Origin of the sequence: Myxococcus llanfairpwllgwyngyllgogerychwyrndrobwllllantysiliogogogochensis (assembly GCF_006636215.1) — a bacterium.
Lineage (GTDB): Bacteria > Myxococcota > Myxococcia > Myxococcales > Myxococcaceae > Myxococcus > Myxococcus llanfairpwllgwyngyllgogerychwyrndrobwllllantysiliogogogochensis.
This window is the reverse complement of record NZ_VIFM01000016.1, coordinates 1-55,160: the sequence shown is the minus strand read 5'-3', so window position 1 is coordinate 55,160 and position 55,160 is coordinate 1. Positions and strand designations below refer to the sequence as shown.

The 55,160-nt window shown below is 69.0% G+C and carries 51 protein-coding genes (1 of these 51 running past the window's edge); 28 read left to right on the top strand and 23 right to left on the bottom strand.

Features of this window, described 5'->3' with window-relative positions:
• Positions 1 to 868 carry the 3' portion of a pentapeptide repeat-containing protein gene (locus tag FJV41_RS06220; RefSeq protein WP_141641481.1) on the top strand. It extends 608 nt beyond the left edge of the window, so 868 of the gene's 1,476 nt are visible here — the last part of the coding sequence; its start codon lies off the left edge, out of view; its stop codon occupies positions 866 to 868.
• A gap of 40 nt (positions 869 to 908) precedes the next feature.
• On the opposite strand, the gene FJV41_RS06215 is transcribed toward FJV41_RS06220, so the two are convergent.
• On the bottom strand, positions 909 to 1,370 hold the full coding sequence (locus FJV41_RS06215) for a carboxymuconolactone decarboxylase family protein (protein ID WP_141641480.1): 462 nt from the start codon (positions 1,368 to 1,370) through the stop codon (positions 909 to 911).
• Positions 1,371 to 1,496: 126 nt separating this feature from the next.
• Between FJV41_RS06215 and FJV41_RS06210 the strand changes: the two genes are divergently transcribed.
• Positions 1,497 to 2,381, top strand: coding sequence for a sigma-70 family RNA polymerase sigma factor (locus FJV41_RS06210; RefSeq protein ID WP_141641479.1), 885 nt, complete (start codon positions 1,497 to 1,499; stop codon positions 2,379 to 2,381).
• A gap of 27 nt (positions 2,382 to 2,408) precedes the next feature.
• On the opposite strand, the gene FJV41_RS06205 is transcribed toward FJV41_RS06210, so the two are convergent.
• The 3 genes from FJV41_RS06205 to FJV41_RS06195 all read right to left on the bottom strand — a co-directional run bounded on the left by FJV41_RS06205 (position 2,409) and on the right by FJV41_RS06195 (position 6,272).
• The gene (locus FJV41_RS06205; RefSeq protein WP_141641478.1) at positions 2,409 to 3,707 is read right to left on the bottom strand and encodes a WD40 repeat domain-containing protein; all 1,299 of its coding nucleotides are present in this window, start codon (positions 3,705 to 3,707) and stop codon (positions 2,409 to 2,411) included.
• Positions 3,708 to 3,930: 223 nt separating this feature from the next.
• On the bottom strand, positions 3,931 to 5,343 hold the full coding sequence (locus tag FJV41_RS06200) for an alpha/beta fold hydrolase (RefSeq protein WP_141641477.1): 1,413 nt from the start codon (positions 5,341 to 5,343) through the stop codon (positions 3,931 to 3,933).
• An 83-nt stretch (positions 5,344 to 5,426) separates the two neighbouring features.
• Positions 5,427 to 6,272, bottom strand: coding sequence for an SDR family oxidoreductase (locus FJV41_RS06195; protein WP_141641476.1), 846 nt, complete (start codon positions 6,270 to 6,272; stop codon positions 5,427 to 5,429).
• Here FJV41_RS06195 and FJV41_RS06190 point away from each other — a divergent pair.
• Positions 6,271 to 7,329, top strand: a complete 1,059-nt coding sequence (locus FJV41_RS06190; RefSeq protein WP_141641475.1) for an AraC family transcriptional regulator — start codon at positions 6,271 to 6,273, stop codon at positions 7,327 to 7,329. The genes FJV41_RS06195 and FJV41_RS06190 overlap by 2 nt on opposite strands.
• A 12-nt stretch (positions 7,330 to 7,341) precedes the next feature.
• Here the strand turns inward: FJV41_RS06190 and FJV41_RS06185 are convergent, their stop codons facing one another.
• The 4 genes from FJV41_RS06185 to FJV41_RS52090 form a co-directional block, all read right to left on the bottom strand.
• Complete coding sequence (locus FJV41_RS06185; RefSeq protein WP_141641474.1) at positions 7,342 to 8,094, bottom strand: DUF2652 domain-containing protein; 753 nt, start codon at positions 8,092 to 8,094, stop codon at positions 7,342 to 7,344.
• Positions 8,095 to 8,162: 68 nt separating this feature from the next.
• On the bottom strand, positions 8,163 to 9,215 hold the full coding sequence (locus FJV41_RS06180) for a fatty acid desaturase (RefSeq protein ID WP_141641473.1): 1,053 nt from the start codon (positions 9,213 to 9,215) through the stop codon (positions 8,163 to 8,165).
• Between the two features lie 254 nt (positions 9,216 to 9,469).
• Complete coding sequence (locus FJV41_RS06175) at positions 9,470 to 9,907, bottom strand: hypothetical protein (protein ID WP_141641472.1); 438 nt, start codon at positions 9,905 to 9,907, stop codon at positions 9,470 to 9,472.
• Between the two features lie 47 nt (positions 9,908 to 9,954).
• The gene (locus FJV41_RS52090; protein ID WP_181790430.1) at positions 9,955 to 10,275 is read right to left on the bottom strand and encodes a cupin domain-containing protein; all 321 of its coding nucleotides are present in this window, start codon (positions 10,273 to 10,275) and stop codon (positions 9,955 to 9,957) included.
• Positions 10,276 to 10,411: 136 nt separating this feature from the next.
• Here FJV41_RS52090 and FJV41_RS06165 point away from each other — a divergent pair, with 136 nt between their 5' ends.
• The 5 genes from FJV41_RS06165 (at position 10,412) to FJV41_RS06145 (ending at position 15,663) form a co-directional block, all read left to right on the top strand.
• Positions 10,412 to 10,831 carry a putative quinol monooxygenase gene (locus FJV41_RS06165; protein WP_246137029.1) on the top strand — a complete coding sequence of 140 codons (420 nt, stop codon included), beginning with the start codon at positions 10,412 to 10,414 and terminating at the stop codon, positions 10,829 to 10,831.
• The gene (locus FJV41_RS06160; protein ID WP_181790428.1) at positions 10,828 to 11,316 is read left to right on the top strand and encodes a group II truncated hemoglobin; all 489 of its coding nucleotides are present in this window, start codon (positions 10,828 to 10,830) and stop codon (positions 11,314 to 11,316) included. The genes FJV41_RS06165 and FJV41_RS06160 overlap by 4 nt, the downstream gene beginning before the upstream one ends.
• A 34-nt stretch (positions 11,317 to 11,350) precedes the next feature.
• Entirely contained in the window at positions 11,351 to 11,983 is a 633-nt protein-coding gene (locus FJV41_RS06155; protein ID WP_141641469.1) for a TetR/AcrR family transcriptional regulator, read from the top strand.
• 93 nt (positions 11,984 to 12,076) lie between these two features.
• Positions 12,077 to 13,888, top strand: a complete 1,812-nt coding sequence (locus FJV41_RS06150) for an ABC transporter ATP-binding protein (protein ID WP_141641468.1) — start codon at positions 12,077 to 12,079, stop codon at positions 13,886 to 13,888.
• Complete coding sequence (locus FJV41_RS06145; protein ID WP_141641467.1) at positions 13,885 to 15,663, top strand: ABC transporter ATP-binding protein; 1,779 nt, start codon at positions 13,885 to 13,887, stop codon at positions 15,661 to 15,663. The genes FJV41_RS06150 and FJV41_RS06145 overlap by 4 nt, the downstream gene beginning before the upstream one ends.
• 8 nt (positions 15,664 to 15,671) lie before the next feature.
• Here the strand turns inward: FJV41_RS06145 and FJV41_RS06140 are convergent, their stop codons facing one another.
• A complete protein-coding gene (locus FJV41_RS06140) occupies positions 15,672 to 17,714 on the bottom strand; it encodes a radical SAM protein (protein ID WP_141641466.1) in 2,043 nt (680 codons plus the stop codon).
• A gap of 146 nt (positions 17,715 to 17,860) precedes the next feature.
• Between FJV41_RS06140 and FJV41_RS06135 the strand changes: the two genes are divergently transcribed.
• The 3 genes from FJV41_RS06135 to FJV41_RS06125 all read left to right on the top strand — a co-directional run bounded on the left by FJV41_RS06135 (position 17,861) and on the right by FJV41_RS06125 (position 21,262).
• Positions 17,861 to 18,904: a hypothetical protein gene (locus FJV41_RS06135; protein WP_141641465.1), complete on the top strand. Its 1,044-nt coding sequence runs from the start codon at positions 17,861 to 17,863 to the stop codon at positions 18,902 to 18,904.
• A gap of 242 nt (positions 18,905 to 19,146) precedes the next feature.
• Positions 19,147 to 20,460: an alpha/beta hydrolase gene (locus FJV41_RS06130; RefSeq protein WP_141641464.1), complete on the top strand. Its 1,314-nt coding sequence runs from the start codon at positions 19,147 to 19,149 to the stop codon at positions 20,458 to 20,460.
• A 118-nt stretch (positions 20,461 to 20,578) separates the two neighbouring features.
• Positions 20,579 to 21,262 carry a macro domain-containing protein gene (locus FJV41_RS06125; RefSeq protein WP_141641463.1) on the top strand — a complete coding sequence of 228 codons (684 nt, stop codon included), beginning with the start codon at positions 20,579 to 20,581 and terminating at the stop codon, positions 21,260 to 21,262.
• A 27-nt stretch (positions 21,263 to 21,289) separates the two neighbouring features.
• On the opposite strand, the gene FJV41_RS06120 is transcribed toward FJV41_RS06125, so the two are convergent.
• The 3 genes from FJV41_RS06120 to FJV41_RS06110 all read right to left on the bottom strand — a co-directional run bounded on the left by FJV41_RS06120 (position 21,290) and on the right by FJV41_RS06110 (position 24,329).
• Positions 21,290 to 22,033: a LytR/AlgR family response regulator transcription factor gene (locus FJV41_RS06120; protein WP_141641462.1), complete on the bottom strand. Its 744-nt coding sequence runs from the start codon at positions 22,031 to 22,033 to the stop codon at positions 21,290 to 21,292.
• The gene (locus tag FJV41_RS06115; protein WP_141641461.1) at positions 21,999 to 23,117 is read right to left on the bottom strand and encodes a sensor histidine kinase; all 1,119 of its coding nucleotides are present in this window, start codon (positions 23,115 to 23,117) and stop codon (positions 21,999 to 22,001) included. Before FJV41_RS06115 ends, FJV41_RS06120 begins: the two co-directional genes overlap by 35 nt.
• Positions 23,118 to 23,195: 78 nt before the next feature.
• Positions 23,196 to 24,329, bottom strand: coding sequence for a pyridoxal phosphate-dependent aminotransferase (locus FJV41_RS06110; protein WP_181790426.1), 1,134 nt, complete (start codon positions 24,327 to 24,329; stop codon positions 23,196 to 23,198).
• 203 nt (positions 24,330 to 24,532) lie between these two features.
• Between FJV41_RS06110 and FJV41_RS06105 the strand changes: the two genes are divergently transcribed.
• The 3 genes from FJV41_RS06105 to FJV41_RS06095 all read left to right on the top strand — a co-directional run bounded on the left by FJV41_RS06105 (position 24,533) and on the right by FJV41_RS06095 (position 28,390).
• Complete coding sequence (locus FJV41_RS06105; RefSeq protein WP_174487591.1) at positions 24,533 to 25,447, top strand: FAM151A/B family protein; 915 nt, start codon at positions 24,533 to 24,535, stop codon at positions 25,445 to 25,447.
• Between the two features lie 190 nt (positions 25,448 to 25,637).
• On the top strand, positions 25,638 to 26,297 hold the full coding sequence (locus FJV41_RS06100; protein ID WP_141641458.1) for an NlpC/P60 family protein: 660 nt from the start codon (positions 25,638 to 25,640) through the stop codon (positions 26,295 to 26,297).
• A gap of 74 nt (positions 26,298 to 26,371) precedes the next feature.
• Positions 26,372 to 28,390 carry a hypothetical protein gene (locus FJV41_RS06095; protein WP_181790434.1) on the top strand — a complete coding sequence of 673 codons (2,019 nt, stop codon included), beginning with the start codon at positions 26,372 to 26,374 and terminating at the stop codon, positions 28,388 to 28,390.
• Positions 28,391 to 28,409: 19 nt separating this feature from the next.
• On the opposite strand, the gene FJV41_RS06090 is transcribed toward FJV41_RS06095, so the two are convergent.
• Complete coding sequence (locus FJV41_RS06090; RefSeq protein WP_246137028.1) at positions 28,410 to 29,618, bottom strand: sensor histidine kinase; 1,209 nt, start codon at positions 29,616 to 29,618, stop codon at positions 28,410 to 28,412.
• Entirely contained in the window at positions 29,602 to 30,276 is a 675-nt protein-coding gene (locus FJV41_RS06085) for a response regulator transcription factor (protein WP_141641457.1), read from the bottom strand. The genes FJV41_RS06090 and FJV41_RS06085 overlap by 17 nt, the downstream gene beginning before the upstream one ends.
• 148 nt (positions 30,277 to 30,424) lie before the next feature.
• Between FJV41_RS06085 and FJV41_RS06080 the strand changes: the two genes are divergently transcribed.
• A complete protein-coding gene (locus tag FJV41_RS06080) occupies positions 30,425 to 31,225 on the top strand; it encodes an alpha/beta hydrolase (protein WP_141641456.1) in 801 nt (266 codons plus the stop codon).
• Positions 31,226 to 31,250: 25 nt separating this feature from the next.
• Here the strand turns inward: FJV41_RS06080 and FJV41_RS06075 are convergent, their stop codons facing one another.
• Positions 31,251 to 31,631 (bottom strand): type II toxin-antitoxin system PemK/MazF family toxin, encoded by a 381-nt coding sequence (locus FJV41_RS06075; protein WP_141641455.1) that lies wholly within the window; start codon positions 31,629 to 31,631, stop codon positions 31,251 to 31,253.
• 40 nt (positions 31,632 to 31,671) lie between these two features.
• The gene (locus tag FJV41_RS06070) at positions 31,672 to 33,129 is read right to left on the bottom strand and encodes a hypothetical protein (RefSeq protein ID WP_141641454.1); all 1,458 of its coding nucleotides are present in this window, start codon (positions 33,127 to 33,129) and stop codon (positions 31,672 to 31,674) included.
• Positions 33,130 to 33,444: 315 nt separating this feature from the next.
• On the opposite strand from FJV41_RS06070, the gene FJV41_RS06065 reads away from it, so the two are divergent.
• Positions 33,445 to 34,881 carry a tectonin domain-containing protein gene (locus FJV41_RS06065; RefSeq protein ID WP_141641453.1) on the top strand — a complete coding sequence of 479 codons (1,437 nt, stop codon included), beginning with the start codon at positions 33,445 to 33,447 and terminating at the stop codon, positions 34,879 to 34,881.
• A 91-nt stretch (positions 34,882 to 34,972) separates the two neighbouring features.
• Entirely contained in the window at positions 34,973 to 35,812 is an 840-nt protein-coding gene (locus FJV41_RS06060) for a hypothetical protein (protein WP_246137027.1), read from the top strand.
• Here the strand turns inward: FJV41_RS06060 and FJV41_RS06055 are convergent.
• Entirely contained in the window at positions 35,695 to 36,423 is a 729-nt protein-coding gene (locus FJV41_RS06055) for a hypothetical protein (RefSeq protein ID WP_181790424.1), read from the bottom strand. The genes FJV41_RS06060 and FJV41_RS06055 overlap by 118 nt on opposite strands.
• Before the next feature lie 266 nt (positions 36,424 to 36,689).
• Positions 36,690 to 37,793 (bottom strand): WD40 repeat domain-containing protein, encoded by a 1,104-nt coding sequence (locus FJV41_RS06050; protein ID WP_141641451.1) that lies wholly within the window; start codon positions 37,791 to 37,793, stop codon positions 36,690 to 36,692.
• Between the two features lie 230 nt (positions 37,794 to 38,023).
• Here FJV41_RS06050 and FJV41_RS06045 point away from each other — a divergent pair, with 230 nt between their 5' ends.
• On the top strand, positions 38,024 to 38,206 hold the full coding sequence (locus tag FJV41_RS06045) for a hypothetical protein (protein ID WP_141641450.1): 183 nt from the start codon (positions 38,024 to 38,026) through the stop codon (positions 38,204 to 38,206).
• A gap of 62 nt (positions 38,207 to 38,268) precedes the next feature.
• Here the strand turns inward: FJV41_RS06045 and FJV41_RS06040 are convergent, their stop codons facing one another.
• Complete coding sequence (locus FJV41_RS06040; protein WP_141641449.1) at positions 38,269 to 38,838, bottom strand: cysteine hydrolase family protein; 570 nt, start codon at positions 38,836 to 38,838, stop codon at positions 38,269 to 38,271.
• Positions 38,839 to 38,949: 111 nt separating this feature from the next.
• Here FJV41_RS06040 and FJV41_RS06035 point away from each other — a divergent pair, with 111 nt between their 5' ends.
• Positions 38,950 to 39,933, top strand: a complete 984-nt coding sequence (locus FJV41_RS06035; protein WP_141641448.1) for a GlxA family transcriptional regulator — start codon at positions 38,950 to 38,952, stop codon at positions 39,931 to 39,933.
• A 78-nt stretch (positions 39,934 to 40,011) separates the two neighbouring features.
• Positions 40,012 to 40,362 (top strand): nuclear transport factor 2 family protein, encoded by a 351-nt coding sequence (locus FJV41_RS06030; RefSeq protein WP_141641447.1) that lies wholly within the window; start codon positions 40,012 to 40,014, stop codon positions 40,360 to 40,362.
• Between the two features lie 67 nt (positions 40,363 to 40,429).
• Here FJV41_RS06030 and FJV41_RS06025 read toward each other — a convergent pair whose 3' ends face one another.
• A complete protein-coding gene (locus FJV41_RS06025) occupies positions 40,430 to 41,452 on the bottom strand; it encodes a hypothetical protein (RefSeq protein WP_141641446.1) in 1,023 nt (340 codons plus the stop codon).
• Between the two features lie 263 nt (positions 41,453 to 41,715).
• Between FJV41_RS06025 and FJV41_RS06020 the strand changes: the two genes are divergently transcribed.
• A complete protein-coding gene (locus tag FJV41_RS06020) occupies positions 41,716 to 42,729 on the top strand; it encodes a M91 family zinc metallopeptidase (RefSeq protein ID WP_141641445.1) in 1,014 nt (337 codons plus the stop codon).
• Positions 42,730 to 42,786: 57 nt separating this feature from the next.
• Here the strand turns inward: FJV41_RS06020 and FJV41_RS06015 are convergent, their stop codons facing one another.
• On the bottom strand, positions 42,787 to 44,673 hold the full coding sequence (locus FJV41_RS06015) for a hybrid sensor histidine kinase/response regulator (protein ID WP_141641502.1): 1,887 nt from the start codon (positions 44,671 to 44,673) through the stop codon (positions 42,787 to 42,789).
• A 302-nt stretch (positions 44,674 to 44,975) separates the two neighbouring features.
• On the opposite strand from FJV41_RS06015, the gene FJV41_RS06010 reads away from it, so the two are divergent.
• From FJV41_RS06010 to FJV41_RS05995, 4 genes are all read left to right on the top strand, one after another.
• On the top strand, positions 44,976 to 45,803 hold the full coding sequence (locus FJV41_RS06010) for an AraC family transcriptional regulator (protein WP_141641444.1): 828 nt from the start codon (positions 44,976 to 44,978) through the stop codon (positions 45,801 to 45,803).
• A gap of 75 nt (positions 45,804 to 45,878) precedes the next feature.
• Positions 45,879 to 46,679, top strand: a complete 801-nt coding sequence (locus FJV41_RS06005; RefSeq protein WP_181790420.1) for a GNAT family N-acetyltransferase — start codon at positions 45,879 to 45,881, stop codon at positions 46,677 to 46,679.
• Positions 46,680 to 46,789: 110 nt separating this feature from the next.
• The gene (locus tag FJV41_RS06000) at positions 46,790 to 48,667 is read left to right on the top strand and encodes a M48 family metallopeptidase (protein WP_246137026.1); all 1,878 of its coding nucleotides are present in this window, start codon (positions 46,790 to 46,792) and stop codon (positions 48,665 to 48,667) included.
• Positions 48,668 to 48,808: 141 nt separating this feature from the next.
• A complete protein-coding gene (locus FJV41_RS05995; protein ID WP_141641442.1) occupies positions 48,809 to 49,225 on the top strand; it encodes a hypothetical protein in 417 nt (138 codons plus the stop codon).
• Between the two features lie 56 nt (positions 49,226 to 49,281).
• Here the strand turns inward: FJV41_RS05995 and FJV41_RS05990 are convergent, their stop codons facing one another.
• Positions 49,282 to 49,986 (bottom strand): NADPH-dependent F420 reductase, encoded by a 705-nt coding sequence (locus FJV41_RS05990; protein WP_141641441.1) that lies wholly within the window; start codon positions 49,984 to 49,986, stop codon positions 49,282 to 49,284.
• A 318-nt stretch (positions 49,987 to 50,304) separates the two neighbouring features.
• Here FJV41_RS05990 and FJV41_RS05985 point away from each other — a divergent pair, with 318 nt between their 5' ends.
• From FJV41_RS05985 to FJV41_RS05975, 3 genes are read left to right on the top strand one after another with little or no spacing between them, the layout of a single operon-like run.
• Positions 50,305 to 52,356 carry a sensor histidine kinase gene (locus FJV41_RS05985; RefSeq protein ID WP_141641440.1) on the top strand — a complete coding sequence of 684 codons (2,052 nt, stop codon included), beginning with the start codon at positions 50,305 to 50,307 and terminating at the stop codon, positions 52,354 to 52,356.
• Between the two features lie 56 nt (positions 52,357 to 52,412).
• Positions 52,413 to 53,009: an FHA domain-containing protein gene (locus FJV41_RS05980; RefSeq protein WP_141641439.1), complete on the top strand. Its 597-nt coding sequence runs from the start codon at positions 52,413 to 52,415 to the stop codon at positions 53,007 to 53,009.
• Positions 53,010 to 53,048: 39 nt separating this feature from the next.
• Positions 53,049 to 53,861, top strand: coding sequence for a hypothetical protein (locus tag FJV41_RS05975; RefSeq protein ID WP_141641438.1), 813 nt, complete (start codon positions 53,049 to 53,051; stop codon positions 53,859 to 53,861).
• Between the two features lie 26 nt (positions 53,862 to 53,887).
• Here the strand turns inward: FJV41_RS05975 and FJV41_RS05970 are convergent, their stop codons facing one another.
• A complete protein-coding gene (locus FJV41_RS05970) occupies positions 53,888 to 54,919 on the bottom strand; it encodes a 50S ribosomal protein L11 methyltransferase (protein WP_141641500.1) in 1,032 nt (343 codons plus the stop codon).
• Between the last annotated feature and the right edge of the window lie 241 nt (positions 54,920 to 55,160).

The window sequence follows — 55,160 nt, the reverse complement described above, 5'->3', positions numbered from 1 at the left end:
CCTGGTCGCCCGGCGCAAGGGTGACTTCTCCGGTGCGCGGCTGAAGGCTTCGTTCTGGGCCTCGGCCTCCTTGGATGTCCACGACGTGAGTGGCTCGTCGTTCCGGCGGACGAACTTCGTGGAGGCCGGCTTCGTGAGCGGCGTGAAGGCCCTGAAGAGTGACTTCACGGAGGCCCGGCTCACGCGTTCTCCTCCGTGGACGGAAGCGACGACCCTCCAGGGTTGGAACCTGAAGGGCTCCTCGTTCAAGGGCGCGAAGCTGTTCCGGGTCGAGTTCGAGGAGTGCGACCTGCGTGACTGCGACTTCACCCAGGCCGACCTCCGCCACGCGAGGTTCCTGTCGTGCAACCTCAAGGGCGCCATCTTCAACGGCGCCAACCTCACGAAGGCCTTGATCCCCCCGGAGCATGCCGACAAGGCGAAGATGGAGGGCGCCAGGAACTACCGTCCGCCCCCAGGCGGAAAGCCCGGCTCCGCATGCCTGGCGTTCGACAGGCTGATGACCAAGGCCAAGGCCATCGAGTTCGAGGTCAGGTTCGCCTCGCCGAACGCGCGGGGTGAGCAGGTGCTGCTCACCCTGGGGCCGCGCCCGACCGGTCCCAAGCGGATCATGTCCTATCAGCTCATGCTCGGCTGTCAGCGCAACGCGCGCCAGGCAACCCCCACGAGCGTCTTCTCTACGCGCGTGGGCTACTACTTCGGTCCCGCGCTGAGGCGGCTGTCGGACCAGCTCTCCGTTCCGCCAGACCGGAGGCTCGACCTCTCGACGTTGACGGTGTCGGCGAGAAGTCTGCGCGCGCCCCTGGAGCACGCCGACTTGCTGAAGCGAGTCCGCGCCGCGCTCTCCGAGGTCCTGGTCGCCTCCTGAACCTCGGATTCCACCGGGAGCGCGGCGAGCCGACGCCGCGCTACCAGCGGGCGTGGGGGTTGGCCACCTGCCGCGTCGTCGCGTTGAGCCGGTTCCAGAGGTTGACCAGGCCAATGGACATCACCAGGGTCCCCAGGGCCGTCTCGTCGTAGTGCCGGGCCGCTTCCTTCCAGACGTCGTCGGGGACGGGGTCCGAGCGGTCGCTGAGCCGGGTGACGCACTCGGTGAGTGCCAGCGCGGCGCGTTCGGCGTCGGTGAAGTAGGTCGTGTCGCGCCAGGCGGCCACCGCGAAGAGGCGGTCATCGGTTTCCCCGGCCTTCTTGGCCATGCGCGGGTGCATGTCCACGCAGACGCCGCAGCCGTTGATTTGACTGGCGCGCAGGTGGACCAGGTCGAGCGTCTTCTGCGGCACGCCGCCCTTGTGGGTGGCCGCCGCCAGGGCCTGCAGGGCGTTCATGGCCTCGGGGACGACCATCGCGGGGTTCTTCATGCGGGAGTTCATGGTGAGGACGCTCCAAGGGCCTCCAGGGCCCTGGCTGATGGGTGGACCGAACATCCGCGTGCGTGTCATTCCGGCTGCGTTACGTTCGGCGCCGCGGTGACGGACCTCAGCGAAAGAGTGTGACCGGTGGACGAAAAGAATCTGCGGGCCGAGGGCTTCGAGGCACACCGGGTCCACTTGCGAGCCGTGGCCTATCGGATGCTGGGTTCACTCAGCGACGCGGAGGACGCCGTCCAGGAGTCCTGGTTGCACTTCAGCCGGGCGGACACCGGTGACGTCGCGAACCTGCGGGGCTGGCTGACCACGGTCGTCTCGCGCGTGTGCCTGGACCAGTTGCGCTCACGCGAGTCGCGCCGTGAGGAGCCTGCGGAAAGCAAGGGCGTGGAGCTGCTCGCCAGTCACGCGGCCAGCGGCAACCCCGAGCAGGAGTCGCTCATGGCGGACTCGGTGGGGTTCGCGCTGCTCGTGGTGCTCGAAGCCCTGAGTCCTCCCGAGCGCATCGCCTTCGTGCTGCACGACATGTTCTCCCTGACGTTCGACGAGATAGCGCCCATCGTCGGGCGCAATGCGACGGCGACCCGGCAGCTCGCCAGCCGCGCGCGTCGTCGCGTACACGGCGCGGCCCTGTCACCGGAGGCGGGCCTCACCGCGCAGCGAGACGTCGTCGCCGCCTTTCTCTCCGCCGCGCGCAGTGGAGACCTCGACGCGCTGCTCGCCGTGCTGGACCCCGAAATCGTCGCGCGCACGGATGCGCGGGTCCTGCCCGCGGGAGCACCGAGGGAGGCTCGCGGGGCGAGAGAGGTTGCCCGGCAGGCGCAGATCAACGCGGCCCGGGGCGGCTTCGCTCAACTGGGGCTCATCAACGGAAAGGTCGGACTCATCGTGGCTCCGGGAGGACGGCTGCTCTCTGTCCTCGTCTTCACCATCAGCGACGGGAAGGTCCTCGCCCTCGAATCCATCTTCGACCCGGAGCGTCTGGGGCGGCTGGAGCTGGCGGTGTTCCCGGCCTGAGCCGCGTCGACTTCCGGGGGGCGCGCGTCACCAGGCCGCGCCGCTCAAGCTGCTCTCCCGGAGCAGGCCGTCGGGCAGCACGGTCAGGAAGCGGCGGGCCGCCGGGTGCCACGCCGTGGGCACCACAGTGGAGTCTTGGAGGAGCCGCTCGCCCGTCTCCACATCCCACACGGTGGTGCCCGTGTCCTTCGCGCTCACGAGCAGCAGGTTCCCATCGCACCTGAACGCTCCGCGCGGTCCTGGGAACCAGCGCACCAGCTTCCCGGTCTCGACGTCGAAGAGCATCGCGGCGTCGAGCAGGGTGTCGACATCCCCGCCGAAGCCCCAGACGGCCAGGGTGCGCGGGCCCACGAAGCACAGCGGGCCATCCCAGTGGTACGAGCACTCGCGCAACTGCTTCAGGGAGGGGCCGTCCTCGGACTCCCAGACGTTCTCGTGGACCCAGCGCCGCAGGGAGAAGGCGGTCAGGATGCCCACAGGGTGCCAGACCCACCCGTCGTCCACGAGCCAGTTCCCATCCGGAGACACCGTCAGGCCGCAGTGGAAGTAGTCGAGCTCGTGTTGTGTCCGGGGCTCGCCGGGCTTGCCTCGCCGGGTGGACTCTCGCGGTGTCAGCAGCTCCCCGGTGGCCGGGTCCGACACGTCCAGTCGGTTCCAGGCCGTCGCGTGCGCCAGCAGCGTCCTGGTGCCGTCGCGAAAGAAGGCCACGGGAAACTCGCAGCGCTTCTCATGGTACGAGCCCCGGTCCAGCGGCATCGTCACCTTGCCGGAGGCCAGCTCCATGACGAGGCCCTTCGCGCCGCGCGAGTTCACCACCGCCACGTAGCGCCCGCACGGCGAGACGTGCAGCACCAGCTCGGCCGAGAGGTCGAGCGTGCCCGTGCCCACGACACCTGTGTGCGTGAGCGAACCCTCTTCGAGGTCGAGGCGAAGCAGCTCGCCCTGTTCGTTCACCGCGAGCCACTGCGAGCGAGGCTCGGTGCCCAGCGCGATGAGGCCGCGAAGCGTCTGGCCCGCGAGTGCGGGGAGGGAGTGCTCCCGGTGCTCGAAGTGGAGCGCGGTCGCCCGCGTGCGCACGCCGGGGCGTCCGATGATGCCCATCAGCGCGGAGGTCCTCCCCAACCTCACGTGCTGGCAGGCCGCGCAGATGCTCCGGAACTCCTGGCCAGGCAGGGCCACCCGAGCGCAGTCCTCGCAGAGCAGGTCGTGGTGGACGCCCTGACCCGTGAAGCGGACGTGGTAGCCCGCGTCCTCGTCCTCCACGAGGTGCGCACACCACTGTCCCGCGAGAGGTGCGGCATGGCCACATGCGAGCTGGTTCATCATCTGTCCTCCTGGTTCCACTTCAAGGTCGACTCGACGAAGCGCGACCCTGGGTAGGACGAGCCGCTCGCGGGCGGGTGGCTCGAGTTCCAGGCATGAAATAAAGCTTCACGAACATCCCCCTGGTGCATCTCGTCGGGCGAGAGGCTGTTCGGCAAGGTACCCGAGGCCGCTCAACTCCGCATCCGACGCGAGCGCTGGTTCGTTCGATGAAGCGTGTGACTCCTCAAGGCACGGTGGTGTTCCTCGCGAGCTCCGACGACATGAACGCGCGAATCTCGGAGACGACCGTGTCCGCGTGGTCCTCGAAGAAGAAGTGGTGTGCGTTGGCGAGCTCGATGGTGTGGTGGCTCGGAAACGTCTGTTCCCAGCGGACACGGTCCGCCTGAGGAAAGCCGGGGTCGTCGAGCGCCCAGAAGATGAGCGCCGGCTTGTGGACGAGGGCAGGCAGGCCCGCTTCGACCTCCTCGAAGAAGGTGTGCGCCTTCGTGATTTGCCCTGGATAGAAAGTGGCGATGCCACGGCGCTCCAGTGGCTGGAAGGGCCGCAGGTAGACGTCGCGCACGTCGCGAGGAAGTTCGCGGACGATGCTGTCCTTCAGCCCGAAGGAGGCGATGGCGTTGAAGTGGTTCTGCGCGAACGCGCCAATGGGGCCGCCCGCGATGACGGACCACATCCCCCGGGGCTCGCTCGTGCTCGTCTTCCACGCCCAGGTGCTTCCCAGGATGACGCGCTGGACGAGTTCGGGGCGCCGCGCCGCGAAGTGCGTGCCGATGGGACCGCCCCAGTCCTGCATGACCAGCGTCACGTCGCGAAGGCCGAGGTGCTCCGCGAACTCCTCCAGGACGCGACTCTGCTCGCCGGGCGTGAAGCCGAAGCCGGGAGGCGCTGTCGACAGGCCGAAGCCCGGGTAGTCGAGGGCGACACAGCGGTAGGAGCCGCGCAGTCCTCGAATCAAATCCCTCCACTGGAAGGACCACGAGGGGTTGCCGTGCAGGAAGAGCAGCGTGTCGCCCGTGCCCTCGTCCACGTAGTGGATGCGCGCGCCACTGGGGAGGTCGACGAACCGGTGCTCGGCGTCGAACATCGCGCGAGGAATCTCGCCGACGAGGGACTCCGGGCCGTGGGGCAGTTCGTGCTCCCCCGCGAGCGCCGTCACCACGCCCGCGGCTTCGAGCGTGCCGAGGAGTGCGAGGGCGACTGTCCGCACCCGTGAGCGCGAGGGCTGTTCGACCGCGCGTGGAGCGAGCCAGGCCACGGTGAGCGCAACGGCGATGAAGGCGGGGAGTGCCGCGACGGCGAGTCCGTCACGGCCCATCACGGCCATCCCCAGGAGCAGCACCAGCCCCAGTCCCAGGGTGGCGATCGCCAGCATCGAACGAGGCCGGGAGACTCGCCCGGTGAGCCAGCCATGGCCGAAGGCGGCGAGCACAGCGACGAGGACACACAGCGGAGCCAGGACCGCGTACCGCAGCTCCGGGAAGAAGGAGAGGCCGTGCGCATGGGACCGTGCCTCCATCGCGAGCGTCGCGAGGAGGACGGTGGGAACGGAGGCACGCAAGCCCGACTGGAGCAGGTGGAGGACGCGGGGCCGCGTCCACGTCATGGGGGCGTTGGGACGGAGTGATTCGAGGGGCATGGGGGTTCTTCCGGAAGACGAGGTGAGGGGGCTCGCTGGCGGCGATGCGCGCGGCGAGCCCGAGGAGGACCGCGGTCGTGGGGCTACCTGAACGCGGCGGCGTGTTCGTTCGCCCAGGCCGCGAAGGTGCGGGGCTTGCGTCCCAGCACCTGCTCGATGGCGGGGGACACCGTCACGGCGCCGCCGGCCTTGATGGTCGCCATCACCTCCAGCATCCCCTCGACGAGCGGCGCGGGCATGCCCGTTTGCGACATCGCGTCGCGTGCCGCCGAGGGAGGCACGTCGACGAAGCGCAGGGGCCTTCCCACCGCCGCGCCGATGAGCGCCACCTGCTCGTCGAAGCTCAGCGCCTGGGGGCCGGTCAGCTCGTAGCGCTTGCCCTCGTGCCCCGGTTGGGTGAGCGCGGAGACAGCGACGGCGGCGAGGTCCCTGGGGTCCACCACCGCCACCTTTCCTTCTCCCGTCGCGGCGAACGCGGTGCCCTGCGTCTTGAGGGTGTGCGCCCAGCCGAGCGCGTTGGTGTTGAACCCGCCCGCGAGCAGGACGGTCCACGCGAGCCCGGAGGACTCCAGCGCCGCCTCCACGTCACGATGCCAGTTTCCGATGGCCAGCGCGTCGCGGGTCGGACCAAAACCCATCGAGGAGAACTTCACGACGTGGCGCACGCCAGCGGCCCTGGCCGCGTCGAGCCCGTGAAGTTCGATTCGCGCGGGCCCCGTCGTCAGCAGGAAGAGCTTCTCGATGCCCGCGAAGGCCGCGCCGAGTGTCTCGGGTCTCGCGAGGTCTCCTTGGACGACCTCCACGGCGCCGCCGTGCTTGGACGCCTTCGCCGTGTCGCGCACCAGGATGCGCACCCGCTGCCCTGCTTCGACGAGCTGCTGAACGACCAGGCTGCCGACCGTTCCATTCGCGCCAGTGACCAGAATCATGTGGGAACCTCTCTTTCGCGAAGTACAGTACGTCCCGAGCGGAGGACTTTCAGTGCCTGGAACTCCAGATGAAGTGTCCAATCATCCAGACGGAGCGGCTCCATCGGGAGTCGACCCTTTCAGCGACGTGTTCACCGCGATGCGGGTCCGGAGCGCGCTGTACTGCCGGATGGAGGCGACCGCGCCCTGGGGTGTGCGTTTCCCCGGCTCACCGCACGCGAAGTTCGGACTGGTGACGCGGGGGAGTTGCTGGCTGGAGGTGACAGGGGAGCCCAAGGCCATCCCCCTGCGCGGCGGGGACTGCTACGTCGTCGCGGCCGGGCTGGGCGTCACGGTGCGCGATGCGCCGCGCACGCGTGCCCAGGATGGGGAGGCCCTCATCCGCACGAAGACGGGAGACCTCCTGCGCTTCGGCGGTGGCGGCGCGGCGACCCAGGTCATCACCGGGCTGTTCGAGTTCGACGCGTGGAGCGGCCAGTCGGTCTTCGAGCTGTTGCCGAGCGTCCTCTGTGTGCGGGGTGACGAGGCGCAGGCCAGCGCGCTGGGGGCCACGCTCAATCTCCTGGCGCTCGAAACCGCGACGTCCGCCATCGGCTCACCCGTGGTCATCAACCGGCTGGCGGAGATTCTCTTCGTGCAGATGATTCGCGCGCACTACACGTCGGGAGGCGCGGGGGAGCTGGGGTGGCTGGCGGCGCTGGGGAACGCACCGCTCGGGGCCGCGCTGCGGGCCATGCACCACGCGCCCGCACAGCCCTGGTCCGTCGAGGCGCTCGCCCGCATCGCGGGCATGTCACGCTCCGCCTTCGCGCTGCACTTCAAGGCGAAGGTGGGTGAGACGCCGCTGGAGTACCTGACGCGCTGGCGGATGTACAAGGCGGGCTGCCTGCTGCGGGACGGAGACCTGGGGCTCGCGGAGGTCGCTGACGCCGTCGGGTACGAGTCCGCCGGGGCCTTCAATCGGGCCTTCCAGCGCGTCCACGCGCGGACGCCGGGAGAGTTCCGGCGGTTCATCCGTCAGCAGGCCCCGTCGAGTGCCACGGGCGCGCCCGCCTGAGCCGCTCCCTGTTCAGGAGCGCGGCACGTCGGAGGAGGGCGCGGCCTCCTGGGCGTCGACCACGTCGACGTTGCGGAAGTTCTGGCAGGCCTGCTGGAAGCCGAGCACGTACTTCAGCGAGCGCGCCTCCTGCGTCAGCTTGTGCCACCACCTGCGGGGCAGGCTGGGGCCAATCGCCGCGGGCAGCTCCTGGGCGCTCTCGTTCAGGTCCAGGTAGTGCGTGGCCGTGCGGCCCAGGCCCTCGAACTCGTGCTCGAGCCCCCGGGTGAGCTGGCGCAGCTCCGGCTGGAGCTGCTGGTGCACCGAGTCGGTCATCAGGAAGTACTCGGACACGGGGACGTCGTTCTTCAGCATCCGGTGCACGAGGATGACGTCCACGCCCGCCAGCTCGGTGAGGTGCTTCACGCGCTGGAAGGCGACCTCTCCGGAGTGGGCCACGAACTTGAGCGTCAGGCCGCCGACCTGCATGCAGCCCTCGCACTTGCACATGCGGTCGACGATGAGCCGCTCGCGTCGGGCGAGGAAGGCGCGGCGGATGTCGGCGATTTGCCGGGCCAGGACGCTGCAGTCGTCGCCGACGGCGTAGAAGAACGCCGCGTCCCCTTCGAGCTTCGCGAGCTTGAGCTTGCCGGAGGCGTCGATGACGGCTTCGAGCAACTGCGCCACCGTGTCTTGCGCGTGCGCGAGACTGAAGCGGTGGTGTTTCATGAACCGGGTGTAGCCGCCGATATCCGCGATGAGCAGCAGCGCCTTCTCTGTCGCCATTCGTGTTTCAGCGTATCGCAGGGAGCAGGGGAGGCATAGCGGTGCCTCTCCCCGCTCCGAAGAGACCTCTAGCCACCCACGACGACGGCCTTGGCCTTCTGCTTCTCCGCCCAGGGCAGGTAGTGGCGCTCCATGAACTCCGGCTTGAAGTCCCGGTACGAGCTGATGGCGCCCATCCAGGACCACCCGCGGATGAAGTGCCAGGCGGGGTCGAACTGGTAGGACAGGAAGCCCGCGCGGGCTCCGTGCGGATAGAGGTGGTGGTTGTTGTGCCACTCGCCCGTGATGAGTCCCGGCCAGAGCTGGTTGATGGACTGGTCCTTCATGTTGAAGTCCACGCCATCGCGTCGGCGGTCCTTCCCGCCTCCGTGTCCGTCATAGTTGAACGTCCGCACGCCCACGGCCCACACGCCGGACCAGCCGAAGAGGGCCAGCGCCAGGGCGTGGCCGCCCAACAGGAAGAACACGCCGTACCAGACCGCCCAGTTCGCCAGGAAGTGCGCCACGGTCCAGCCGGGGTGACAGAGCGAGCCCCACTTCTGGTACTGCTCATAGCTGTTCAGGTGCACGCCCGTGTGCTCCATGAGCTTGCACAGCTGCGAGTAGTCCTTGGCGCTCAAGTCCCTGCGGATGCCCTGGTGATTCACGTCCGCCAGGAAGCAATAGAGCCAGCCGGCTTTCGCGTTGTAGGGGTCCCCCGGCGTCTCCACCTTGGCGTGGTGGACGTGGTGGGAAATGACATACGCCTCTTCCGAAATCGTCTTCACCACCAGGTTGCGGCAGAGCTCACGGAAGAAGGCGTTCTTGAACTGGAAGGCCCGGTGCGTCGAGTACCGGTGGAACCAGATGGTGCCGTGTGTGCCCAGGACCACCATGCTGTAGACGAAGCCCACGAGCAGCAGCCACCAACTGAAATGGTGGGTGAAGAAGAGGGCGAGTGGGATGCCGAAGCCCAGCGTCGTGGTCCACCCGATGAGCGCCAGCCAGTTCTTCCGCGTCCGGAAGATGTTCAGCCGCGCGAAGAACTCCGAGAAGATTTCCCGGTGGGTCGGCACGTAGAGCGCGCCGTTCTTCTCGTAGCCGTAGCTCGGAGGGTCGAGGATGCGGTCCAGAAATGACATGAATTCCCTGAGCAGGCGGCTGGGCGCGTGAAGTGTCGCGGAGTTTGTCATGAAACTCCGGTGGCGGCGCGAAGTGCTACCCGACAATTTCTTCGAGGCGCGGGGGGGGCGAGGACTCCACGAGGGCGGAAGAATGAGCCCCCAACGGAGGGAAACGCCTCTTGGCTCCGGGCTCATCCTGAAGGTCCGTGACGACCCCGCCCCCTGCCTGGAGCACGGGCGGAAGCCCTGAGTCGCCTGCCTGCTTGTCACAATCAGGTTGTGACGGCGCCCCAGAACAGCACGGCGAAGCCTCCGAGCTCTCCCGCGATGAGGGCGACCATGGAGGCCACCGTCACCGCGGGAGGCAGCACTGCACGCCCGAGCCTGTGGGGGCGCTCGAATTGATTGTCCGTGTCTTTCAGGAGGCCGTGGATGACGTAGGTCGAGAGGCCCACCGCGAAGAAGCCGATTTGAGCGATGACGGCGATCAACTCGACGGTGTCATCCAACGCGCTGAGGACGACGAAGCGTTCGACGACGAGGCACGCGAACGAATAGAGGAGCGCGGCCCGGTGGGCGATGTCGACGTAGGGCGAGGCCTGGGCCTTGGGGCTCTGGGAAATCTGGAGATATTTCCAGACGCCGAAGAGCAGGCCGGCGAGCAGGAAGCCACCGGCCGAAAAGGCCGCGATTTTCTGGGCGAGGTTCATGGCGCGAGTGTGGGACGCGCGTGTTCCCTGGCGCTTGTACGAACCGGCTACGTCGGGATTGCGCACCCGGGCCCTCGACGTGATGAACCCCCGCGACGGGTGGGTGCCGCACGAGCAGTCGTGACCGAGGCCGCCCGCGAGGAGAGCAGCTGATGCGCCTGGCCACCGAAGAGGACCACCAGCTCGCCGGCCTCCAGGGGCAGGACGTCCTCGCCGGCGCGCAGCCAACTGCTTCCCTGTTCCATCCAGTGAAAGGATGCGAAGGGAGCCTCCGGCAGGTCCATGCCCCACGGGGCCCGCAGCTCCCAGGCCGCGTAGATGCTCCCCTTCAGGTTCATCCCACGCAGCACCGCGGACAGCGGCTCCATCCCCATCCCTCCCTTTGGAACGCGAGGCCCACGAATCGGAACGGCCGACAAAGCGGGGGTCCTCCCGCCGTCCTTACAGTGGCATGGCTGGGCGGGAATGCACCCTCGAAACCAGGCCCCGCCCTGGAGGTCGTCCGTGTCCGGGAAGTCTCGTCGTGTCGCCTTGTTCCTCCTCGTCGCCGCCCTGGGCGTCGCGGGGATTGCCGCCGCACCCCGCCCGTCGAAGTCCTCATCGAACAAGGAGCAGTCCATGATTGTCGAATACATCCGCTATGACATCCCGGCCGAGCGCGCCGACGCGTTCCTCGAGGCCTACCGGGCCGCGGGTGAGCATCTGCGCGCCTCGCCGCACTGCCTGCGCTACGAAGTGAGCCGAGGCTCCGAGGAGCCCCACCACTTCGTCGTCCGCATCGAGTGGGATTCCCTCGAAGGACACATGAAGGGGTTCCGGGGCAGCGCGGCCTTCCAGAAGTTCTTCGTGCTCGTGCGGCCGTTCGTCTCCGACATCCAGGAGATGAAGCACTACGACGTCGACACGGCGTGGACCCGGCCGTGAGCGACGGCGGTGATGCGTCCGCGGTGCCCACGCTCTACGCGTGGGCGGGTGGGGCGGAGGCCCTGGCGCGGCTGACCGAGTGTTTCTATGCCCGGGTGCGCACCGACGCGCTGCTCGGCCCCGTCTTCGAGCGCATGTCCGCGCAACACCCGTCCCACGTCGCCCTCTTCCTGGGTGAAGTCCTGGGCGGGCCTCGTGCCTACAGCGAGGCGCATGGAGGACATCCCGGGATGCTGCGTCACCACCTGGAGCGGCACCTGACGGAGGCGCAGCGGCGACGCTGGACGGACCTGCTGCTCGACAGCGCCAACGAGGTGGAGCTGCCCTCGGACCCCGAGTTCCGCTCGGCCTTCGTCGCCTACGTCGAGTGGGGCTCCCGGCTCGCCGTCATCAACTCCCAGCCCGGCGCGAGCGTCACGCTGGACGGGCCCATGCCCACCTGGGGCTGGGGTGTCCCTGGCGGGCCCTATCGCCCGGAGACTTGAACGGTGAACTTGTTGGTCGTACAGTAAGTTCACGATGGTCGCCGCCGCGAAGAAGAAGCCCGTGCTGACGAGGGACCCGGAGGGGGTCCGGAAGCGGATCCTCACGGAGGGCACGCGGCTGTTCGCGGAGCGTGGCTTCGCCGGGACGTCCTTCCGGGATGTCGCCAACGCGGCGGGCGTGTCCGTGAGCCTGATTCAGCACCACTTCGGGACGAAGGAGTCGCTCTACGCCATCGTGAAGGCCCACGCGGTGGAGGACTCCGCGCGGGCCCACGCACCGGCTCCCGATGATGACGGACTGGGGCTGCTCACCGAGGAGGGGCTCCAGCAACTCGTCGGCTTCTTCAGGGCGAGTCCGGAGTGGTCCCGCCTGGCCGCCTGGGCCGCGCTGGAAGGGGACTTGGAGATGTGGCCGGGTGAGGACGACTTCGTCGAACGACAAGCCGCCCAGGTCCGGGCCGCGCAGCGCAACCGCGCCGTCGCGAAGGACGTGGACCCGGAGCTGCTCCTCATCGCCCTGGCGGGCCTCATGAAGGCCTGGGTCAGCTACAGCGAGCGCCATGCCCACCGGCTGCGGCACCTGGGCAGCCGCGCTCAGCGGGAACGCGCGTACCTGGCGCTCTGCCTGAAGCTGCTGCGGCACGGTGTCCTGCCCTCCCGCGGGTAACGGGTGGGGACCTGTGCCCCGGTTCGTCGATGCCGCTGGTCAGGCGTCGATAATGAATACTATTATCGAAATCAAGTCAATGGGAGGTCGTCCGTGAGTGTCGTCGAGGAGTCGCCGAGTCATCCGCCGCCTGGCCTGCGCGGGTTGGTGTCGCTGCTGGGTTTGCAGGGGCCGCTGGTGGGGCTCGCGGCGCTCAGCTCGACGGTGGCCGCCGCGCTGGGGTTGGTGCCGTTCTTCGTTGTCGCGCGCATGGCCACGGCCATCTACGCGGAGCCGCCGAAGCTGGACGAGGTCCGCACGCTGGCGCTCGTCGCCGTGGGGGCGCTGGTGCTGCGCTACCTGTTCGTCGCGGGGGCGACGATGGCCGCGCACATCGCCGCATTCCGAATCCTCCATGCGCTGCGCCTGCGAATCGCGCGGAAGCTCGGCGCGGTGCCGCTGTCGTTCTTCAGCCGTCGGTCCACGGGCTCGCTGAAGACGACGCTGATGGACGACGTGAATCAGATTGAGTCGTTCGTCGCGCACAACTTCCCGGACGCGGTGGCCGCCATGGTGGTTCCGCTCGCCACGGCCGTCGCGCTGCTGTGGGAGGACTGGCGGATGGCCCTGGCGAGCATCGCCGTCGCTCCCTTGGCCGTGGGCGCCATGGCGCTCGCGATGCGCGATGTCGGCAAGGCGCATGCGCGGTGGAACGAGATTCAGCAGCGGATGAACGCGTCGCTCCTGGAGTACTTCCGGGGCATCAAGGTCATCAAGACGTTTGGCCTCTCCGCGGCCCGCTTCGGGGACCTCTCGCGCTCCATCGAGGAGGGCCTGGCGTGGATGGAGGGCTTCATGCGCACCAACGGGCGGGGCTATGGCGCCTTCGGCGCGCTCATCGGCTCCAGCCTCGTCGTCCTCGTACCCCTGGGGGGCTGGCTGTACGTGCGAGGCGGGCTCTCGCTGGAGTCGCTGGTGTTGTTCCTGGTGCTGGGACCCCAGCTCCTCATGTCGCTGATGCGGCTGATGTTCGCGTGGGGCAACGTCGAGCGCGTCACAGCGGGCAACGAGCGCATCCACGACATCCTCCTGGCGCCCGACCTGGAAGACGTCGCGGGCACCGAGTCGCCACGACATGACGGAATCTCCTTCCGCGAGGTCGACTTCCGCTACGACAGCGCGGGGAAGGACGTGCTCCACCGCGTCACGTTCGATGCGCCGGCCGGGAAGGTGACCGCGCTCGTGGGGCCCTCGGGCGCTGGCAAGTCGACGCTCGTGAAGCTCGTGCCCAGGCTGTGGGAGGCCCACGGCGGCACGGTGGAGCTGGGAGGCGTCGACGTGCGCAAGCTGCCCCTCGACACGCTGCTCTCGCGCGTCTCCATGGTGTTCCAGGACGTGTTCCTCTTCCATGGCTCCGTCCGCGACAACCTGCGGCTGGGGCGCGCGGAGGCGACGGACGCGGAGCTGGAGGCCGCATGCCGCGCCGCGCGAGCGCACGACTTCATCCTCGGGCTGCCCCAGGGGTACGACACGATGCTGGGTGAGCGTGGCGCGCGACTGTCCGGTGGAGAGAAGCAGCGGCTGTCCATCGCGCGGGCCCTGCTCAAGGCCGCGCCCGTGCTCCTGCTCGACGAGGCGACCGCGTTCGCGGACCCGGAGAACGAGGCGCGCATCCAGGAGGCGTTGTCGGAGTTGTGCGAGGGGAGGACCGTCGTGGTCGTCGCCCACCGGCTGTCGACCATCGCCACCGCCGACCACATCGTCGTGCTCGACGGAGGGCGGGTCCAGGACCAGGGTCCGCATGAGGTGCTGCTCTCGCGCTGCGCGCTCTACCAGCGACTGTGGGCGAGTCACTCGGATGCACGGGACTGGTCGCTCGGCGGTGCCGAGGCAGAAGCCCCGCGTGGTGTGGAGGTGGCATCATGATTGGAGAGTTCTTCACGCTCGGAGAGCGGCTGGCGGGCCAGAAGGACGCGCGGCTGCGGCGCGGCTTCCTCTTCGCCTTCGGTGAGGCGGTGTCGACGGCGCTGCCCTATGCGCTGGTCCTGTTCTTCGTCCGCGCGGCGTTGGAGCGACGGCTCACCCTGGAGCTGACGGGCCAGGTGACGGGCGGCATCGTCCTCGCGGTGCTCCTGCGGATGGTGTTCACCCGGTCGGCGATGGCGAACATCTTCACCGCGGCCCATGCGCTGATGGGACAGGCCCGCATCCGCACGGCGGACCACCTGCGGCGGCTGCCCATGGGCTTCTTCACCCAGCACCGCAGCGGCGAGCTGATGGGCGTGCTCACGACGGACCTGGCGCTTGTCGAGGACATCTGGTCGCACATCATCGGCGTCTTCGCCGCCAGCTTCGCCCTGCCAATGCTGGTGGGCCTCGGGCTGTGCTTCCTCGACTGGCGGCTGGGGCTCGCCGTCCTCGCGATGTTGCCTGTCGCGCTCGCCGTCCTGGCGGCCACGACGCCCCTCTTCGTGCGGGAAATCACCTCCGTGCTCGAGGCGACGGCGGACGTGAACGCGCGCATCGTCGAGTACGTGCAGGGCATCGCCGTGCTCCGCGCCTTCGGTCGACACGGTGAGGTGTACCAGCGCTTCGTGAAGGCGATGGAGCGGCTGCGTGACGCGCTCATCCGTGCGGAGGTGGCGCCGTCGCCGCTCCTGTCCGTCTTCGGCTTCCTGGTCGAGGCGAGCTTCGTCGTCGTGGCGTTCGTGGGCAGCACGCTGGCCTTCCAGGGGACGCTGGCTCCGGGGACGCTCCTGGTGTTCCTTGTGGTGAGCGTGGGCGTGACGCGACAGGTGGCCGAGCTGGGCGTGGCGCTCCTCATGCTCCGAGGCTCCCAGCGCGCGCTGGAGCGCGTGGACCGGCTGATGGCCGAGAAGCCCCTGAGTGAGCCGTCCTCGCCTGCCGCGCCCGTCACCCGCTTCAACGTGGAGGTGGAGGCCGTCTCCTTCGCGTACGAAGGGGAGCACGTGCTGAAGGACGTCTCCGTCGAGTTCCGCGAGAAGTCGCTCACGGCGATTGTCGGTGCCTCGGGCTCGGGCAAGTCGACACTGGTGCATCTGGTCGCGCGGCTGTGGGACGTGCCGCGAGGGCAGGGGGCCATTCGTATCGGCGGAGTCGACATCCGGGATTTGCCGTTCGAGGAGCTGCACCGGCACATCGCGATGGTGTTCCAGGACGTGGTGCTGTTCTCCGGGACGGTGCTCGACAACCTGCGCGTGGGTCGCGCGGATGCGTCCCGGGAGGACGTCGAGCGCGCCGCCAGGGCCGCGAGGGCGCACGACTTCATCCAGGCGCTCCCCCAGGGCTACGACACCGTGCTCACCGAGGACGGTGGCTCACTCTCGGGAGGCGAGCGGCAGCGGCTGTCCATCGCGCGGGCCATCCTCAAGGACGCGCCCATCGTCCTGCTCGACGAGGCCACGGCTTCGGTCGATGCGTCCGCGGAGGCGGAGATTCAGCGGGCGATTGACGAGCTGGTCCGGCACAAGACGGTGGTCGTGATTGCGCACCGGCTGCGGACGGTGCGTCGCGCGCACCGCATCGTGGTGCTGGAGCGCGGACGCGTGGCGGAGAGCGGGACTCACGACGAGCTGGTGCGTCGCGAGGGGCCCTATGCGGCGCTCTGGCGTGAGCAGGAGCGGGCCAAGGGATGGCACCTGGGCCCGCGGCGAGAAGTCCCCCGGGCCGAGCAGGGGTAGGGCCGTCGCTACCGTCGACGGAGTTCTTCGTTCACGTCCTCGCGGAGGCGGTGCAGTGCCTCCGCGAGCGGGTCGTCGGAGTACACCCGAACCCAGGCATGCAGGCCCAGCACGGCCTCCAGCTCGACGAGCGCCTTCAGCACGCGTCCGGGTTCCATCGTGTTGACCCGGACCGAGAGGCTGTCGTTCCCGGGTGCCGATTCCACGCGGTCGTCCGGTGTCAGGTACGGACGAAGGTGCGGGACGACGTCGGGCGGGCCGCGCTTCGGCTGCGAGAAGGAGCCCCTCACGATGACGCGCTGACTGGTGAGCATGAGCGCGGTGCCACCCTGGCGCTGGGCGAGGTAACCCAGGCGGGGGCCAAAGTGGTCTTCCTCCAGCAGGACGTGCGGGCCCGCCACCGTGACATCGCCGGTCAGGTCCTTCGCATAGCGGCTCGCCACCTCCGCGGACTGGAACAGGACCCACAGGCGCAGCCGCCCCGCGTGAGGGCCGCGCGACGCGAGGCGCTGTTCGAGGCGCAGGTCCTTGGGGACCTCCACCAGCTCCGCCGCGACGACCGCGCCGTTCTCCTGGGCGAGTGTCTTCAACTTCGCCACCACGGTGTCGAGGGACTCCTTGCCGCCAGGGGCGCCCCAGTAGCCCACGAGCCCGTGGAGCTGGTTCGCATGGCGGATGAAAGAGCCGTGCACTTCCTCTTCCAGCACGCGCTCCAGTGCGCCCAGGGTCGCCGTGTCCCGCACTCCAAACGCGGTCGCCAGCTCGAATCTACCGTGCCCGTGAATCTCCGAGTGGACCATGCGCCCCTTGCGCTTCCACAAGAGGGTCCGCAGCGCGGGGAAGTCGTCATCCAGCGTCATCTCGATGTGCAGCATCACCACCCGGCCCAGCGAGGCCATCAAATCGGGGACGCGCTCCTCCGCGCCCACCGGGATGCCCTCCGCCGCGAGCAGCTCCTTCCATCGCTCCGGATAGGCGCGCCCCGACTTCCAGTCTGGCAGGAGCGTGTCGAGGTAGGCCGTGGCCTCTTCAGCCGTCTCGAAGCGCCCCACGAGCACGCAGTCTCCGCTGTTGTTTCCGGAGAACCCGCGCCACACGCGAACGCCGTCGGTCAGCGCCTCTCCCCGAGGTGCCCCCGCGCGCGCACAGCCCGCCAGGGGCGACGGCGCGGACAGCACGTCTCGCCGCCCGTTCCATCCCGCGAGCACATCCTCCGCCGAGGTGATGGGAAGTCCCCCGCCCTGAAACGAGCACGCCTTCAGCCGTCGGTCCGACGTCAGGGTGACGAAGTCGAGCCCCGCGCCGCAGTCGCCGCCGAAGAGCCGGGGGACCTCCGTCAGCGTGTCTCCGAAGCAGACCGACAGGCGCGTGCGCAGCGGGCTGTCCGCGAGCACCTCCGTGAGGCGTGCCTCGTCCGAAGGACTCAGTCGGAGCTTCGCGTCGTCGCCGACGTAGCGCAGGAGCGCGGCATCTCGACAGCCCAGCGCGTGAAGCGTCCGGAGCTGTGCGGGCAGCGTGGGCAGTCGCTCCGGGGTCGCGAGGATGTTCACGCCGAACGTCTGTCCGGCGCGGGCGAGCCGCTCGACACACGCCTCCCAGTCGTTGTCGTCGTAGAGCGACACGCGAACCTCTCCGAGGTGGGGCGCGAGTCGTGCGAGTCGCTCGTCGGAGAGCAGCATCCCGTTGGTGGTGAAGTGGATGGCGAGCGGCGTCTCGTTCGACAGCCGCCGCACCAGCTCATCGAAGCCACGAAAGGCGAGGGGCTCGCCGCCACCGAACGAGACCTCCAGCGTGCCCGCGCGGGCCAGGCCCGACAGCACGTCGAAGGCGGAGTCCACCGTCCACTCGCTCTTCGCTTCCCGCTCTCGAGAACAGAAGGTGCACGCGAGGTTGCACGCGTTGGTGATGCCGAAGAGGACCAGCCGGGGCGCCCTTCGCCGCAGGTGGCGCGTCCGGGGTCCGTCCACGCGGAGGTTCGTGCCGGTGATCCGGTGGAACCAGAGGAGGGCGCCATCGAGCGCGTGGGGGCGCCAGTCGGAGTGTGGCTGCATGAAGGTCCTCGCAACCCCCTGGATTCAGGGGCAATCCAAGGGTGGGGCGTGGTTCTCAGCCTACAAGAAACAATCGACGTTCCAGGGCCGATAACTCCAGAGTCAGCCGAAGTCTGGCCGCCCACACCCCCCGAGGTCCCACCCACATGGGTTTCAAGATCCCCAGCTTCAACGACGTTCGGAAGACGGTGACGAACACCGTCAACGACGTGAAGGACACGGTCGTCGACAAGGCGACGGACGTGAAGAAGGCCGTCGTCGACACGACCAACGACGTGAAGAAGGCCGTCGTCGACACGACCAAGGACGTGTTCGAGGACGTGAAGCACAACCCCGTCACGGACGCGTTCAAGAAGGCCATCACCGACCCGAAGGACCTGGCCCGCGACGTGTTCCAGACGGGGCTGCGCACCGCGTACCACGGCGTCACGAAGGTGCTGCCGGACGGCGCCGCCGACCAGCTGGTGAAGGCGGCCGAGGGCGGCATGGATGCCCTGGCCAAGACGTCGGAGCTGCTCGTCGGCAAGGACTCCTCCATCACCCAGAGCCTGAAGACGCTGGGCAAGGTGGACCTGGAGGGCATCACCCGGACGACGGACCCGGTGACGGGGCAGAAGCTGCAGGGTGACTGGCCCAAGCTGTGGGGCACCTGGCTGCTCGAGGAGAAGCCCAAGGACCTGGGCACCTGGGACAAGACGGACAACGGCACCGAGCGCGTCACCGTGCGCGACAACGCGTACACCGAAGACCTGGCGGGCCGCCCCCACCAGCAGCAGGTCACCGAAGAGTTCTTCAAGATGTACCCGAACCCGAAGCCCGGCGACGTGTTCCCTCCCGCCGAGGCCACCGACGCGCAGAAGGACAAGGCCCTGTACCGCTTCACGGGCCCGGGCACCGACGAGAAGAGCAAGGAGAAGTACACCTCGCTGGAGTGGTTCATCGGCTCCTACCGCACGCAGGTGACGTGCACCGGCATCGACGAGAAGACCGGCAAGCCCAACCTCCAGTACGAGGTCGTCAACAACTCGCACCTCGAGTCCGGCACCCGCGTGCCCGCGTCCTTCCAGGACAAGGGCCTGCCCCCCGCGCTCGTCCAGGACCGCCAGCGCGAGACGGGCCTGGGCGTCGGTGGTGACTGGATTCAGCGCTACGTGTGGACCAACAACGGCGTGGACAACCCCACCAAGTAGCCCCGTCCCCAGTCGTTGACGAAGGCCCGGTGGTCGCGAACAGCGGCCCCGGGCCTTCTGCTTTCTGGCGTCCGGGTTCGCGCGATGCCTGCGCCAACGTGACTCGGAGCGCCGTGGGTCGCCGCCGAAAGGTGTGACGTCCTGCGTCACATCACGCCCCTCGGTTTTTCCTAGGCGTCAGGAAACATTTTCGGCTGATTCGCGAAGATGTAGGTATCCCCCCTTCAACACGAGGCGCTGTCATGGCCGGTATCTCCTCTGTGAACAGCAGCGCAGCCGAGTCCGCCCGTCGCCGAGCGGAGGCCGCGCGCGTCGCGGCCGAGCAGCAGACGGCGGCCAAGGAAAAGCCCAAGGCGAAGCCCGTGGAGAAGGTGGAGACGGTCTCCGCGTTCGAGGGGCCTCGCAAGACGGGGGCGGAGAAGCTCACCGGGGAGAATGCGCCGCTCGCCGCCAAGGGGCCGCTGGACAGCGCGCCCGCGGACCCGAAGGCCCGCGCCGGTTGGTGGAAGCAGCTGTCGCCCACGGAGCAGTCGCAGGTGGTCAGCTCGGACCCCAAGAAGCTCGGCTCCATGGATGGCCTGCCGGCCTCCGTGCGTGACACCGCGAACCGCACGCAGCTGAAGAATGAAATCGCCCAGCTCAGCGCGGAGAAGTCACCCTCCAAGGACCAACAGCGCCAGCTGGAGAACGCGCGGGCCGTGCAGACGCAGCTGGACCGGGTGGCGAAGGAGGCGGGCTCCGCGCAGCTGCTCGTCTATGACTCGACCTTCGTCAATGGCGAGGGCCGTGCGGCCATCGTCGCCGGCAACCTGGACACCGCGAAGCATGTGTCGGTGAGCGTGCCGGGCCTGAACTCGGACGTGCGCGGCTACATGGACAACATCACCAGCGACGCGCTCAAGCTCCACAAGGCCTCGGGCACGCAGCAGGGTGAGGTCGCGACGGTGGCCTGGATGGGCTACGACGCGCCGGGCTTCCAGAACGTGGCGTCCGACAACGCCGCGGAGAATGGCGCCAAGCTGCTGGCCGCCGACGTGGCCGGCATCCGCGCCGCGCGGGACGGAAACCAGCCGCACCTGACTGTCATTGGCCACAGCTATGGCAGCACCACCGCCTCCATCGCCGCCGACAAGAACGGCCTCCAGGCGGATGACCTGGTGCTCATCGGCAGCCCCGGCGCGGGCAGCGCCAAGTCGGTGAAGGACTACGACGGCGCGCTCGCCAATGGCCACGTGTGGTCCGGCTCGGCCAGCCGGGACGTGGTGTCCTGGCTCAATGGCAGCAACCTGCCCGGGGACCCGCTGGGACAGGACCCGTCCGAGAACAAGTTCGGCGCCAACCGGTTCACCGCGGAGGCGAAGGACCGCGGGGACAAGAGCAACATGGGCGACCATTCCAAGTACTACAAAGAGGGCTCCGAGTCCCTGGCCAACCTGGCGGACATCGTCACCGGGAACTACGGCGGAGTGGACCGGGCCCAGCAGCGCTACGGCGAGCATGACTGGTGGAAGGGCAACCGCGTCATCGACCCCGAGGCGAAGCGCGCCGTGGAGTGAACCGGATGTAGAGCGGGCCCAAGGTCCGCTCCACCGGAATCCATTACAATCTTTTCGCGGGACCGGCCGGAGCTCTGGCGGGTCCCGCTTGTCTTGAGTGGACCTGGGAAGGTCGTGCATGCGCTTGTCGAACGTGGTGTTGAAGAGCCCTGACGTGGGCTCACGGCTGTCGTCTGTCGAAGTGGTGCAAGGCAGTCTGGTGAGCGGACGCGAGCGGGTGCTCGTCAATGCATCCAACACGAATGGCCAGCTCGGCTCGGGTGTCTCCGGCGCCATCCGCCGGGCGTGCGGCGAAGGCTTCCAGGAGCACATCCTCGCGGCGCTGAATGCGCGCTTCGGTGGACCCATGGCGCCAGGCGAGGTGCTGGTGACGGAGGCGGGCGCGCACCTCACGGCGAAGTGGGTGGCCCACGTCGCGGTGATGGACTATCGCGAGGGCATTCACGGGGGCTCGTTCCCGGACTCGCAGCGTATCCGCGCGGCCTGCGTGAAGCTGTGGGAGACGCTGGAGCAGTTGAACGAAGCGGACCTCTCCGTGGCCATGGTCGCCCTGGGGGCTGGCACCGGAGGGCTCTCGCTGCGTGAGTCGGTGGACCTGGCGTGCTCCACGCTGAGCGAGCACCTGAGCGCCAGAGAGGGTTCGCGGCTCGGGCGTCTGGTCTTCTACGGCTACAACCTGCCGGAGTACATCGCCACCGTGGATATCGTCTCGCGCTACTTCGCGCTGCCGGAGGGCTCCGTGTCGCGCGAGGTGCTGGACTTCGTGGAGCGCTGTCGCGAGCAGGAGCAGCGCGGCAGGTAGTCGCCGCGCGCTCACGGGCGCAGCCGGTCAGCCGAACCGCTCGCGCAGCGCCGACGCATGGCTCCGGCTGAGCGGCAGAGGCGCTTCCAGCCCGCGCAGGTAGACGTCACCCCCGCCACTCAAGCCCCGGTCCACGCGCTCGACGTAGGTCAGGTTGACCAGCGCGGAGCGGTGGATGCGCGCGAAGGTCCGCTCCGGCAGGCGCAGCTCCCACTCCTTCAAGGGGCGCGGCGACAGCGTGCACTGGCCGTCCGCCGTGACGAGCTCCACGTAGTCGCCCGCGCCGCGAAGGCAGACGAGCTGCTCCACCCGCACGAAGCGCGACTTCGCGCCGTTCTCCAGGAACAGCACGTCCGCCTCGGTGAGCTTCTGGCGGGTGGGGCCCTGCGCGGGCGCCGGTTTACCCTGCTCCCGTTCCACCAGTCGCTCCACGGCCCGCGCCAGCCGGTCCGGATGCACGGGCTTGAGCAGGTAGTCCAGCGCGTTGACCTCGAACGCCCGCAGCGCGTGCGTGTCGTGGGCCGTGACGAAAATCACCTGGAATGGCCGCTCGGGCAGGCGGGCGAGCAGCTCGAAGCCGCCCTCTCCGGGCATCTGCACGTCCAGGAAGAGCAGCTCCGGCCGCAGCTCCTCGATTCGCTCCAGCGCGGACTTCACGCTGTCCGCCTCGCCCACGACCTTCACATGGGGAGACGACGACAGCATCTCGCGCAGCTCGACTCGGGCGAGCCGCTCGTCATCCACGAGCAACGCGCGCAGGGGCAGCGTCATGCGATTCCTCCGCGAGTATCGGGGTCCATTCCATGGCGGGAAGCTCGACGACGATGTGGACCCAGCCCTCCGTCTCCGACGTCTCCAGCTTCGCGCGGTCCGCGTAGAGGTGGGCCAGTCGCTCGCGCACGTTGCGGAGCCCGGTGCCCGTGCCCTGGGGGCCCAGCTCGCGCGCCGCGGGCGCCCACGTGCCGGTGTTGTCCACCTGGATGCGCAGCACGTCCCGCACCCGCGTCACCCGCACACGTACGCGCACTGGCAGCACGCCGGACGCGAGGCCGTGCTTCACCGCGTTGTCCACCAGCGGCTGGATGAGGAACGCGGGCACGGTGAGCTGCTCGGTGCCGGGCTCCACGGAGAGGCTCGCGTCCAGCTTCTCCTCGAAGCGCACCGACTCGATGCTCAGGTAGCTGCGCACCATGGACAGCTCCTCCTCCAGCGGGACATGCGGGTAGTCCCCCTTCTGGAGCGAGAAGCGCAGGAAGTCCGCCATCTCCGTCACCATGCGCCGCGCACGGGCGGGGTCCTCCCCGATGAGGGCGCGCACGGAGGTGAGCGCGTTGAACAGGAAGTGCGGGTGCATCTGGTGACGCAGGGACGCGAGCCGCGCCTCCTGCGCCAGGGTGTCCGCTCGCAGGGCGCGCTCGCGCTCCTCCTGCCAGGCTCGGGCGTGTTTGATTCCGAAGTAGAGCCCGCTCCAGCCCAGCAGCGTGACGCCGTATTCCAGCGAGAGCCGGGGAAGCGACATCTGGTGTCGATGCCAGTCGTACGTGGGATAGAGCCAGATGGCCCACAGCTCACCCAGCACCGTCCAGAGGACTCCGAACGCCGCGCTGGTGACCATGGCCCAGAGCGTCTGCCGCCGGAAGGTGCCTGGAAAGAGGCGCCGGTAGGCCAGCCTCATCACGCTGGTGAGCGCCAGGCCGTACAGCGCGCGGTGCGCCTTGGCCACCACCAGGTGCAGCGCGCCGCCATCCGCGTTGATGGCTGGATAGAAGGTGATGATGAGCAGGATGGCGTAGAGCCCCCAGCCCCCGAGCTGCAGGGTCCAGAACGCTGGAGCGGGGGCCAGGCGGTGTTTCATGCGCGGGAACCTACCAGAGTGAATCCAGCCCGACGACGCGCGAGCGCCTCGGGGATGCGTGCGCCTGTCTGTCTGCTCTCAGGTCTTCAGCATGGAGCGCAGGAGGGTGCCGAACGCGCGCATCTCCTCCACCGTGCCCAGCGTCAGGCGCAAGGCGGAGTCGTCCAGGGAGATGGGGACGTTCGGGTTCGTCATCAGGTGGAAGCCATGGGGGGCGAAGCGCACGGGCAGGTCCAGTTGCTGCCGGGTCAGCGGAATCCAGAGGAAGTTGCCGTGGCCCGCGATGTACTTCATCCCCAGTTCGTCCAGGACGCGGGTGGTGACCTCGCGAGACTCGGCGGTGAGCTTGCGCATGCGGGCGAGGAAGGGCTTGTCCTGGAGGCTCGCCGTCGCGGCCATGATGGACGTGGAGTTGGGGAGGGACATCCGCAGCTCGGACAGCCGCTGGACGACCTGGGGCTGGGCCAGGGCGTAGCCCACGCGCATGCCGGCCAGCCCATAAATCTTGGAGAAGGAGCGGGCGATGATGACGCTTCTTCCCGTGCGCACCTGGTCCACCATGGACTGGCCCGGCGCGGGCTCCAGGTAGTTCAGATACACCTCGTCCACCAGCACGGTGGCGCGGGGAGACACCGCCTCGCAGAAGGCGCGCAAGCGGGCCGGGTCGACGATGGTGCCCGTGGGGTTGTTGGGATTGCACACCGAGACGAGCTTAGTGCCCGCGCCCACGCGGGCCTCCATGGCCGCAAGGTCATGCGTCAGCGTGGCGTCGAGCGGAACGCGCTGCACCTTCCCTCCGACGCGCTCGGCGTAGTTGGCGAGGACGGGAAAGGTCAGGTCCGCGCACACGACGCCGCCCCCACCGGAGGCGTACTCCGCCGCGATGATCGTCAGCGCCTCGAAGGAGCCCGCGGTGAGCAGGACGTGCTCGGGCGTCAGGCCCTCCTGCTCGGCGATGAGGCGCTTGAGGACATTGACGCTGTCGGTCGTGGCGTAGCGGCTGCTGAGGTGGAGGGACTCGCGGATGGCTCGCTTCGCGCCTTCAGAAGGGCCGTAGCGGTTCTCGTTGGAGAAGAGGCGGACGGGGTCCTCGCCCGGCGCGCGCCTGGGCGCGGGGGCGGCTCGTGCGAGTTCGGGACGGAGCGCCAGTCCGACGGTGGTCGCCGCGGCGCCGGCGAGGAGGGCCCTGCGGGTGGGAAGGAAGTGGGACACGTCGATTCTCCCGGCGCTGAATGGGGTGGACGTCTCAGCGCGAGGAGAAGGTTAGAGCCGTGGCGGGGCGCAATCGCGGCCGCATCTGTGAAGGCCCGCGCGCGGCCGGCGAGCGGTGTCCTTCACCTGTGAGCGGCGGGGGCGGCGCATCCCAAGCACCTTTTCGTGCCATTCCCCGACAATTGAGAATCGGAGGATGCACCATGCCTTTTGAGCACGGCGGTCGGATTGGTCCCAGGGTCGTCCCGCTCCCCAAGCCGTCTCCTCCGCCCCCGGCGCCCGAAGTGAAGGCCGTCGCTCCGGCGACAGTCGCCAAGGGCCACTCCCAGGTGGACAGCTTCCAGGCCACCACCGCCAGCGCGAAGTCCGCCGAGTCCCCCGCTCCAGTGGACAACACCTGGTCTGGGACCCAGCCGCTCTCCGAGGCGCGCAACGCGCATCGCACCAACACGAAGGAGCAGTTCGAGGACGCGCTGAACAGCGGCGCGAACTGGTTCGAGGGTGACGTCCGGAAGGAGATCAACAAGGACTCTCCTGAGATGCGCCACGACAAGAACCACGAGGATGGGGACAACCTCACTCTCAACGAGTGGCTGACGATGGGGAAGGAGTCCGGGCGCGGACTCAAGCTCGACATCAAGGAGGCCGACCAGATGCCAGCCGTCCTCGACGAGCTGGAGAAGGTGGGCATCTCCGAGGACCGGTTGATGCTCAACCTGGGCTTCGAGGACATGCAGGAGTGGGGGCCGAAGATTCGCGAGCGCTTCCCCAATGCCATCCTGGCCATCAACCCGCCCACCGGGGGAGACGTGAAGGGGACGGATGCACAGAAGATGGTCGACCTGGCGAAAGAGCTGGGCGGGCCCGCCACCTTCGTGGTGCGTCACGACAAGCTGACCGACGAGGCCATCAAGACCTTCCTGCCCGCTGGGAGCCCCGCCGCCGGCACCATCTCGGTGTGGGGCGATTCGAAGGACCCCGTGAAGGCCGCCGAGGACCTGAAGGCCCGAGGCGTCAACGGGATGATCGACATCGCCGGACCCCATGGGAACAGCTGGGGCGACAGGGCCGACGCCGTGAAGAATTGGTTCAAGACCGGCTGGGACAAGTTTCTCTAGAAGCATTGCTGGGAACGCGTGAGCGGCAGCCGGTGTCAAAGCCGCCCGCGTTTCCGTGGCGCCGGGGATGTGCCGCGCGTGTGTCGCTTTGCGGCGCCGCCGCGCGACGTGCCACGCTCCGGACATGGCCTTCGAGTGCAAGGGATTCGGCGCGAGCCTGAGAGGATTCATTCCTCGGTGGGCTCTTGCCATGGGATTGGGGCTGAGTCTCCGCGTGCATGCCCAGGTGGAGACTCCCCGCGAGGAGCGGGTGCGGCTCGCGGAGCGCTTCGTGCTCGCCGCGCGAGAGGTGTTGGGCGTGCCCTATGTGTTGGGTGGGCGCCTGCGGGAGGGCGGCGCGGGGCTCGATTGCCAGGGCGTGTTGTTCTACGCCGCCGAGCGGGTGGGGCGCTGTGGCTGGAAGTCCTTCTCCGTGCTGCCCACGGTGTCGGTGCCCTCGGAGGAGTTGGGGGCCTCGGTGTCGGGCCTGTCCCCCATGGCGTCCTCTTCGCTCGAGGTGTCCCGGCTCCTGCCCGGTGACGTGCTGTGGCTGGTGGGGTTCGACGCCAATCCCGCGGAGACTGCCGTGGGCGAGCTGTCGGGCCGCCCTGTCTGGGTCTGGCATACCGGGCTCTACAGCGGGAACGGGAAGTGGATTGTCGGTGACCACTTCGCTGGCGAGGTGGTGGAGGTGGACCTGGTGACCTACTTGAAGGAGCACGCGGACACCTACTCGGGTCTGGTGGTGACGCGGATGGAGCAGGGTCCTCGGCCTGGCCGCTGTCGTCAGCATGCGCCCATGCCGAAGCCTCGTGCGACGCGCACGGCACCTCCCGGGGTTTCACTCCCGCGCCGCGATGGCGGCACGTGAGTGGCTTTGGATGGACGGTGACAGTTGCCATCGGGTAATCCGTGCGGCTGCGTTTCACTTCGGGGAGCGTGAGCGTGAACATCAAGGGACTGACAGGGCTGGCGGTCCGCATCGAATTCAAGAACGCGCCGAGGAAGGAAGCGGCCTGGCTGCGAAGCCGGCTGGAGGGGCAGAAGCGCTCCGTCGCCCAGCGCCTCGAAGAGCTGCGTCAGCGTCCGCTGGTCGACCTGGGATGGCTCTCCAGCCCCATCGAACTCTGCTATGCCGTGGCCGACGCGGAGGTTCCGGCGGAGCGCGTGTTCCTGGAGGCGCTCCTCGACCTGGCCGTGCGGAAGGGTGGGCGGGGAGAGCTGGCGGTCTTCGCGCTCGACGGTGACGTGCGGTGCTTCCTCTGGGAAGGCACGAAGCGCGCGCTGTCCGTGCGTCACTCCGACCCGCGTGTGAAGACCGACTTCGTCACCTTGCGGAAGCACCGCCGGGAAGCGGCGCTGCGGTACGTTCCTCCCCGGACAGACGCCCTGCGCTGCGCGTGTGGTGTGCCCGTCGCACCAGAGGCCGTGGCCTGCGCGAGTTGCGAGCGTGACTTCACCGCGCCCATCGGCATCGAGTCTCGGCCCGAGGACCTGGAGCGCTTGCGGCCCATGCGCGACCGGCTGATGGAGCTGAGGATTCCGCTGCCCGAAGGGGACGTCTTCCTGGCGAACGTGTTCCGACCGCGCAACGCGTTCGAGGCGGTGACGCACGAGGAGATGCTCCCCGCGGCGGGCCTCAAGCTGCTGAGCCGCCGCGAGATGAAGCGCCGTGTCGAGCTGCTGTCCGAGCTCGAGACCTGGCCGAAGCGCTACGCCCTCCCGGGGATGTCGGGCGAGTGGAGCTTCTCGCAGTGGTGCGTGGGCCTGGTGCGCCAGCTTCGCCCTTCGGCACGCAAGGTCCTGGAGCGACTGGCCAGGGAGCAGGGGGACCTGTTCGAGGAGGTCAAGGCCGTCGTCCGCGACGAGCCGGGCTGGATGGCGGCGGGAGAAGTCAGTGGAAGCTCGCTGCCCGCCTCCTTCCAGCAAGAAGCCATCGCCCATGCCCTGGACTTCATCCGGCGCTTCGGTGGCGACCGGGTGGAGCTGCCCGACGAGTATCTGCCGGCCCTCCAGCACGTCGCTCCGGACCTGCTCACCGCGAAGGAGCTGAAGCGCGGCGAGCAGTACCTTGATGAGCGCGCGATTCGTTCGGGCGTTGGTTTCGGGGACTACTTGAAGCGTCGGGGCACGAAGGCGAAGTCAAACACCCATGCACTCGCGGCGGCGCTCAAGCAGGCGGGAGACCCCGACGCCGAGGACCGTGTGCCAGATGCGTTCCAGAACCTGGCCCGTGGCGTGGTCGAGTGGCTGGTGGATGGCCGTCGACCCGAGGTGGAGGACGTGGATGGCGACTGGCTCGTTCGGGAGTTCGAGGCGCTGAAGCGCTCGAAGGCCCTGCCGAAGGTCATCCTCCAGCGCGCGGAGGAGGCTCGGCGCCTGCCCGCGCCCTTCGGCCTCACGGGAGCCCGGTGCTGGGACGTTCAGCCGGCGCGACTCTCCGATGAGGACCTCAAGGCCCGGGCGGCCTGCCCCGAGTGCAATCGGCGGGTGAAGCCGACGCGGGTGTTCCACATCCCCTCGCTCGACACCGACACGGAGGCGCGCACCCTCCGGCTCTACGAGTGCGAGCCGTGTGACAGGGCCACGCTGTTCGCCCGCGCCGTGAAGCCGGCCCGGTCGACGAGGGCCCGTGCGCGTGTCTTCCTCGAGTTCAAGAACGCGCATGAGGTCAAGCGGCCGCTGCCGGAGGGCTTCGTCAAATGGCGCCACGAGCGCTTCGTGTCCCGTCAGGTGGGGGGCAAGCCGCTCGCGCTCCAGCTTCGAGGGCTGCCGCTGGTGCTGGAGGCCCATGACGCGGACCTGGACGAGGACCTTGGCTGTGGCCATCCCTTCGTCCGGATTCGCATCCATGCGAGCCAACTGGACCTCCAGCCCGGCTTCGGTGGCGGCACCGTCATCGGCGGGCTGTGCATGACGCCGGGCTGCAAGAAGCCGGACGTCCGGAATGTCCGCGACGACTGACGCCTGACGCGCGCGGCCGTCAGGTCTCGTGGGGCCACGTGAGCTGCACCTGCGTCCCGTGCGGCTCCAGGGGACTGATGGCCATGTCCCAGGTGAACCGGCGCGCCAGCCGCTCCACGAGCGACAGTCCGATGCCGAAGCCCGTGTGTCGGGGTTCGACCCGGCCGAAGCCCACACCCGTGTCGCGGATGCTCCAGCTGTCGGGGGAGATGTGGATGACGATGCGTCCCTGGCTCGTATAGGCGAGCGCGTTCTTGATGAGGTTGCCCAGCATCACCCGCGCCACGGACCCTGGCAGCGACACGAAGACCTCCCCCTCCGCCTCGATGACGAGCTCCACGTCGCCTCGCTGGCGGGGGCCGCCGTACAGCGCGGCCATCTCGCGGGAGATGCGCACCAGCTCGCAGTCCTCGTCGGTGCGGCCCGCGCGGGCCAGCCAGAGGATGCCCTCGGTCAGCAGGCCCATGTGGTGGACCGCCTGACGCAGCCGCTCGAAGGTCTCCACGTCCGACGGTGGGTCCTGCTCCAGTATCTCCACCGCGCCCTGGGCCACGGCCAGCGGCGTGCGCAGCTCGTGGCTCGCATCGCGGTTGAAGGCCCGCTCGCGCTCCAGCAACTCCTGGATGCGGGTGTCCCGGTCGCGCAGGGCCGCCGCGAGCGCGCGCACCTCGGCGATGCCGCCGTCTTCTTCCGGGCGCGGGGTCGCATCCGCTTGCACCCGCGACACGAGCTGCTCCAGGGGACGACTGAGTCGTCTCGCGACGATGCGCGAGAGCAGCGCCGCGCCCAGCAGGGCCAGCAGGGCGCTGGTCACCAGCAGGTTGGCTGTCCGTTGGAGATGGCGCGTGGTGCTCGTCAGCTGCGTCGTGTTGAAGACCACGTAGCGCGTGGGGCCCTGGGATTCGTCCGGGCGCACCGCGACATGGAAGTGGCCATGGTCCCGGGTGAACACCTCGCGCTCGCTGAGTGGAGCGTCCTTGGGCACCGACTCCTGGATCCACGGTGGAAGGCTGGCGTGGCCGACATAGGTCGTCATGCTGGACGGGACGACGCTGGCTTCGCCCGGGCGCCGGTCCGCCTCGGTGGCCACCAGCCGGCCGAAGATGGCGTCCTCCAGGTCGTAGCTGAAGACGGTGAAGAACGCTCCCATCAGCACGAGCGCGAGCACCGCGGACAGCGTCATGGCGCCCAGCAGGAGGCCTCGGACCGACCTAGTCTTGGGGCGCATCCAGGCTGTAGCCCTCATTGCGCCGGGTGGTGATGGAGGGGCTCATCCCCAACTCCGCGAGCGCGCCTCGCAGGGCATAGACATGGGTGCGCAGGGCGCTGGATTCCGGGGCCTCGTCGCCCCAGAGCTGGTGGGCCAGCTTCTCCGTGGAGACAGGCTTGGGCGCGGCCTCCATGAGCAGCTTCAGGATGAGCGCCTCCGTCCTGTTGAGGCGCACGGTGCGCTCGCCCAGCCGCGTGTAGCCGGTGTCCGGCTCCAGGGTGAGCTGTCCCACCGTCAGCCGTCGTCCACTTGGAGGCACGGGGCGCCGCGCCAGGGCCTCGAGGCGCAGGCGCAGCTCGCGCAGGGAGAACGGCTTCACGAGGTAGTCATCCGCGCCCGCGCGAAAACCCTCCTCCTTGTCTTCGAGCGTGTCCCGCGCGGTCAGCATCAGGATGGGGACCAGCCGGGGCGCGAGCTCCCGGTAGCGCTGACACAGCTCGATGCCGTTCAAACCTGGCAACATCAGGTCCAGGACGATGACGTCGTATTCATGGCCCAGCGCGAGCGTGAGTCCCTGCGGCCCCGTGGTGGCGAAGTCCAACTGGAAGTCCGCTCCCAGGAACCGGGCGATGTTCGCCTGGAGGTCGCGGTTGTCTTCGACGATGAGCACTCGCATGGGGATGCCCGGGAGGGCAGGGGACCTTGGAAGGAGAGGGCCCCAGGTTATCAGTCGCCGCGTCAACCGGAGGTCAACCCGGCGTTGACGTGTGGCTGACGTGGGCGTTGGCAAGGTGGCGGGGCCTCTCACTTCGAGGAATCCCGACATGACTCGCCTGCTCTCGCTGTGCCTGCTGCTGCTGTCCGCTTCCCTGGCCCACGCCGCCGAACCGGGGGCCCCGCTGGACGTGCGGGGCGCGGACGGAGAACGCATCCCCACCCAGGTGCTGGAGCCCGAGGGCGGCGCGGCGAACCCCCCGGTGGCCATCCTCCTGCACGGCCTCACCCGGAAGAAGGAGGACTGGCTGTCGGACGCGGCCCCCACGCATGGCGGTGTGTTGAAGGACGCGCTGCTGCGGGCCGGCTACCGCGTCTATCTCATGGATGCGCGACGACACGGGGAGCGGGCCACCCCCGAGGCGAAGCCTGGGGCGCTCGCCAAGCAGGCTCACCGTGGCGAGCCCGGCCCGTATATCGCGATGATTGCCGACACCATCAAGGACGCCCACGCGCTGCTCACCGCCGTGCTGGCGAAGGGCAAGCCGCCCAGGGTGCTCGTCGCCGGGTACAGCATGGGTGCCCAGGTGGGGCTCGTGCTCGCGGCGCGTGAGCCTCGTGTCACCCACCTCGTCACGATGGTGCCGCCCCACATCGACCCGTCGATGGAGGAGATTGCACCCTCGCGACACATGTCACGGATTCACCAGGACTGGCTGCTGCTGACGGCGAACCAGGATGACTTCGCCCCTGTCGCGGAAAGCCGTGCGCTGTTCGACGCGGCCCCGTCTCGTCGCAAGGTGCACAAGACCTTCGGCAGTGGTCATGCGCTCCCGCGTGAGTACCTGGACGAAGTGAGCCGCTGGCTGCAAGCGGACCGCCGAGCGCCCGCTGGTGGCAAGCGCCCCTGAGCGCGGCTGTCGTCCGTGTGGCGAGTCATCGGCCGTTGAAGAACGCGGCCTGCTGGAATCGCAGGCCCGCGAGCACCTGCTCCACCCGCTGCGCGGAGAGCGTGCCGATGTACTCGCCCAGTCGCGTCTTCTCCACGGAGGAGACTTGCGACACGACCAGCACACTGTGCTTGGGCAGGTTGCCTTCACCCACGTCGAGCAGCACGTTGCCCGGCTCGTTCGCGCGCTTCAGGTTCGACGTCACCGCGCAGACGACCACGGTGTGGATGCGCGAGTGGTTGAAGACGTCGTCCTGAATCACCAGGTGAGGATGCAGGATGGGGGGAATCGACCCTCGCGCTTCATCGGACTCCATCCAGTAGAGGTCGCCTCGGTGGAGGGTCCGTGGGGGCCGGGGCTCTTGCATGGCGGTCCTTGTAGCGCTCCGGGTAGGCCCTGTCCTCGCTTCAGTTCAGGCGCGCGAGCAGGGCCGCCAGTTCGCCCGTGAGCTTCGGGGACTTGAGCGCGCTCTTGAGGAGGCGGGTGAGGGGCTCATGCTCAACGGGTGACGCGGCGCTCAGCCGGAGTGCCCACTCCGTGCCCAGCTCCTCCGCGAGTTTGCGCTGGGGACCGGGGTGCGCGAGCAACCAGGCGCGCAGCTCGGTGACGAGCGCCGAATCAGGGACTGCTGGTGTGAGCCGTGCCTCGACGCCTGGCAGGGTCCGCCCGTTCAGCACCGCGTCGAGGTGGTCCCATGCATCGAGCAGGTTCCACGCCCCATGCGTCCCCGCACCAACGCAGGCGCACAAGGTCAGTACGCGCTCCACGTTGTTCTCGGTCGGGTCCGACATCGCGAGCGCCGCGGCACGCGCGAGGAGCCGACCGCGTCCCCCGGCGGTCGTGAGGTTGATGGCGCGCTCCGTCCACCCTTCGAGCGAGACCTGTCGCAGCAGGTCTCTGGAGCCAGGGCTTCCCGAGTGCAACGTGTCGAGCGCGGAGCGGAGCCCCTCACCGCCGAGCGGGCGAGCACCGGCGCGTTCGAGGGCCCATCCCATGAGCTTTCTTCGCTCCGGTTCATCGAGTCGTGCCGCGAGCTGCCCCGGACCTGGGTAGTCCCAGGGCCAGGCCACGCCTTGCGCCATCAGGTCGAAGGGAATGCCAGGGCGTCCTTGACGGCGGTCCTGCCGCACGCCTTCGAGGACACGCTGGAGCAGTGCGGTGTCTCGCGTGCCGCTCGCGACGCGGCGCCAGTCGACGTCGAGTTTCTCCCAGCGGAGCCCTCCTCTGGCGATGCGCGCCTCGGCCGCCGTGAGGGCCGCTGCCTGCTGTGCCTCGAAGGACTCCGCGCCTGAGGAAGGGGGCTTGCGTTGTTCGAGCCCCTCGCGCGGCAGGCTCCGCCACCGGGCCTCGATGTCCTGGAGCCTCTCGGCGAGCCAGGAGTGGACGTCGGGGGATGCGAGCGGCAGCGGTTCGGTGGGGCCCACGGGCTGGGTGCAGACGAGGTCTTGATGGTACTGGCCGACGCTCGGGCCACTCATCCCTCCGAAGCGGGCATCGAGCGCCCATGCGGGCTCGAGGTCTCGCTCCGTCGTGAACAACATCCACTGCTCGGCACGGGGCACGCCGTTGAGTTCGGCCAGCTCCAGGTGGCGGTCGTGTTCGTCGAGCAGCCTCGGCGCGCTGAGCAGGCGCAGTCCTGGAGCTTCGTCACCGTCGTCGAGTTCGATGGGAGAGACCCACACGAGGCCCCGTGCTTCGAGCAGCTCGCGCAGGTCGCCCCGCAGCTCGAACCCGCGCCGCCAGAACGCGGCCTCGTAGCGCTCCAGTTGCTCTCGCGAGAGTGGCTCCGCGCCGAAGAGCGCGCCAAGGCCCGCGTGTGTCTGGCGCGCGCTCCACGCATCCCACAGCTCGACGATACGCGACATGGTGCGCTCTCCAGATTCACCGTGGAGCGAAGTCCTGCTCGCCCCATCCCTGGACCATCGCCGACGATGACCCGTGAGGCCATGGGGGAGTGGGCGTGGAGAAGCAGATGTGGTCAACCCAGGGGCTGTCGAGACGGCCCACCGCGCTGACACGTCAACGGACACGTCAAGAAGCGCGAGGAGCGACTTTTGACACACCCGACCCCGTGCATCGGGTGGGCCTCGCCCCTCTGGAATGGATGGAGCCTGACTGGCCTGCTTGTTGCTCTCGGGCTGTTCGCAGTCACTTCGACCCCCCGAAAGCGACACGCCCCCATGAACCCCTCATTGAAGTTCGCGAACCTCGCGGCCCTGTGTCTGGGCTTGATGTCTGTCACCGCCAGCTCCCAGGCGGTCGCGCAGCCGCTCCCCGCCATCGCGCAGGTCCCGCCGAGCCCCCCTCCCGCGCTTCCCGCTGGCACCAAGGTGACCTGTACGCAGGGACCCGGCACGGGGGCCGCGGCCGCCACGTGTCCCGTGCTCAAGTACGACGGCTACACGTACTGGGCGCTCAGCTACGGCGACAACCGCATCGGGATGACCATCGCGGCGTACGACGCCACGGGCGCGCTCGCGGCGAAGTGGGAGAAGCCGGGCGCGCGTTATGTGTATGGCATCACGGTGAACCCCACGAACAAGACGGTGACGTTCGCCGGGCAGACGGACGCGAAGATCACCATGACCTGGGACGAGCTGGTGCCGCCTCCCGTGGTCGTCCTGGTTCCTCCCGTGCCTGCGCCCGCGATTCCCTCCGGGATGAAGGTCACGTGTACGCAGGGGCCTGGCACCGGAGCGGCCGCCGCCACCTGTCCGGTCATCAAGTGGAAGGGCTACACCATCTGGGCCTTCAGCTACACGGACAACCGCGTCGGCATGGGCATCGTCGCGTACGACGCCGCGGGCAAGGTCGTCGCGCAGTGGGAGAAGCCGGGTGCGCGTTACGTGTACGGCATCACCGTGAGCACCACGGACAAGACGGTGACGTTCGCGGGCCAGTCGGATGCGAAAATCACCATGAAGTGGAGTGACCTGCTGGCGTCTCCGACGCCGCAGTGGGTGCTGCAGCCGGGCCCCCAGGGCGCGACGCTCAAGCAGATCTCCGTGGGGAGCGCGAACGCCGTCTGGGGCCTTGATACCGCGGGCTTCAATTGGAAGTGGACGGGCGCGACCTGGCAGAAGATGGGCGGCACGGTGACGAACATCTCCACGGCCTCGGATGGGACGCTGTGGGCCACCAATCCCCCGGACTCGCTGCGCGTGCTGAAGTGGGATGCGACGGGCAACAAGTGGACCTGGAACCTGCCCACGGGCATGAAGCAGGTCACCGCCATCAACGCGACCACGGCCTGGGGTCTGGACACCGGTGGCTCGTTGTTCCGGTGGACCGGCTCCGCGTGGGAGAAGAAGGGCTGCTGCGTCAGCCAGCTCTCCGTGGGCGCGGATGGCGAGCTGTGGGCGACGAATCCCGCGGACTCCAACCGCGTGCTCCGCTGGGACGGCACGAAGTGGACCTGGAACATCCCCGCCGGAATGACGTTCGTGTCCGTGGGCAACGTGAAGAACATCTGGGCGCTGGACGGCTCGGACCAGGTCTACCAGTGGAGTGGGACGGCCTGGCAGAAGGTGCCCGGCGCGCTGCGCAACATCTCCGCCGCGGGGGATGGCTCCGTGTGGGGCCTCAACGCGCAGGGCCTCGTCTACAAGTGGCAGTGACGGACGGGTAGGCGCGAGGGCGAACTTCACGCTCGATGGAACGGCTGGACGGGCCGGGGGTGTCTCTTCGAGTCACCCCTGGAGGTCCTTCTTGCTGACCCTCGTGTTGCTGAGCCTGCTCGCCGTGCCTCCCGTGGCGGCGGTGGAGGTCGAGGTCTTCGTCCCGCTGTGTGACAACGCCTTGATTCAGTGTGGCCGTGCACCGGCGGGTGCGCCTCGTGCCCTGGAGACGAACCTCTACTGGGGCGCGATGTATGGCGCGGAGCGGTTCCTCTCACGGGCCCCGGGATTCAAGGTGGTGAGCCGCGAGGCGGGGCCGGCGGAGTCCGCGGTGTTGCGCGTGCTCGTGCTGGAGCGGACCGCCGGCAGGGGAGAGCGGCCCGTGCGGCTGCGGCTCCATGCCTATGCGGGCGACCGGATTGACACCGCGCTGGAGGACTTCCTTCGCGCGGCGGCGGGCGCGAGCCGGGCCGACCTGCTGGTGTGGGCCGGGCATGACCGGCTGATGGACCGCGCGCCTCCCCAGGTGGAGACGCCGCCGGGTGCCACGCCAAGGCCCGTCGTCGTCCTGGCCTGCATGAGTGAGCAGTTCTTCGGCCCGGTGCTGAAGGCGCTAGGCGTAAGCCCCGTCGCGCTCACGCGAACGCTGATGGCGCCGGAGGCCTATCTCCTGGAGGCGCTGGCCACCACCGTGGCGCGGCATGGGCCCACGGAGCCCACGGCCATGCGCACCGCGCTCGTGGAGGCCTATGCCCGCTATCAACGCATCTCCCACCGCTCCGCCAGCTCGGTCTTCTCCAAGGTGGGTGAGGCTCACGAACGCCAGGCGGGCCGAACGCCCATGGCCCCGAGGAGCAGCGCCGTCAGCGCCGAGGGAACCCCGACGAACAGCGGCGCGGTGAGGGCATTGGGACCTCCGTTGAGGAAGTAGGGGAGGTCCAGCAGGAAGAGGACAACGCTCGCCGCCGCGAGCAGCATCAATGCGCGGAGGTCCTCGGGTTGGCTCTCCGCGTTGATGACCAGCTTGACGGCACGCCAGAAGGTCACGCCTCCGAGCAGCCCCTCCATCAGATTGGAGACGGGCGGGAACTCGTAGCGATTGGCGAGGAAATTCACCACGACGGGAAGGATGAGCCCCAGCAGCAGGGCGACGGTACCGCCGAGCGCGGTGAGCGTGGCCGCGATGGGGACCAGCCAGCGGGGGAGACGTGGAGGCCGGGCGTTCGCGAAGGCCAGGTCCTCTTCGGGGACCTCGCGTGCCTCTGGGACATCGAGTGAGCGCAGCGCCTCCACCGCGAGCTTCCGACACGACAGTCCACGGCGGTCGCGCACATGCGTCAGCGCCCTGGATTGAAGCAGGCCCAACAGGACCTCGCCCAGGGAGGGAGGCCCGCCCCGCTCAACGACTTCTCGCAGCCTCGCGCTCAGCGCCTCGACGTCGAGCGTGGCCTCACCTTGCTGCGCGAGCAACGCCTGCTCGGCGAGTCCGCGCAGGGTCGCCACCTGCATCGTTGCGAGGTCAGACGGTTCTGACTCGTTCACAGCGCCATCCTACGCGAAGCCGTCAGTCCCCTGCCTTGCCCGGCCGTGCTCCCGTCCCGAGGTGCCTCTCTAGCGCCAATGCCGGTCAGTGAGGGCGGGGCGTTCCACCCACTTCTTGCGAGGGAACGACGTGGGGGACGATACGGTTCGCGGTGACTTCCGAAGGCACGGGGGCTTCCTGGCTCGGCTCCACCGCCCCATCCTTTACCCGGATGTCATTTACAACACAGAAACGAATCGGCGGTGGACCCGGTGCGCCGCCGCGCTCAGGGGCGCGCCTCGATTGGAGGGAGCGGGACGGCGCGCAGGTTCTTCTCCCCTCCACCAAGGGCCAGGGAGGCCCCATCGCGGGAGAACGCGAGGGCGCGGAACGCGCGGCTTCCGGCCTTGTACGCGCTCCAGCGCCCCTCCTTGCCGAGTTCGATGACGAGGCCGTTGTTGGTGACGATGACTCCCAGTCCATCCGCGCGGAAGCCGAGGGCGGCCCCTCGCGTGGACGGGCCCGTCGTCAGGCCGCGCGCGAGCATCGACAAGGAGTGGCGCGCGAGTTCCTCGCCGCTCGTTGCGTCGAGCACGAGCATGTCATGGCTCATCCCGCCACCAACGGTCACCAGGCGGTGCAACGCGGGGTCGAGCGCCAGGTCCGTGACGGTGCCGTCGATGACATTCCGAGACGGCGGGCGCTGCCACAGCAGCCGGGCGTCGGTGAGTCGGACCGCGCTGATGCGGGAGTAATGGGTGGTGGAGTAGAGGATGTCTCGGTCCGGGGACAGGACCGCCTTCACCTCCTCGTCGAGCAACAAGGCGGGCAGCAGGGGTTCGCAGGTGAGCGTGGCGAGGGAGACCCTCACCAGGGACGGCTCCGGCGTCACGAGCGCGGGATGCGCGGCGGCGAGGGCCGGGTCCACCCTGCGCGTCTCGGACCTCACCGGGTTCCCGTCCGGGAACGCGAGCTTCCAGTTCGGGGACTGGGCGATGAAGTGCGCGTCGTCGACCCATACGAAGGGCCGCATGATGGGCAGCGTGTGGACGACCTGGAAGGAGTGCAGGTCGATCAACTGGCAGCAGGCATGCTGCCCGCCGATGCGCGCGCCTCCCGCGAGGAGCCAGCGTCCGCCCGGCGAGAGCGCCCCGGGGCCGATGAGGCCTGGGAGCTCGGCCTCGAGGTCGAAGCGGGGTCCGCTCCGTCGCCGCAGCCGCCCGAGCTCACGGGCGAGGTCGGGGGACTCGACGACCAGGAGCGAGCCTCGCGGCTCGAAGGCGAGGAACTCGACGAAGGGGAGCGTGTCCTTCGCGACGATGGTGGGCGCCGCGCGCGGTGACGCGGGTGCGGACCGGGGGAACACCTCCGTGCACTCAACCCTTTTCATGCGGGGACGCTATCACGAGCGCACCAGGCGCCCACCCCTGAGCGCCATGCCAGGAGGGCACGCTACGCCGCGAAGCGCGGCTCGCGAGGATGAACGGGCAAGCCGCTCCGCCACGCCCGACACCGATGCGGCCTCCGCGCCAGGTGCAATGCCGATCATTTAGGTGGCCCTTGCATGGGCCTACCAAGCTGGTGCGTGTTGAGATGGAGTGAGCCGCGGATGAGGCCGACGTGGAGCCGCCGCGCATCAGCTTCGTCAATGCGCTGTCGCTCATCCGCAACGCATGGCTGGTCTGGTCGACTCCGCCGCTGGCTCCCGGACGGATTCCGGAGCACCTGCTCGACCTGCGCAGGCACTGGGACTACTGCTACTCCCGGAACGAAGAAGCGAGAGGCGCTACCCACGAGTTGTAAAGATGAGCAACTACGACAAGAAGTGGGTGAAACGCCCCCGCCCTAGCTGACCGGTATTGGCGCTAGCGTCCGGACTGGGCGAGGAACTCGGCCGTCGGTACGAGCTTGCCGTAGCCCATGCCGAGCGCCGCGAGGAACGCGGCGTGGACCTGCGGCGCGGAGACGTGCTGGCCGTTGAACTCCAGGCTCCGGGCCGCGCAGGCATCGTGGAGGATGGTGACCGCGTAGCCCTGGTCCGCCGCCGCGCGCGCCGTGGCGTCCACGCACATGAGCGTCATCATCCCGGTGACGACCAGGTGCTTCACGCCCAGGGCCCGGAGGCGCTCCTGGAGGTCCGTCTCCCGGAAGCTGTTGGGGAAGTGCTTGAGCACCACCGCTTCGCCGGGCCGGGGCTCGACGCGGGAATGAATCTCCGCCCCCGGAGTCCCCGGCAGGAAGAACGTGGCCCCGGGCTGCGGCGACTCGTGGCGGATGTGGATGACCGGCAGGCCCCGCTCACGGAAGAAGTCGAGCGCCGCCCGTGCCTTGCCGGCCGCCGCGTCGGCGCCGTCCAGCTCGAACCGACCTCCGGGGAAGTAGTCATTCTGGATGTCGATGAGCAGCAGGGCGGCGTTTTCCAGGGGCGTGTCCATGGGTGTTCTCCTCCAGCGGGTTCTCGTCTGTTGTCCGGCTGAATATCCAGACGCCGCTCCCGGCAGGAGTGCTCGGATTGACAAAGTCCGGGCGGAAACCGACAAGCGCTCATGGCTGCCAGGTCCTCGTCACTCCACATCGCGGTGTTGGCCCTGGAGGGCTGCGTGGCCTCCAGCGTGACAGGCCCGCTGGATGTGTTCGCCATGGCCAACCTCCTGAGCCGCGAGCAGGGCCGGAGCGAGCCCTTCACGGCCGAGCTGGTGTCCGCTCGCGCCGGACCCGTCCGGAGCTTCCATGGCCTGGAGCTGGCGGCCGCGCGGGTGCCGGCCCCCACCGACTGCTTCGACGTCGTCTTCGTCCCCGCCGTCATCGGCAACCTGGAGGGCAGCGTGGCCGAGCGCTCCACGGCGGACTGGCTTCTGGGGCAGCACGCGAAGGGCGCGCAGCTGGCGGCGGTATGCGCCGGTGCCTTCCTGCTCGCGAAGACGGGCCTCCTGGATGGGCGGGAGGCCACCACCCACTGGGGACTCGCCCAGGACTTCGAGGCGCGCTATCCGCGCGTCGCGCTCAAGCCGGAGCTGCTCCTGGTGGACCACGGCGACGTGCTCACCGCGGGTGGCGTGACGGCGTATCTGGACCTCTGCCTGCATCTGGTGGCGAAGCACGCCTCACCGGAGCTGGCGGCGCTGTGCGCGAAGATGCTCCTGGTGGAGCCCGGCCGTCGGTTCCAGGCGCCCTATGCGGTGCATGCCGCGCCTCGGGGCCACGGGGACGATGCCGTGCTGCGCGCCCAGGAGTGGCTGGAGGCCCACCTCTCCGGCCCGGTGAGCCTGTCGGGCGCCGCCGTGGCCGCGAGCCTGGGAGAGCGCACGCTGTTGCGCCGCTTCCGCAAGGCCACGGGTGACACGCCGCTGGATTACGTCCAGCGCCTGCGCGTCGAGGCCGCCCGGCGCCTCCTGGAGACGACTCCTCGCACCGTGGAGGACATCTCCCAGGCCGTGGGCTACGCGGACACCACGTCGTTCCGCCGCCGCTTCAAGGCTCGCACGGGGCTGACGCCCGACGCCTACAGGCGGCGCTTCGCCTTGCGTTGACCGGAAAGCAGTTCGCTCAATCCTGACACACCTCTGTCAGCGCCCTGGGAGAGGGTGGGGGCTCTTTCGGAGGTCGACATGGGAAGTCCAGCGGAAGTGGTGAAGGCGTACTTCGACGCGTGGAGCGAGAAGGACGAGGTGAAGTTGCGCGGCACGCTCGCGCCCGACGTGAACTTCGTCGGTGCGCTGGGGACGGCGGACGGGGCCGACGCGTGCGTGAAGGGGTTGGTCAACGGCATGTGGAAGGTGTCGCCCCAGGTGACGGTGCTGCACCGCTTCGTGGACGGTGCCGAGGTGATGACCTGGTTCGAGATTCATCCCTCCGACGGAGCTCCGATTCCGGTCGCGAACTGGAGCCACGTCGAGAACGGGCGCATCTCCCGCATTCGCGTCACCTTCGACCCGCGCTCGCTCCTGGCGAAGCGCTGACGGACGGCGACCTCCGGCTGTCCTGGGGATGAGGCGGCTCCAGGACAGCCGTTGAGGCGGCGCGCCGCTATTCGATGGAGGCGACCTTGTCGTCCTTGTCGAACGTGACCTTCACCTTGGAGATCTTGCTCTTCCAGTAGGTCCAGACGGTGGAGTCGAACGAGGGCGTCTCGTGCGGCGGAGGAGGGCCCCACGCCATCCGCACGGCGGTGCGGGACATGCCGGTCACCACCTCCGACGCGGAGACCTTCTTGCGGTCCTCCGCCGACAGCGTCGCGAGCTTGGGGGCCTGGTCCTCGGGGGCGAACGCGGCCTGGAACAGCGCCCAGGTGTCCGCGCCAGAGCGCGAGTCGTTCTCGAACACGAACTCCTTGCCCGTCTCCACGACCTTGAAGCTCACCTTCGAGTCGCTCTTGTCCAGCACCTCCACCCGGGTGTTGAACGGGAGGATGGGGCCCTTGAGGTAGTTCACCCAGGACAGGGTATCGCCCTCGAAGTGGAAGTTCGCCGTCGCGTGGTGGAAGACCTTCTCCGTGGGGACGGGGGCGGGCGCCGGCTCATCGCCGAACGAAACCACCTTGCCCGCGCTGTCGAAGACCACGTCGAACGTGGAGAACTTCGAGCTCCAGTAGGTCCACCTGGTGCTCTCGAGCGACAGCGTCCGGTGTGGCGGCGGCGGGCCCACGGTCAGCAGCACCGCGTCCCGGGACATGCCCTTGGCCAGCTCACCCGCCTTGACCTGCTTCTGCTCTTCCGGCGTGAGCGCGGCGATTCGCGCCGCGGGGTCCGTCGCCGCGAAGAAGCCGGGGAACAGCGCGACGGCGCTCTTGCCCAGGCTCTTGTGGGAGACGAATTTGAACTCGGCCCCCGAGTCGAGCACCTTGCAGCGCACCTCATCGTCGCTCCGCTTGAGGACCTCGACCTTGGTCCCGACGGGAATCGACAGCCCCTTGCCGCGATAGTTCACCGCGGAGAGCTGGTTCTTGTTGAGCAGGAGGTTGGCCTGGGAGAACAACACCTCGGCCTGGGCACTCACGGTCGTCAGCAGTCCCAGTGCGAGCAGGGTGCTGAGCACGTTCTTTCGATTCATACGATGGATGAGCCTTGGGTGGATGAAGGGCGTGCTTCTAGGCGCCCACCCCGGGGTTTGCCAGCCTGGGGGGCGCCGCGCCTGATGACGGCGGTCATCAGCCCCTTGTTCACGGTCATCAGCCAAGGCGCTCCGAAGAGCCCCACGCCTGGTGGAACCTCTTGAAATCAGGGCGCTCCACGGCCGCCGCGCGCCACGGGGAGGCTGGCACACCGGATGCTCTAGGGAGCCTCGTCACCGACTCCCTCCAGAGGCGATCCCCCATGAAGCTCCGCTCCAAGCCGTCTTCCCTTCGGTCCCCGTCCTCCTCCTCCAGCTCGCGTTCCCGGAGCAACAGCGCGCCCCCGAAGTTGGAGACGAGCTCGCCGAAGTCGCCGGAGAAGAGCCCGCCGAAGAAGACCGAGTCGGCCCCGAAGCCCGACGCTCCCCGCCCGACCCCCGCCGAGCTCCAGAACGGCAAGAACAACCTCAAGCCGACGGACTACGGCGTGGCGCACCCGGACCTCCAGGGCATCCGGACCCGCCGCGACAGCGGCCAGTCGGGCGCGGACTTCGCCGACTTCACCTCGGATGTCCGCGACTCCACGCACCGGCTGACGAGCAAGCCCGAGGGCGGCCGGTTGATGACGGAGCTCAATGACCGAACCTCCCACGTGAATCCGGGGGCCACCGGCACCCAGCGCAACCCGCTGACGGTGGCGGACATCTACTCGGGCCGCGACGCCGCGATGCCCATGTCGCACGCGCCCCGGCACAACGGCGGCCTCGACTCCCTCCGCCCCGCGTACCGCTACGAGGGCCAGCCCGGAGCGGGCACCGCCAGCCGCATCAACTACAACGAGAACGCCCCGGGGCAGCGCTTCAACAGCCTGGGCCACGAGTCGGTCCACGCCTGGCGCGCGGCCAACGGCGTGCAGGTCAGCCCGCTGGCGGCCAGCAAGCACCACGACGCGGACGTCTTCAAGCGCTTCCCCGAACACTCCGCCAACATGAAGGACACCGTCGAGACGCGCCTGCGTCTGCGCGAGGAGTTCGAGACGGTGGGCCTGCGTCCCACGCCGCACACGCCCGCGGGCTGGGCCCCCACCGAGAACAAGATTCGCCAGGAGCACGGGCTGCCGTCCCGCCAGGACTACTCGGGCATGCTGCCGGACCGGAACCAGAACGACGTCAACCTCGGCAACTATGACGCGGGCTCGGACACCCGGAACCCGTTCCAGAAGATGCTGGGCACGCCGTCGCCCATCGGGAAGATTCTCGGCGACCTGGAGAAGTGAGCTCCCGGGCGCGGCCCTTCATTCAGAGGGGCCGCGGCTCTTCGTCGTGAACGGGCTTCAGCGAGGCGCCGAGCTGCACGCGTGGCGGGGCAGGGTCACGATGAACGTGGTGCCTTTGTCTGTCGAGGACCGCACGTCGATGCGGCCCCCGTGCGCGTCGACAATCGACTTCACGATGAACAGGCCGAGTCCCACGCTGCGGCCCGCCTTGTCCACGCCGTCGGTGCCCCGCTGGAAGGGCTGGAAGAGGGCGGGGAGCTGGTCCTCCGGAATGGGCGCCCCCATGTTGTGCACGCTGAACGTCACCTGCTCGGCGTCGCCCCGGCAGGCGACGTGGATGGGCGTCTCCGGCTCGCCGTACTTCAGGGCATTCGTCACCAGGTTCTGGAGCACCTGGGAGAGCCGGTCCCCATCCCACAGGCCCTGCCCGTTTCCGCTCAGCTCCACGCGGACCTGGGCGGAGGGGTTGGCCGCTTCCACCTCCTCCACCATGGCGCGCATCAAGGCGTGGAGGTCCGTGGGGCCACACTCAATCCGGATGCCGCCGCCCATCCGGGCCTGGGTGAAGTCCAGCAGCTCGTTCACCATCCGCACCGCGCGCGCGGCGGAGGACTGGATGCGGGCCGCCAGCTTGCGGACACCCGGGTCCAGCCCGTCCTGCTGGTTCAGCCGGGCGGCCCCCATCAGGATGGCGCCCAGGGGATTTCGCAGGTCATGGCTCACGATGCCGATGAGCTGCTGTTCGAACTCCGCTTGCCGCCGCTGCTGCTCGACCGAGTGCTCTCGCTCCTTCGTCAGCCTCCGCTCGGCGGTGATGTCCTGGAGCAGCGCCACATAACCGCCCGGATCCTGCCCCGGCTCCCGGTGCGCGATGAAGGTCACCTTCACGTCGCGCGTGCCGCCCAGGCGGTAGGGGACGTCGTGCTGCTCGAACGAGAAGCTCTCGCCCGCGAGGCCTCGCTTCACGTACGGGCCGAGCACGGCGTACGCCGCCTCCCCGATGACCTCCCGGATGGACCTTCCCCGGAGGCTGTCCTGCTCAATCCCGAACCACTCCTCATAGGCCTTGTTGACCCGGCCGTAGGTCTCGTCCGGTGCGACATACGAGACGAGGACGGGGATGGCGTCGAGCAGCACGCGCAGCTCGGCCTCGCTGGCGCGAATCTTCGCGTCCAGGGCTTCGCTGTGTCGCCTCACGCGCGTCTGCTCGGTGACGTCGCGGAAGACGAGCACGGCGCCGGTCAGGTCGCTCGCGCCCACGCGGATGGGGGCGGCGCTGTCCTCGATGGGGACTTCGGAGCCGTCCTTGCGCGACAGCAGCGTGGCCCCGATGAGCCCCTGGGGCGTGCCAAGCGTGAGCACGCGGCCCACGGGGTCCTCCACCGGGGCCCGCGTGCCCGCGTCGATGAGGCGGAAGACCTCCGACACGGGACGCTGGCGCGCGTCCGAGTCATGCCAGCCGGTGACCCGCTCGGCCACGGGGTTGAGGAAGGTGATGCGCCCGGCCCGGTCCGTGGTGATGACGGCGTCTCCGATGCTGGAGAGCGTCGTCGCCAGGTACGCCTCGCGCTCGCGCAACTGCTGCCCCTGGGCCCGGATGCGCAGGAGGCTGCCCACGCGCGCGAGCAGCTCCGCGTCGTCATAGGGCTTGGCGACGTAGTCGCTGGCCCCGGCCCGCAGGCCCTCCGTGAAGTCCGCGTGGGCTCCGCGCGCGGAGAGAATCAGGATGGGCAGCGAGACGTCATCGTAGTGCTCGCGCACGTAGCGGCATGCATCCAGGCCCGAGACGCCCGGCAACTGCCAGTCCAGCAGGAGCACGTCGGGAGGCGGCCCCTGGGTGAGCCGCTCGAGCATCGTCTCCGCGTCGCGGAAGGTCTCGACCGCGTGGTGCTTCGACAGGAGCGCGCGAGCCCGCTCCATCTGCATGGCGCTGTCATCGACCATCCACACGCGGGCCGGGTCCACCGCGCGGGGAGGTGCAGGGTCGATTCCAGGGCCAGGGATGCGCGAGTTCACGAGTGGGGCGGGGGAGGGATTGGAGCGGCGAACGGTGAGGCGAGGATTGCGTTGCGTAGCACGGAAGCGAAGGTGCCGTGCGAACACGACGTTCCGCGTTGAACTCATTCGCGGCCCGTGGGAGGTCCCGCTCGGCTGGCGCTGCGATGTTCATGAATCTGGACATACGCTGGCGTCGCCCTGGAAGCCGACCCGAGCTGGAGCGCCACGTGACAGGACCTGCGAGACGGATGGAACCCCTGGCCTCGGTGGCCTGGGAGGGCGTGGGCGTGGCCCTCTACCAGCATCAACAAGTGTGCACTGCGGAGCACCATCATCCGGAGTCGCAGCTGCTCATGCCGCTGGTCCGCCAGTCCCTCCAGGGACGGTGGCGGCCCGCCGGGCGTCCGGTGGACCTTCGCGTGACCTGCGAGGAGGTGGGCGTCGTCAGCCCCGAGCAGCCCCATTCCTTCGCGTGGGCGGAAGGCGCCCAGGTGGTGTCCTTCTTCCTGCACCCGGAGCGGCTCGCCGTGCTCAGCGGGGAGTCCGGCGCGGGGCGCGGACTGCGGTCCATTCCGTCCGCGTGTCAGAGAGACCCGGTGCTGAGGGAGCTGCTGCGCGCCAGCGGCGAGGCGCTGCGTGACGGCCTGCCACCCGCCCGGCTGGAGATGGAGGCGCTGGCCACGGTGGTGGGGCTGCGGCTGTTGCGGCTGGATGGGCAGCGGCGGCGCGCGAGCCTCCAGGCGGTGGGCCTCGCGACCTGGCAGCTTCGTCGCGTCACCGACTTCGTGGAGGCGAACCTGGACGGCCCGCTGGGACTGGAGGCGCTGGCGGGGGTGGTGGGGCTGAGCCCGTCGCACTTCGCTCGGAGCTTCAAGCGGGCGACGGGGAGCACACCGCACCGCTTCGTCCTGACGCGGAGACTGGAGCGGGCCCGGGAGCTGCTCGTCACCAGCGCGCTTCCACTGGGGGACGTGGCGCAGGCCACCGGCTTCTGCAGCCAGAGTCACTTCACGGCGCTGTTCCGTGCCCGCCATGGCGCCACGCCCGCGCGCTTTCGCCGCGAGCGGCGGGCGTGAAGCAGCGCACGATTGTGACAAGCGGCGTCGGAAGCCGGTAGACGCCGCCGTCCGTCGTGGATGAGGGTGCGCGCCATGCAGCCCTCTTCTTCGCCGTCACGCCTGGTCGTGGACCCCTTGCTCGCCCGACGCCTGGAGCTGGCCCAGGCCGCGCAGAATCGCGGTGCCACGCCGCCCTCCGGTGTCCTTGAAGTCGCGGGGGGCCTGGCCCTCTTCAACGGCCCGGACTCGCCCCTCACGCAGGCGCTCGCGCTGGGCTTGGAAGGGCCCGTCAGCGTCGAGGACCTGGACCGGGTGGAGTCCCATCTGGGCCAGGGCGGCGGCGTGCTCCAGATAGACCTGCTGCCCTTCGCCCATCACACGCTGGCCCAGGGGCTGGCGCAGCGGGGCTACCAGGTGGGCGAGTTCCAGCAGGTGCTCGTGCGCGAGTTGCCGGGAAGTCCCACGCCGCCGACGGTCGCGGAGGTTCGTCCCCTTCGCCCTGGCGAGGCGGAGGTCTTCTCGCGCACGGTGGCCCAGGGCTTTCTCGGACGCGAGGAGGTGTCGGACGCGGAGGCCTCGCTCATGTTGGGCACGGCGTCGATGTCGGGCACCACCTGCTTCCTCGCGCTGGTGGACGGAGAGCCCGCGGGCGGCGGCACCGTGGCCCTGCATGACGGCGTGGCGACGCTGTCCGGGACGGGGGTGCGCGAGCGCTTCCGTGGCAGGGGGCTGCAGCAGGAGTTGATTGCCGCGCGACTGGCGTGGGCCCTTCGCCAGGGGTGTACGTTGGCGGCGAGCAGCACCCTGCCGGCCAGCGCGTCTCAGCGGAACATGGAGCGCATGGGGTTCTTCATCGCGTACCCCAAGGTGGTGATGATGCGGCAGCGCTCGTAGCGCGGTGCACGGCTGTGTCGGGCATCGGTGTGCGGTCCTGGCATGGCGGGAGTTCCAGACTCTTGGGAACGGAGACGTGCGCCAGGGGGCTGGTGAGAGGACACCCGCCCATGCGTAAGATTCCCGGCACCGAAATCATGCGCCCTACGACAACCGCTCCCGGCTTCCTGCGCGGCTATGTGCTGCCCGCCCTCTGGCTCTTTGCCCTCCCACTCTTTGGTCTGTGGTTCACCGGCCACGCCACCTCCAGCGTGGACGGGGACGTGCTCTCGTCCATCGAGCAGCAGGTTGCCCAGGACACCCAACTCGACGAGCAGCAGCGGCAGGAGACCCTGGCCTTCTTCCGCGCCGTTCCGGCCTCCGCGGCCTGCCTCAGCACGGATGCGGAGCTGGCGAACTTCCGGAGCAACCTCGGCGGGGTGTGCAAGGACGTGCAGCAGTTCGACTGGATGCACAGCCTGGCGCTGGGCTTGCTGGCACTCGGGCTCGCCACCACGGTGATTGCCCTGTTGTGTGGTCTGGCCGCGTTCGTCTCGCGCCCCTTCCAGTACGGCAGCTTCGTCATCGGCTGGAACGTGCTGCGCGTCACCGGGGCGCTCCAGGCGATAGGCCAGGGCGGCCTGGCCGTGTGGCTGTCCTATTGGGTGACGGCGCTCTGGTTCAACCGCTACTCGCCCAAGCTCATCCTGGTGGTGGGCGCGCTGGCCGCCATGGCCATCTTCATGGTGGTGGTCGCCATCTTCCGTCGTCCGCCCATGGACTTCGAGGTGGAGGCGGAGGTGCTCGAGGAGTCGAAGGCGCCGGAGCTCTGGGCGCACGTGCGCAAGCTGTGCGCGCGGCTCCAGACGCCTCCCCCCAACAACATCCTCGCGGGCATCGACGCCAACTTCTTCGTCACCGAGGGCGACGTGCGCGTCGGGGACCGGACGCTCTCGGGCAGGACGCTCTACGTGAGTCTGTCCCTGCTGCGCCTCATGGAGCAGTCGGAGGCCGACGCGGTGCTCGCGCACGAGATGGGGCACCTGCTGGGCGGAGACACGGGGCACGGCAAGCGGCTCGCGCCGATGCTCGCGCACTTCGGCCAGTACCTCCAGACGCTGCACGAGGGCGGACTGACGCGGCCCATCTACCACTTCATGGTGGCCTATCGCGGGCTCTTCGAGCTGTCGCTGGGCCGCAGCCGGCGCGCGAGCGAACTCGCCGCGGATCGCCTCGCCGCGGGCATCACCTCGGGTCGGGACATCGCCCGCTCGCTGGTGAAGGTGGGCGCGTACGCGGGCTTTCGTGAGCGCGTGGAGTCGGACCTCTTCTCCCGCGACGAGCGGCAGCAGTCCGTGGCCATCGCCCGGCGGGTCGCCCTCGGCTTCGCGGAGTACGCGCAGTCCGACGCCGTGCATGGCGACCTGCACGGGACGGTGACGCCGCATCCGTTCGACTCCCACCCGCCGCTCTCCGCGCGGCTGGAGAACGTGAACGCGCGGCTGGCGCCGGCGGACATGGCGCAGGTGCTGCTCGAGCCGGTGACGTTCTCCTGGGTGACCACCATCGAGGACGTGGACGCCATCGAGGCGCGGCTGTGGGGCGCGTACGAGGCGCGCTTCTCCCAGGCACACGACATGGTGCTCGCCTACCGCTACGTGCCGTCCAACGAGGCGGAGCGCGAGCACGTGGAGCGGCACTTCCCGCCGCTGACCTTCGAGGGCAAGGACGTCGGAGTGGACGCGCAGCTGGACTTCGCGCAGGTGAGCTACACGGAGTGGGAGGAGCCCGTGCTGCTCGAGCACGTGACGAACGCGAGCACCGCGGACCGCATGTTCAAGAAGTACCTGGACCTGCAGCTCGCGGGCGAGGGCCGCTCCAAGGAGAAGCGCTCCATCTGCTTGAGCAAGCTGAAGGACCCGGACGCGCTGCTGCGTGCCTTCGAGCACTACCTGGGGCGCAGCAGGGCCATGAAGGAATACCAGGCGCGCTCGCAGCAGGCAGCCTGAGGCGCGGTCCGCGGTGAGCCGCAATCAGTGGCGCCCTCCCGAGCCGCGAGCGGGAGGCTGAAGCAGACACCATGGACATGCTAGAAGTCTGTCCATGAACCTCTCGCTCGGGCTGATGACTGGATTGGGTGTGGCGCTCCGATGGGGCCGTCCATCAACTCCAATCGTTATGCGAATCTGGAGAAGATCGCCGCCGAGGACCTCAAGTGCTCCGAGGAGCTGACGCCCACCTATCTCGGCGAGAATCAGTACCAGCTGAGCGGCTGCGGTACCTCCGGCACCTATGAGCTGCGCTGTGTGATGGGGCAGTGCTCCTGGGTTCCCGACGTGAAGGCTCGCGCGGAGTTCGACCTGGGCTGTGCACGCGCGCAGCTCGAGTCGACGCGGCTCGACAAGCACACTGCGGGTGTCACGGGTTGCGGCAAACGCGCCACCTACCGGCTGCTCGGCTCGCGCTACTCGTTGAGCTGGGTGCTCAACTCCCAGGTGAGCCAGGACGAGGCGGCGCCCGCACCCGCGCCAGCGCCCGCATCCGCAAGCGACGTCTCGCCGCTCTGAGTGCACCGGGGGACGCGTCCCAACCTGGGGCCGCGCCACCCCGCCTGCCGACGCGGTCAGCCCTTCTTCTGCGCCTCGAAGAACGCCTTCGCCGCGTCATCCGCGGCCTTGCGGTACTCGGGGATGCGGCTCCGGTCCGCCGACGCGAGCGCTTCCTTCAGGCTCCGCGCGTCGAGGTCCCGGGTGTAGCAGGGCGTCCCCGGCTGCTGGCGCCACGACTCCTCGAGGCCGCCCACATCGACCGGGTCGAACCCGAGTTCGTCGACGAGCCGGAGGACCTTCGCTCGCGCGTCGGGCGGGTCGCCCGCGACGGGGAGCGCGATACGCCCGGGAGTCCCCTTCGGCGTGCCCTTCTCCGCCAGGGATTGGGAGTAGATGTTGTTGAACACCTTGACGACCGGCCGCCCGAGCAGGCCGCTGACCCACTCGCTCTCAATCTGTCCGCCCGTCAGCGCGGAGATGCCGCCGTCGCGGCTCGGGTAGTAGTTGCCGGTGTCGATGACGACCACGTCCGAGGGGACGCCCGCGAAGAGATTCTTCGGCAGGTCCTCCACCGCGCGCTGGGGGATGGTGACGACCACGACCTCGCCCCCGCGAGCGGCCTGTTCGACGGTGACGGGGGTGGCTCCAATCTCGGCCGCGAGCGCGCGGAGCGAGTCCGGTCCGCGCGAGTTCGCGATGACGACCTCGTGACCCAGCTTCACCCACTTCCTCGCCAGTGCCGCGCCGATATGGCCCGCGCCGATGATTCCAATCTTCATCTGTCACTCCGGTTGGTAGGGGGACGGCAAGGCGTGCGCCTCGCCACCTGACCCCGGTGATAACCCCCTCAGCGCGTGGACGCTCGTGAGAGAGGGTGCGCCGGGCGCCGAAGGCCTCATCCGCTGATAGGAGGTTCAGGGCCCGCGGGAGTGTCCTGGCCTGCGAGCGGTGCCTCCGTGAGCACGCGATGTCGAGGATGCGGCTGTAAAAAGGACTGGCTGTCCGAATGGGCTCGCCCGGCGTCGCGGAGTTGTTTCATGCGAGGGAGCGATGCTCTAGAACTCCGCTCCCGCGGCACGACCGGGGAGCGCGACCACGTGAATGCGGAGGAGCTGTTCAGCGGGACCGGGGAGATGGCTGCCCGGATGCGCGCGATGGACTGGGCCTCGACTCCCGTGGGCCCCGTGGAGCGCTGGCCCGGCTCGCTGCGGACCACCGTCCAGACCCTGCTCCACTCGCGCCACCCCATGTTCCTCTGGTGGGGCCCCCAGCTCATCCAGTTCTACAACGACGCCTATGTGCCCAGCTTCGGCAAGGGCAAGCACCCCGCGGCCCTCGGGCGGCCGGGTCGGGAGACGTGGCCTGAAATCTGGCCCATCATCGGACCGCAAATCGAAGACGTGATGCGCGAGGGGAAGGCCAGCTGGAACGAGGACCAGCTCGTCCCCATCTTCCGCAACGGCCGCATCGAGGACGTCTACTGGACCTATGGCTACTCCCCGGTCTTCGACGAGTCCGGGAAGATTCAAGGCACGCTGGTGGTCTGCACGGAGACCACCGGGCGCATCTTCAGCGAGCAGGCCCTGAGGCGCAGCGAGGACCGCCTGCGTCGGGTCGTGGAGGCCTCCGGGGCCGGCACCTGGGAGCTGGAGGTCGCCACCGGGGGGCTGACGGCGGATGCTCGGATGGCCGAACTCTTCGGGCTGCTGGAGCAGACGGAGTACGGCCTCCCCCAGTTCCTCGAACGCATCCATCCCGATGACGTGGAATCCGTGCGCGCGAGCATCGCCGCCGCGCTCGCGGGGGAGGCGAAGGGGCATTACCTGCGGGAGCACAGGATGAGAGGGAGCTCGGGTGAGCGGCCTCGCTGGGTCGAAGCGCGAGGTCAGGTCTCCTTCGACGCGGAGGGAAGGGCGACCCGGTTCATCGGGACGGCGCTCGACATCAGCGAGCGCAAGTGGGCGGAGGAGGAGGGCCAGCTCGCGCGTCAGGAACTCCAGAGCTTCCTGCTGCAAGCCCCGCTGGGCATCGCCATCCTCAGCGGGCCGCGCCACGTCTACACCTTCGTGAACGCCCCCTACATGTCCATGCTGTTCGGAGGGCGCCCGGCCACGGACCTCTTGCACCTGCCCGTCCGGGAAGCGCTGCCGGAGCTGGAGGGGCAGGGGTTCCACGAGATTCTCGACGGCGTCTATCAGACGGGCAAGAGCTTCCATGGCACGAAGCTGCGCGCGTCCATGGTCCAGTCCGACGGGGCCGAGCGGGAGCTGTTCATCAACTTCACCTACCAGGCGAAGCGCGACCCGGCCGGGCGCATCGACGGCATCCTGGTGGTCATCTACGAGGTGACCGACCAGGTCAACGAGCAGAAGGAGATTGAGCAGCTCGCGGAGAACCTCCGCGCGGCCATCGTCTCGCGGGACACGTTCCTCGGGGTCGCCTCGCATGAACTCAATACGCCGCTGACCACGCTCAAGCTGCAGGCACAGATGAGCAAGCGGCTCTTCGCGAACCAGGGCCTCGCGGCGTTTCCGCCCGCGCGCTTCGAGAAGCTGCTCGACACCACGCTCATCCAGGTGGACCGGCTGGGGCGCCTGGTCAATGACATGCTCGACGTGTCGCGCATCAGCACGGGCAAGCTGACGGTGATACCCGAGGAGACGAACCTCTCCGACCTGGTGCGGGAGGTGCTGGGTCGTTTCACGCCCCAGTTCGAGGCCGCTGGAATCCAGCTCGAGCAGCAGGTGGCGGACGGCCTTGTCGTCCGTCTGGATGCCGCGCGAATCGAACAGGTGCTGACGAACTTCATCACCAACGCCATCAAGTACGCGCCCGGCAAGCCGGTGCACGCGAAGCTCGAGTCGCGGGAGGGCTGGGTGAAGTTCAGCCTCCGGGATGAAGGCCGTGGCATCCCTCCCGAGCATCACGAGCGAATCTTCGTCCGCTTCGAGCGCGCGACTTCCGCGAGCGAGTCCAGCGGTCTGGGGCTGGGCCTCTACATCTCCAAGCAGCTCATCCTGGAGCATGGCGGGAGGATTTCGGTCGAGAGCGAGCCGGGCCAGGGCGCCACGTTCAGCTTCGAGCTGCGCCAGGGCGCGAAGGACTCACCCGGGCCGTCGGGTCGGGGCGGGCCCACCCCCCGCTCTTGAAAATGAGACACGCGCGCCGCAAGGTGGAGGACCCCCTGACAGGGCGAGGTCCGAGCATGGCCGCAGTGATTCTCGATGCCCGCTGTGTCGCTCCCTTCGTCGTCCGCGTGCGCTTCAGCGACGGGCACGAGGGCGAGGCGAGCCTCAAGCCGTGCCTCTTCGACTGGGAGCCCGCGCGCGTTCCCGACCTCACCGAGGAGACGCGCGACTGGCTGCGCTCGCCGGAGAACTTTCAGACCGTCCGCGTGGACCCCGAGACGGGCACGCTGGCCTGGGGGGACGTGAAGCCGTTCAGCACGTCCCTGGTGTACTGGCGCGTGGAGCAATACCGGATGAAGGTGACCGTTCGCTCGAAGCAGGGCGAGGTCCTCTCCAAGCTGCTGCTCGGTGGACGGCACGAGGTCTGGTCCAGTCCGCTCACCGTCGGACGGGCGGCGACCAACGTCATCGTCGTGGACCAGGAGGGTGTGGCCGAGCACCAGGTCAAGGTGACGGTCGGCGGGGGGCACCACCCCTGCTTCTACGTCGAAGCGGTGGAGGGCGTGACGACGGTCGGCGCGAAGCAGTTGTCGACGCCCGGTGAGCGCTGTCGGGTCTCCGCGCGGGAGCCGCTCCTGCTGGAGGTGGGTGCGTGCGTCGTGGATATCGAGTGAAGTCGAGCCTCCCTTCCTGATGGCAGGCCCGGACGTCACGTGAGCGCGCCCCCGAGAGAAGCCACGCAGTTGTTGGCGACGCTGCTCGTCGCCGCTCCCTTGTTCCATGAAGAGCAGGTGGGGCCGCCCGGAGCGCGGGCACATGGCTCCAAGGGCCGCGTCGCGGTGCCGGAAGGACTCCTCACCGTGCCCAACCGGGCGAGCGCGTTCGGCGAGGATGCGAGCGAGTCGTTCGTGATGGAGGGCGCCTCGCTCCTCGGGAAGGAGCGCGAGCTGGTGCAGCTCTGCCTCGACACGCCGAACTTCAATTGCTGTCGTCTGCGGTTCGGTTTGGAGGTCCGCATCGGAGGCCGGTCCTGGACGGAGGGGACCTTCGACCATTTCTGGCAGGTCGCGAGTTGGTTCACCGCGGTGGAGACCCTGCTCGTCGATGGCGAGCGCTCCTCCGCGGGCGCCATCGTCTGGGACCAGTCCGCCCTGGGCCTGGAGCGCGATGGCTCACGCGTCACGATGTCCGACGCGAACGTGGCGCAAGGTCTCTACGGTGCGAGGGCTCCCGACGAGGCGTGGATGCCTGTCAGCGTGAGTCTGGAGGAGCTGGTGTTCGAGCTGGCGAACGAGGGGAGGATATTGGAGACGCTCCGCCAGGGCATGCTCGCGGACATCCAGCGCCGGGGCTTCTCGCTGGAGCAGCTTCAGGCTCGACTCCAGGGGCTTGGCGACAGGCCCGACGCCTCCCTGGGAGACGCCGAGCTCTGTCTGGCGATTCTCGCGCGTGAGCTGGACCAGCCTCGGCTCACGTCGGCGGTGCTGACGCTGGAGCGCGCGGACCCGGGGCGGAGCGCCTCGTAGTCAGGCGCCACCGCTCCCCCGCTGGATTACGGCGCCACCGCCGTGAGGCAGTAGAGCGTGGTCGTCTCGCGTGAGCGCGCCATGTGCAACGGGTCCGAGGTGTCCTGGGCCTTGGAGTGCCGTGCCACCGTCGAGCGGCTCGACTTCACCGTCAGGCCGCACCGGGTGAACTGCTCCTGGAGCCATCCGGACGGACGCAGGCCGAGCAGCACCGCCAGGTCCGACAGAATCAGCAGCCCCTCGCCTCCCGGCGTGAGCGCGGCGGGGAGTCCTTCGAGGAAGCGCCGCAGGAACTGGCTGTCCTCGTCGAACACCGCGCGGTCCACCCGGTTCTTCGGCGGCTCGGGAATCCACGGCGGGTTGCAGACCACGAGGTCCGCCTTCCCCTCGGGGAAGAGGTCGGCCTCGGCCACCTGGAAGGACTTGCTCAGTCCCAACTGCTCCGCGTTCTCCCGGGCGCAGGCCACCGCGCGAGAGTCGCAGTCCGTCGCCTGCACGGACGCGGCGCCCCGCTGGAGGAGCAGGAACGAGAGCACGCCCGTCCCCGTGCCCACGTCGAATACGCGCTGGCCCTTCAGGAGGGGCAGCCAGAGCAGCAGCTCCACGTAGTCGGTGCGCGTGGGCAGGTACACGCCGTAGTGCGGATGGATGAGGCCCGTGAGGCCGGGCACCGCCAGGCCCTTTCGCCGCCACTCCGTCGCTCCGAGCATGCCGAGCAGCTGCTTGAGGGGAACGACGGTGAACTCCGTCTCCGGCTCACCCCAGACCTGTCGGCACGCCTGGGCCACGTCGGGGGCCCGCGCGAGCGCGAGCCGGTAGTCGCGGTCGAGCGACACGACGATGCGCGACAGCGTCTCGTGCTCCAGCTGCCGTGCGCGACGCTCGGCCCGGAAGGCTTCCAGGGGTGAGCGCGCGTTCGACGCCCGCTCGAGCCTCCGACCCAGCGCGCCCAGGAGCTGCTTCGCGTTGTGGAAGTCGCCCGAGTACAGCAGGAACTCGCCATTCCGGACCCGCTTGAGCGCGGTGTCCGCGCTGAGCCGGTCATTCACCGCATGCAGCCGGGTGGGCGAGGGCTCGTTGCTCTCCGAGCGCCAGGTGAACGGGGCGCCAGGCGGGAGCGGGGTCGCCGGGGCGACGGGAGCCGACCCCTTGGCTGGGGACGCGGTGGCGCGGGGAGCCGACCCTTTGGACGGGGACGCGGTGGCGCGGGGCGCCGACCCCTTGGACGGGGACGTGGTGGCGCGGGGCGCCGACCCCTTGGAGGGGGACGCGGCTGCGCGGGGAGCCGCCCTCTTGGAC

What these genes read in the sequence shown, in the direction of transcription:
- FJV41_RS06215 (WP_141641480.1), bottom strand. Translation starts at nt 1,370, where the DNA reads ATGAACTCCCGCATGAAGAACCCCGCGATGGTCGTCCCCGAGGCCATG.
- FJV41_RS06205 (WP_141641478.1), bottom strand. Translation starts at nt 3,707, where the DNA reads ATGATGAACCAGCTCGCATGTGGCCATGCCGCACCTCTCGCGGGACAG.
- FJV41_RS06200 (WP_141641477.1), bottom strand. Translation starts at nt 5,343, where the DNA reads ATGCCCCTCGAATCACTCCGTCCCAACGCCCCCATGACGTGGACGCGG.
- FJV41_RS06190 (WP_141641475.1), top strand. Translation starts at nt 6,271, where the DNA reads ATGTGGGAACCTCTCTTTCGCGAAGTACAGTACGTCCCGAGCGGAGGA.
- FJV41_RS06195 (WP_141641476.1), bottom strand. Translation starts at nt 6,272, where the DNA reads ATGATTCTGGTCACTGGCGCGAATGGAACGGTCGGCAGCCTGGTCGTT.
- FJV41_RS06185 (WP_141641474.1), bottom strand. Translation starts at nt 8,094, where the DNA reads ATGGCGACAGAGAAGGCGCTGCTGCTCATCGCGGATATCGGCGGCTAC.
- FJV41_RS06180 (WP_141641473.1), bottom strand. Translation starts at nt 9,215, where the DNA reads ATGTCATTTCTGGACCGCATCCTCGACCCTCCGAGCTACGGCTACGAG.
- FJV41_RS06175 (WP_141641472.1), bottom strand. Translation starts at nt 9,907, where the DNA reads ATGAACCTCGCCCAGAAAATCGCGGCCTTTTCGGCCGGTGGCTTCCTG.
- FJV41_RS52090 (WP_181790430.1), bottom strand. Translation starts at nt 10,275, where the DNA reads ATGGAGCCGCTGTCCGCGGTGCTGCGTGGGATGAACCTGAAGGGGAGC.
- FJV41_RS06155 (WP_141641469.1), top strand. Translation starts at nt 11,351, where the DNA reads ATGGTCGCCGCCGCGAAGAAGAAGCCCGTGCTGACGAGGGACCCGGAG.
- FJV41_RS06145 (WP_141641467.1), top strand. Translation starts at nt 13,885, where the DNA reads ATGATTGGAGAGTTCTTCACGCTCGGAGAGCGGCTGGCGGGCCAGAAG.
- FJV41_RS06140 (WP_141641466.1), bottom strand. Translation starts at nt 17,714, where the DNA reads ATGCAGCCACACTCCGACTGGCGCCCCCACGCGCTCGATGGCGCCCTC.
- FJV41_RS06135 (WP_141641465.1), top strand. Translation starts at nt 17,861, where the DNA reads ATGGGTTTCAAGATCCCCAGCTTCAACGACGTTCGGAAGACGGTGACG.
- FJV41_RS06130 (WP_141641464.1), top strand. Translation starts at nt 19,147, where the DNA reads ATGGCCGGTATCTCCTCTGTGAACAGCAGCGCAGCCGAGTCCGCCCGT.
- FJV41_RS06125 (WP_141641463.1), top strand. Translation starts at nt 20,579, where the DNA reads ATGCGCTTGTCGAACGTGGTGTTGAAGAGCCCTGACGTGGGCTCACGG.
- FJV41_RS06120 (WP_141641462.1), bottom strand. Translation starts at nt 22,033, where the DNA reads ATGACGCTGCCCCTGCGCGCGTTGCTCGTGGATGACGAGCGGCTCGCC.
- FJV41_RS06115 (WP_141641461.1), bottom strand. Translation starts at nt 23,117, where the DNA reads ATGAAACACCGCCTGGCCCCCGCTCCAGCGTTCTGGACCCTGCAGCTC.
- FJV41_RS06105 (WP_174487591.1), top strand. Translation starts at nt 24,533, where the DNA reads ATGCCTTTTGAGCACGGCGGTCGGATTGGTCCCAGGGTCGTCCCGCTC.
- FJV41_RS06100 (WP_141641458.1), top strand. Translation starts at nt 25,638, where the DNA reads ATGGGATTGGGGCTGAGTCTCCGCGTGCATGCCCAGGTGGAGACTCCC.
- FJV41_RS06090 (WP_246137028.1), bottom strand. Translation starts at nt 29,618, where the DNA reads ATGCGCCCCAAGACTAGGTCGGTCCGAGGCCTCCTGCTGGGCGCCATG.
- FJV41_RS06085 (WP_141641457.1), bottom strand. Translation starts at nt 30,276, where the DNA reads ATGCGAGTGCTCATCGTCGAAGACAACCGCGACCTCCAGGCGAACATC.
- FJV41_RS06080 (WP_141641456.1), top strand. Translation starts at nt 30,425, where the DNA reads ATGACTCGCCTGCTCTCGCTGTGCCTGCTGCTGCTGTCCGCTTCCCTG.
- FJV41_RS06075 (WP_141641455.1), bottom strand. Translation starts at nt 31,631, where the DNA reads ATGCAAGAGCCCCGGCCCCCACGGACCCTCCACCGAGGCGACCTCTAC.
- FJV41_RS06070 (WP_141641454.1), bottom strand. Translation starts at nt 33,129, where the DNA reads ATGTCGCGTATCGTCGAGCTGTGGGATGCGTGGAGCGCGCGCCAGACA.
- FJV41_RS06065 (WP_141641453.1), top strand. Translation starts at nt 33,445, where the DNA reads ATGAACCCCTCATTGAAGTTCGCGAACCTCGCGGCCCTGTGTCTGGGC.
- FJV41_RS06050 (WP_141641451.1), bottom strand. Translation starts at nt 37,793, where the DNA reads ATGAAAAGGGTTGAGTGCACGGAGGTGTTCCCCCGGTCCGCACCCGCG.
- FJV41_RS06040 (WP_141641449.1), bottom strand. Translation starts at nt 38,838, where the DNA reads ATGGACACGCCCCTGGAAAACGCCGCCCTGCTGCTCATCGACATCCAG.
- FJV41_RS06035 (WP_141641448.1), top strand. Translation starts at nt 38,950, where the DNA reads ATGGCTGCCAGGTCCTCGTCACTCCACATCGCGGTGTTGGCCCTGGAG.
- FJV41_RS06030 (WP_141641447.1), top strand. Translation starts at nt 40,012, where the DNA reads ATGGGAAGTCCAGCGGAAGTGGTGAAGGCGTACTTCGACGCGTGGAGC.
- FJV41_RS06025 (WP_141641446.1), bottom strand. Translation starts at nt 41,452, where the DNA reads ATGAATCGAAAGAACGTGCTCAGCACCCTGCTCGCACTGGGACTGCTG.
- FJV41_RS06020 (WP_141641445.1), top strand. Translation starts at nt 41,716, where the DNA reads ATGAAGCTCCGCTCCAAGCCGTCTTCCCTTCGGTCCCCGTCCTCCTCC.
- FJV41_RS06015 (WP_141641502.1), bottom strand. Translation starts at nt 44,673, where the DNA reads ATGGTCGATGACAGCGCCATGCAGATGGAGCGGGCTCGCGCGCTCCTG.
- FJV41_RS06010 (WP_141641444.1), top strand. Translation starts at nt 44,976, where the DNA reads ATGGAACCCCTGGCCTCGGTGGCCTGGGAGGGCGTGGGCGTGGCCCTC.
- FJV41_RS06005 (WP_181790420.1), top strand. Translation starts at nt 45,879, where the DNA reads ATGCAGCCCTCTTCTTCGCCGTCACGCCTGGTCGTGGACCCCTTGCTC.
- FJV41_RS06000 (WP_246137026.1), top strand. Translation starts at nt 46,790, where the DNA reads ATGCGTAAGATTCCCGGCACCGAAATCATGCGCCCTACGACAACCGCT.
- FJV41_RS05995 (WP_141641442.1), top strand. Translation starts at nt 48,809, where the DNA reads ATGGGGCCGTCCATCAACTCCAATCGTTATGCGAATCTGGAGAAGATC.
- FJV41_RS05990 (WP_141641441.1), bottom strand. Translation starts at nt 49,986, where the DNA reads ATGAAGATTGGAATCATCGGCGCGGGCCATATCGGCGCGGCACTGGCG.
- FJV41_RS05980 (WP_141641439.1), top strand. Translation starts at nt 52,413, where the DNA reads ATGGCCGCAGTGATTCTCGATGCCCGCTGTGTCGCTCCCTTCGTCGTC.